This window comes from Bacillus sp. SB49 (assembly GCF_000469135.2).
GTDB lineage: Bacteria > Bacillota > Bacilli > Bacillales > Halobacillaceae > Halobacillus.
In genome coordinates, this window is the sequence record NZ_CP048117.1 from 2,799,159 (window position 1) to 2,856,829 (window position 57,671).

At 46.0% G+C, this 57,671-nt stretch carries 57 protein-coding genes and 1 pseudogene (2 of these 58 cut by a window edge); 12 read left to right on the forward strand and 46 right to left on the reverse strand.

Annotation, left to right across the window (positions count from 1 at the left end):
- The 10 genes from flgL to M662_RS14775 form a co-directional block, all read right to left on the reverse strand.
- On the reverse strand, positions 1-136 hold the beginning of the coding sequence (gene flgL, locus M662_RS14730; protein WP_026578202.1) for a flagellar hook-associated protein FlgL. Its footprint begins 746 nt before the window's first position; 136 of the gene's 882 nt are visible here — the first part of the coding sequence; the start codon lies at positions 134-136; the stop codon falls past the left edge of the window.
- An 18-nt stretch (positions 137-154) separates the two neighbouring features.
- Positions 155-1,693, reverse strand: a complete 1,539-nt coding sequence (flgK, locus tag M662_RS14735; protein ID WP_008635554.1) for a flagellar hook-associated protein FlgK — start codon at positions 1,691-1,693, stop codon at positions 155-157.
- Positions 1,694-1,713: 20 nt separating this feature from the next.
- Complete coding sequence (locus M662_RS14740; RefSeq protein WP_008635553.1) at positions 1,714-2,208, reverse strand: flagellar protein FlgN; 495 nt, start codon at positions 2,206-2,208, stop codon at positions 1,714-1,716.
- Between the two features lie 12 nt (positions 2,209-2,220).
- A complete protein-coding gene (gene flgM, locus M662_RS14745) occupies positions 2,221-2,484 on the reverse strand; it encodes a flagellar biosynthesis anti-sigma factor FlgM (RefSeq protein ID WP_008635552.1) in 264 nt (87 codons plus the stop codon).
- A 77-nt stretch (positions 2,485-2,561) separates the two neighbouring features.
- Positions 2,562-2,987: a TIGR03826 family flagellar region protein gene (locus tag M662_RS14750; protein WP_236096519.1), complete on the reverse strand. Its 426-nt coding sequence runs from the start codon at positions 2,985-2,987 to the stop codon at positions 2,562-2,564.
- A 70-nt stretch (positions 2,988-3,057) separates the two neighbouring features.
- Positions 3,058-3,591, reverse strand: a complete 534-nt coding sequence (locus tag M662_RS14755) for a ComF family protein (protein ID WP_008635550.1) — start codon at positions 3,589-3,591, stop codon at positions 3,058-3,060.
- 128 nt (positions 3,592-3,719) lie between these two features.
- Positions 3,720-4,835 (reverse strand): ATP-dependent helicase ComFA, encoded by a 1,116-nt coding sequence (locus M662_RS14760; protein ID WP_035388326.1) that lies wholly within the window; start codon positions 4,833-4,835, stop codon positions 3,720-3,722.
- Positions 4,836-5,171: 336 nt separating this feature from the next.
- A complete protein-coding gene (locus M662_RS14765; protein ID WP_026578199.1) occupies positions 5,172-6,017 on the reverse strand; it encodes a DegV family protein in 846 nt (281 codons plus the stop codon).
- Between the two features lie 209 nt (positions 6,018-6,226).
- Entirely contained in the window at positions 6,227-6,904 is a 678-nt protein-coding gene (locus tag M662_RS14770) for a response regulator (RefSeq protein ID WP_008635534.1), read from the reverse strand.
- A 164-nt stretch (positions 6,905-7,068) separates the two neighbouring features.
- Complete coding sequence (locus M662_RS14775; protein ID WP_008635532.1) at positions 7,069-8,208, reverse strand: sensor histidine kinase; 1,140 nt, start codon at positions 8,206-8,208, stop codon at positions 7,069-7,071.
- 189 nt (positions 8,209-8,397) lie between these two features.
- Between M662_RS14775 and M662_RS14780 the strand changes: the two genes are divergently transcribed.
- Entirely contained in the window at positions 8,398-9,039 is a 642-nt protein-coding gene (locus M662_RS14780) for a YigZ family protein (protein WP_026578198.1), read from the forward strand.
- A gap of 17 nt (positions 9,040-9,056) precedes the next feature.
- Positions 9,057-10,070 carry an LCP family protein gene (locus tag M662_RS14785; protein WP_008635527.1) on the forward strand — a complete coding sequence of 338 codons (1,014 nt, stop codon included), beginning with the start codon at positions 9,057-9,059 and terminating at the stop codon, positions 10,068-10,070.
- Positions 10,071-10,149: 79 nt separating this feature from the next.
- Here M662_RS14785 and M662_RS14790 read toward each other — a convergent pair whose 3' ends face one another.
- Positions 10,150-11,193 (reverse strand): glycosyltransferase family 4 protein, encoded by a 1,044-nt coding sequence (locus tag M662_RS14790; protein WP_008635524.1) that lies wholly within the window; start codon positions 11,191-11,193, stop codon positions 10,150-10,152.
- Positions 11,194-11,548: 355 nt separating this feature from the next.
- On the opposite strand from M662_RS14790, the gene M662_RS14795 reads away from it, so the two are divergent.
- Both M662_RS14795 and M662_RS14800 read left to right on the forward strand, forming a co-directional pair.
- Positions 11,549-13,012: an APC family permease gene (locus M662_RS14795; protein WP_026578197.1), complete on the forward strand. Its 1,464-nt coding sequence runs from the start codon at positions 11,549-11,551 to the stop codon at positions 13,010-13,012.
- Positions 13,013-13,209: 197 nt separating this feature from the next.
- A complete protein-coding gene (locus M662_RS14800; protein ID WP_026578196.1) occupies positions 13,210-14,331 on the forward strand; it encodes an LCP family protein in 1,122 nt (373 codons plus the stop codon).
- A gap of 101 nt (positions 14,332-14,432) precedes the next feature.
- Here the strand turns inward: M662_RS14800 and M662_RS14805 are convergent, their stop codons facing one another.
- The gene (locus tag M662_RS14805; protein ID WP_153017415.1) at positions 14,433-14,687 is read right to left on the reverse strand and encodes a hypothetical protein; all 255 of its coding nucleotides are present in this window, start codon (positions 14,685-14,687) and stop codon (positions 14,433-14,435) included.
- Positions 14,688-14,906: 219 nt separating this feature from the next.
- Positions 14,907-15,116: a YkvS family protein gene (locus M662_RS14810; RefSeq protein ID WP_008635516.1), complete on the reverse strand. Its 210-nt coding sequence runs from the start codon at positions 15,114-15,116 to the stop codon at positions 14,907-14,909.
- A gap of 334 nt (positions 15,117-15,450) precedes the next feature.
- Between M662_RS14810 and M662_RS14815 the strand changes: the two genes are divergently transcribed.
- Both M662_RS14815 and M662_RS14820 read left to right on the forward strand, forming a co-directional pair.
- Positions 15,451-15,930 carry a YdcF family protein gene (locus tag M662_RS14815; RefSeq protein WP_162129304.1) on the forward strand — a complete coding sequence of 160 codons (480 nt, stop codon included), beginning with the start codon at positions 15,451-15,453 and terminating at the stop codon, positions 15,928-15,930.
- A gap of 129 nt (positions 15,931-16,059) precedes the next feature.
- Entirely contained in the window at positions 16,060-18,516 is a 2,457-nt protein-coding gene (locus tag M662_RS14820; protein WP_026578194.1) for a glycoside hydrolase family 13 protein, read from the forward strand.
- Positions 18,517-18,550: 34 nt separating this feature from the next.
- Here the strand turns inward: M662_RS14820 and M662_RS14825 are convergent, their stop codons facing one another.
- The 6 genes from M662_RS14825 to M662_RS14850 all read right to left on the reverse strand — a co-directional run bounded on the left by M662_RS14825 (position 18,551) and on the right by M662_RS14850 (position 23,515).
- Complete coding sequence (locus M662_RS14825; protein WP_008634234.1) at positions 18,551-19,012, reverse strand: hypothetical protein; 462 nt, start codon at positions 19,010-19,012, stop codon at positions 18,551-18,553.
- An 18-nt stretch (positions 19,013-19,030) separates the two neighbouring features.
- The gene (locus tag M662_RS14830; RefSeq protein ID WP_008634232.1) at positions 19,031-19,246 is read right to left on the reverse strand and encodes a hypothetical protein; all 216 of its coding nucleotides are present in this window, start codon (positions 19,244-19,246) and stop codon (positions 19,031-19,033) included.
- Between the two features lie 41 nt (positions 19,247-19,287).
- Complete coding sequence (locus M662_RS14835) at positions 19,288-20,313, reverse strand: YecA family protein (RefSeq protein ID WP_008634230.1); 1,026 nt, start codon at positions 20,311-20,313, stop codon at positions 19,288-19,290.
- Positions 20,314-20,455: 142 nt separating this feature from the next.
- Positions 20,456-21,823: an ABC transporter permease gene (locus M662_RS14840; protein ID WP_026578193.1), complete on the reverse strand. Its 1,368-nt coding sequence runs from the start codon at positions 21,821-21,823 to the stop codon at positions 20,456-20,458.
- Complete coding sequence (locus M662_RS14845; RefSeq protein ID WP_026578192.1) at positions 21,820-22,521, reverse strand: ABC transporter ATP-binding protein; 702 nt, start codon at positions 22,519-22,521, stop codon at positions 21,820-21,822. Before M662_RS14845 ends, M662_RS14840 begins: the two co-directional genes overlap by 4 nt.
- A gap of 103 nt (positions 22,522-22,624) precedes the next feature.
- Complete coding sequence (locus M662_RS14850) at positions 22,625-23,515, reverse strand: cupin domain-containing protein (RefSeq protein WP_026578191.1); 891 nt, start codon at positions 23,513-23,515, stop codon at positions 22,625-22,627.
- 237 nt (positions 23,516-23,752) lie between these two features.
- On the opposite strand from M662_RS14850, the gene M662_RS14855 reads away from it, so the two are divergent.
- Positions 23,753-25,138, forward strand: a complete 1,386-nt coding sequence (locus M662_RS14855; protein WP_026578190.1) for an MATE family efflux transporter — start codon at positions 23,753-23,755, stop codon at positions 25,136-25,138.
- Positions 25,139-25,169: 31 nt separating this feature from the next.
- On the opposite strand, the gene M662_RS19770 is transcribed toward M662_RS14855, so the two are convergent.
- The 5 genes and pseudogenes from M662_RS19770 to M662_RS14875 form a co-directional block, all read right to left on the reverse strand.
- Positions 25,170-26,126 (reverse strand): methyl-accepting chemotaxis protein, encoded by a 957-nt coding sequence (locus M662_RS19770; protein ID WP_442858836.1) that lies wholly within the window; start codon positions 26,124-26,126, stop codon positions 25,170-25,172.
- 42 nt (positions 26,127-26,168) lie between these two features.
- Positions 26,169-26,870: pseudogene (locus M662_RS19775) on the reverse strand (hypothetical protein); the annotation flags it as partial.
- Positions 26,871-27,038: 168 nt separating this feature from the next.
- Positions 27,039-27,983: an ArsA family ATPase gene (locus tag M662_RS14865; RefSeq protein ID WP_008634212.1), complete on the reverse strand. Its 945-nt coding sequence runs from the start codon at positions 27,981-27,983 to the stop codon at positions 27,039-27,041.
- An 11-nt stretch (positions 27,984-27,994) separates the two neighbouring features.
- Positions 27,995-28,222, reverse strand: coding sequence for a cory-CC-star protein (locus M662_RS14870; RefSeq protein ID WP_235601511.1), 228 nt, complete (start codon positions 28,220-28,222; stop codon positions 27,995-27,997).
- A gap of 57 nt (positions 28,223-28,279) precedes the next feature.
- A complete protein-coding gene (locus M662_RS14875; RefSeq protein WP_026578189.1) occupies positions 28,280-30,016 on the reverse strand; it encodes a carbon starvation CstA family protein in 1,737 nt (578 codons plus the stop codon).
- Between the two features lie 247 nt (positions 30,017-30,263).
- Between M662_RS14875 and M662_RS14880 the strand changes: the two genes are divergently transcribed.
- Together M662_RS14880 and M662_RS14885 are read left to right on the forward strand one after the other, a co-directional pair.
- Entirely contained in the window at positions 30,264-31,475 is a 1,212-nt protein-coding gene (locus tag M662_RS14880; protein WP_008634198.1) for a S8 family peptidase, read from the forward strand.
- Between the two features lie 295 nt (positions 31,476-31,770).
- A complete protein-coding gene (locus M662_RS14885) occupies positions 31,771-32,742 on the forward strand; it encodes a sodium:calcium antiporter (protein WP_008634197.1) in 972 nt (323 codons plus the stop codon).
- Between the two features lie 124 nt (positions 32,743-32,866).
- Here M662_RS14885 and M662_RS14890 read toward each other — a convergent pair whose 3' ends face one another.
- From M662_RS14890 to M662_RS14900, 3 genes are all read right to left on the reverse strand, one after another.
- Positions 32,867-33,589, reverse strand: coding sequence for an amino acid ABC transporter ATP-binding protein (locus M662_RS14890; protein ID WP_008634196.1), 723 nt, complete (start codon positions 33,587-33,589; stop codon positions 32,867-32,869).
- Positions 33,589-34,245 (reverse strand): amino acid ABC transporter permease, encoded by a 657-nt coding sequence (locus tag M662_RS14895; protein ID WP_008634195.1) that lies wholly within the window; start codon positions 34,243-34,245, stop codon positions 33,589-33,591. The genes M662_RS14890 and M662_RS14895 overlap by 1 nt, the downstream gene beginning before the upstream one ends.
- Before the next feature lie 115 nt (positions 34,246-34,360).
- Positions 34,361-35,149, reverse strand: a complete 789-nt coding sequence (locus tag M662_RS14900; RefSeq protein ID WP_008634193.1) for a glutamine ABC transporter substrate-binding protein — start codon at positions 35,147-35,149, stop codon at positions 34,361-34,363.
- 265 nt (positions 35,150-35,414) lie between these two features.
- On the opposite strand from M662_RS14900, the gene M662_RS14905 reads away from it, so the two are divergent.
- Positions 35,415-36,272 (forward strand): STAS domain-containing protein, encoded by an 858-nt coding sequence (locus M662_RS14905; protein ID WP_026578188.1) that lies wholly within the window; start codon positions 35,415-35,417, stop codon positions 36,270-36,272.
- Positions 36,273-36,304: 32 nt separating this feature from the next.
- Here M662_RS14905 and M662_RS14910 read toward each other — a convergent pair whose 3' ends face one another.
- The 13 genes from M662_RS14910 to M662_RS14970 all read right to left on the reverse strand — a co-directional run bounded on the left by M662_RS14910 (position 36,305) and on the right by M662_RS14970 (position 49,605).
- Positions 36,305-36,823 carry a PepSY domain-containing protein gene (locus tag M662_RS14910; protein WP_026578187.1) on the reverse strand — a complete coding sequence of 173 codons (519 nt, stop codon included), beginning with the start codon at positions 36,821-36,823 and terminating at the stop codon, positions 36,305-36,307.
- Between the two features lie 90 nt (positions 36,824-36,913).
- A complete protein-coding gene (locus tag M662_RS14915; RefSeq protein ID WP_026578186.1) occupies positions 36,914-37,456 on the reverse strand; it encodes a PepSY domain-containing protein in 543 nt (180 codons plus the stop codon).
- A gap of 33 nt (positions 37,457-37,489) precedes the next feature.
- Entirely contained in the window at positions 37,490-38,842 is a 1,353-nt protein-coding gene (locus M662_RS14920) for a sensor histidine kinase (protein ID WP_026578185.1), read from the reverse strand.
- On the reverse strand, positions 38,839-39,525 hold the full coding sequence (locus M662_RS14925; RefSeq protein WP_026578184.1) for a response regulator transcription factor: 687 nt from the start codon (positions 39,523-39,525) through the stop codon (positions 38,839-38,841). Before M662_RS14925 ends, M662_RS14920 begins: the two co-directional genes overlap by 4 nt.
- 103 nt (positions 39,526-39,628) lie before the next feature.
- On the reverse strand, positions 39,629-40,921 hold the full coding sequence (locus M662_RS14930) for a (Fe-S)-binding protein (protein ID WP_026578183.1): 1,293 nt from the start codon (positions 40,919-40,921) through the stop codon (positions 39,629-39,631).
- Positions 40,914-42,317, reverse strand: a complete 1,404-nt coding sequence (locus M662_RS14935; RefSeq protein WP_026578182.1) for an FAD-binding oxidoreductase — start codon at positions 42,315-42,317, stop codon at positions 40,914-40,916. Before M662_RS14935 ends, M662_RS14930 begins: the two co-directional genes overlap by 8 nt.
- Before the next feature lie 18 nt (positions 42,318-42,335).
- Positions 42,336-43,235, reverse strand: coding sequence for a MurR/RpiR family transcriptional regulator (locus tag M662_RS14940; protein WP_026578181.1), 900 nt, complete (start codon positions 43,233-43,235; stop codon positions 42,336-42,338).
- Between the two features lie 14 nt (positions 43,236-43,249).
- On the reverse strand, positions 43,250-44,086 hold the full coding sequence (locus tag M662_RS14945; protein WP_008634174.1) for a carbohydrate ABC transporter permease: 837 nt from the start codon (positions 44,084-44,086) through the stop codon (positions 43,250-43,252).
- 19 nt (positions 44,087-44,105) lie between these two features.
- Entirely contained in the window at positions 44,106-44,999 is an 894-nt protein-coding gene (locus M662_RS14950) for a carbohydrate ABC transporter permease (protein WP_008634172.1), read from the reverse strand.
- A gap of 93 nt (positions 45,000-45,092) precedes the next feature.
- Positions 45,093-46,424 carry an extracellular solute-binding protein gene (locus M662_RS14955; RefSeq protein WP_035388392.1) on the reverse strand — a complete coding sequence of 444 codons (1,332 nt, stop codon included), beginning with the start codon at positions 46,422-46,424 and terminating at the stop codon, positions 45,093-45,095.
- A 90-nt stretch (positions 46,425-46,514) separates the two neighbouring features.
- Positions 46,515-47,420 carry an N-acetylmuramic acid 6-phosphate etherase gene (gene murQ / locus M662_RS14960; RefSeq protein WP_008634167.1) on the reverse strand — a complete coding sequence of 302 codons (906 nt, stop codon included), beginning with the start codon at positions 47,418-47,420 and terminating at the stop codon, positions 46,515-46,517.
- On the reverse strand, positions 47,417-48,388 hold the full coding sequence (locus tag M662_RS14965) for an N-acetylglucosamine kinase (RefSeq protein WP_026578179.1): 972 nt from the start codon (positions 48,386-48,388) through the stop codon (positions 47,417-47,419). Before M662_RS14965 ends, murQ begins: the two co-directional genes overlap by 4 nt.
- A gap of 143 nt (positions 48,389-48,531) precedes the next feature.
- A complete protein-coding gene (locus tag M662_RS14970) occupies positions 48,532-49,605 on the reverse strand; it encodes a YkvI family membrane protein (RefSeq protein ID WP_008634157.1) in 1,074 nt (357 codons plus the stop codon).
- A gap of 239 nt (positions 49,606-49,844) precedes the next feature.
- Between M662_RS14970 and M662_RS14975 the strand changes: the two genes are divergently transcribed.
- Both M662_RS14975 and ald read left to right on the forward strand, forming a co-directional pair.
- Positions 49,845-51,095 carry a PucR family transcriptional regulator gene (locus M662_RS14975; RefSeq protein ID WP_008634156.1) on the forward strand — a complete coding sequence of 417 codons (1,251 nt, stop codon included), beginning with the start codon at positions 49,845-49,847 and terminating at the stop codon, positions 51,093-51,095.
- A 106-nt stretch (positions 51,096-51,201) separates the two neighbouring features.
- On the forward strand, positions 51,202-52,332 hold the full coding sequence (ald, locus tag M662_RS14980; RefSeq protein ID WP_008634155.1) for an alanine dehydrogenase: 1,131 nt from the start codon (positions 51,202-51,204) through the stop codon (positions 52,330-52,332).
- Between the two features lie 37 nt (positions 52,333-52,369).
- Here the strand turns inward: ald and M662_RS14985 are convergent, their stop codons facing one another.
- The 6 genes from M662_RS14985 to M662_RS15010 all read right to left on the reverse strand — a co-directional run.
- Positions 52,370-52,918 carry a GNAT family N-acetyltransferase gene (locus M662_RS14985; RefSeq protein ID WP_026578178.1) on the reverse strand — a complete coding sequence of 183 codons (549 nt, stop codon included), beginning with the start codon at positions 52,916-52,918 and terminating at the stop codon, positions 52,370-52,372.
- A 93-nt stretch (positions 52,919-53,011) separates the two neighbouring features.
- The gene (locus M662_RS14990; RefSeq protein ID WP_026578177.1) at positions 53,012-53,803 is read right to left on the reverse strand and encodes an SDR family oxidoreductase; all 792 of its coding nucleotides are present in this window, start codon (positions 53,801-53,803) and stop codon (positions 53,012-53,014) included.
- Positions 53,804-53,823: 20 nt separating this feature from the next.
- Positions 53,824-55,974 carry a TRAP transporter permease gene (locus tag M662_RS14995; RefSeq protein WP_008634152.1) on the reverse strand — a complete coding sequence of 717 codons (2,151 nt, stop codon included), beginning with the start codon at positions 55,972-55,974 and terminating at the stop codon, positions 53,824-53,826.
- A gap of 15 nt (positions 55,975-55,989) precedes the next feature.
- On the reverse strand, positions 55,990-56,505 hold the full coding sequence (locus M662_RS15000; RefSeq protein ID WP_051348927.1) for a DUF1850 domain-containing protein: 516 nt from the start codon (positions 56,503-56,505) through the stop codon (positions 55,990-55,992).
- Positions 56,502-57,491 carry a TAXI family TRAP transporter solute-binding subunit gene (locus tag M662_RS15005; protein ID WP_035388316.1) on the reverse strand — a complete coding sequence of 330 codons (990 nt, stop codon included), beginning with the start codon at positions 57,489-57,491 and terminating at the stop codon, positions 56,502-56,504. The genes M662_RS15000 and M662_RS15005 overlap by 4 nt, the downstream gene beginning before the upstream one ends.
- A 134-nt stretch (positions 57,492-57,625) precedes the next feature.
- A protein-coding gene (locus M662_RS15010; RefSeq protein ID WP_026578175.1) for a GNAT family N-acetyltransferase crosses the window boundary here: on the reverse strand, positions 57,626-57,671 show its 3' portion. The gene runs 509 nt beyond the window's last position; 46 of the gene's 555 nt are visible here — the last part of the coding sequence; its start codon lies off the right edge, out of view; its stop codon occupies positions 57,626-57,628.

Here is a 57,671-nt window from a genome sequence, read left to right on the forward strand (position 1 = left end):
CAACAACAGGATCCTGAGACGGCCTGCTTATTTTCTTCCCAGTTGCAAGCTGATCCTGGTATATTCCCATATTGCGGTAGCTGTCGCTCAAGTTGCGCATCATATTGTTCGACAGCATGGATTGCGTAACACGCATTTAGGTTCACCTTCCTTTCTACACACCCATCCGGTTGATGATTGTATCGAGCATCTCATCTATGACAGTGATATTTCTGGCTGCTGCGTTATAGGCATGCTGAAATTTAATCATGTTAGACATCTCTTCATCGAGAGAAACCGAGCTGACTGACTGCCGCTGCTCATCCACGGCTGATTTCAACGTGCCGGCATTTCTGGACATGCGTGATGCTTCCTGTGCTTCTACGCCCATCGTTCCTATCATCGATTGGTAGAAGCTGTTTAATGACGTCTCTTCTCCAAAAAGAGCATTAGCTTCGTTCTGCACTTCAGAGAGTCTCAGAGCATTTTCTCCGTTCCCTGTCTGCAAGGCTCCTGCTGCTGCGATATGATCCGGATCTGTCTGAATCTCATCCGTGAGAGACAGCCTGCCCGCAATTCCTTCTACTACACCATCTTCATTTACTTCGGTCATATCAATAGCGAAGAAATCAGGAACAGCATCCCCGTTTTTTATACTGTTCAGAGACTGTCCTTCTTTATGAATCGTATTGAAAGCGTCAGCAAAACCAGTCGCCATCCGATCAAGATTGGAAAGCATCTCTGCATACGTTCCTTTCTGTTCTCCAGCCTCGATATACCCGCCTGATTCGATCAATGCTTTCAGTTTCCCCTGAGATCCAAAACTTTCAATGGAATACGTCTCTTCTCCTATTTGTATACCATTGGCTGCCGGTCCTCCGTTCTCGTAAGAAACTTGGACAGTATTCACTTCATTAACAGCTCCATCAACAAGTTTCGCTGCTGGAGTCAAATCCTGACCGTCCTTGTCAACTAACGAAATTGTTACATTCCCCATAGCCAGAGGACTTGCCGAATCCGCCGTGTTTTCGTAGCTTACCTGAACGTTCACATGTTTGGAAAGCTGATCAATGAGGCGATCCCGTTCGTCATATAAATCATTAGGAACAAGGCCGTGCGGCTCGACTTCTGAAATCTGCCGATTGATGTTGTTGATTTGATTGGCAATCGAATTGATCTCTGTCTCTGTCACACGTGTTTCCTGTTTGATATCCTTCTGAATCGTCTGAAGGGTGCCCGCCAGGTAATTAAACGTATCCGCTACTGCTTCGCCCCGTTGTTTTACGACGGACCTTGCTCCGGAATTCTCCGGATTCGTGGATAAATCCTGGAGAGATTTCCAAAAGCGGTCCATCGTTGCAGACAAGCCATCCTCAGAAGGTTCATTCATGACCGTCTCCAATCTGCCCAACGCTTCCGAGCGGGAGTCATAATAGCCGGATTTACTGTTTTCCCCACGAAATTGGTGATCGAGGAATCCCGTACGTACACGTTCGATGGAGCCTGCCTGCACTCCGCTTCCCACCTGACCGGGTATTTGCGGTCGGTTCCTTGAAGCAGGAGGGAAAGGACCAGTCTGCTCAAAATTTACGCGCTGCCTCGTATATCCTTCTGTATTCGCATTAGCAATGTTGTGGCTTGTCGTGTATAAAGCGGACTGCTGGGCGTAGAGTCCCCGCTTTGCCACTTCCAGTCCGTGGAAAGTTGATACCATATTCTTTTGCTCCTCTTCTGTTAAGCTTTGGAATCAAACAGCGAGCGCTTCGGCGCACCACTATCACCTGGGTTTTCGTTTTGAGCATAGTTCATCGACTGAATGGATGGCTGCAGAAGATCCAGGGATAGGGAAACGAACTGCAAGGACTGCTTTGTAAGTTCCGCATTCAACTCTTCCTGACTCTTCAAGTCTGCAAGAACATGAAGAAGCGACTCATATGCTCCTTCCAGCATCTGCTTATCCTGCCCTTCAAGACATTCACAAATGGCGGAAACCGTAGGGTTATCCATATTCATTCCTGTTTTGTGAAGCCAGCTGTCGACGGCTGTCCTGCGTTCTTTCTCTATTTTCTCTATCGCCTGAATGTGTTTACGCTCTTTAGTCAACAGCTGCTGAATTGCCTTTGTATCATTAGATTTTAAAGCACTTGTCTTTTGCGTCGACAACGCGAGAAGACTCTCATGCAGCTGTTGCAGGCGTCCCATTTCTTCAACGATCGCATTTACTGTCATATCCGTTCTCCTTTATTCTTTGGTTGACCAGAAATCGAGCATTTTCTTAGCAACCGCATTCGTATCTACCTTGTATTGATCAGAATCAATATCTGCTTTGATCTTCTCGATGAGATTCATGCGGGCTTGATCCGGCTTGTCCGCCTCCTGCATCATCTTCGCTTCCTTGGAAATGTGCAGCTGATCATTCTTCTGCTGCATACGGACGTCCTGTTGTTTCTGGATTTGTTTCTGATAGGGATTAAAATTAGTGGAATTCGGCCCGTTGATTTTCATCGTGTTCACCTCGTTTCCAGTCCGGTTGTATTTACCTCTTTTATCGGTATCGTTCTTTTGTAGTTTAATATGCCTTATTAATCATTTTCTACTGAATAATAAGTCCTGCTCACACGCTCTTTCTCAGCTGCACGCTTTCGATTCTCCAGTGCTTTATTTCTTTCATCGACAGCAACACCACGCGTGATATCTTCCCGGCATCCTTTACAGATTCTACCTTCAGATATCGACGTCCCGCATTTCTCACAAGGGTAATCTAAATTCGGAAATTGGGAGGGATGCAGGCGCTTTTGTTTTACAAACTGCCTGATTCTCTCCTCCGAAACGCCAGTCTTAGCAACAATTTCTGCCACCACAGCCGTCCGGTTCTGTTTTTTACGCATAAAAGTGTACACGGCTTGAAAATCGCTCTCTTCCTTCTGCTTACAGTTCGGACAAACTACCGAAGAACCTTTTATGAAAATGCCGTTACATCTGGGACAATTCGCCACTTCTCCCATCATTCCGCCTCCCAAATCTCTCTTTTATATTATATCGTCAGAAAAAAGAGATTCCAAAGTCCGGAGAGTATATTCATCGAAAAAGCGTAAAAGAATAGACCGCCGGGCAACCCGATTGTTTCAGAAGGGCTGCCATATGGCGGATGGTCCTTCCTGTCGTATAGATATCATCGACGATCACGCAGGGACCATCAACTTCTGTCACCAGCGAAAAAGGATTGATGCCGCGAAGTCGTCCTTGGCGGCCCTTCTTCGCCTGTTTCCCAGAATGAACACGCTTGAATGCATGGATTGGCTTAAGACCAAGATGATGAATGATTGCTTCTGACTGATTGAACCCACGCTCTTTCTCTCTTTCTATACTTAAAGGAACGGCAAGAAATGAGACTTCGCCAAGCTGCTCACGCTTAAAAATCCGCTGAACTTCTGGTATTAATGCCTCCAAAAGAGCATAATCCCCCCGATACTTCCACCGCGCCACGAAATCTTTTGCAGCCTCTTCATAGCTGAAAACAGACCGGTTCCATTCGAGTAAGCCGGGATTCGTAACCTGCCACTGCCGGCAGTCCGGACAGATGCCGTCTCCATCCGGACGCCCGCACTTCAAACAACCGGGATTCTCAATTATCCTAAAAGCATGGGAGCAGGACCGACAGCATTGTTTCTTATCAGGAAGTCTCCAAAAAGTAACCCATGTTACATCCGGAATAATCTCCCCGTGACAGATCAGACACTTCATAATTTCCTGCCAAGCTTGTTCATATAAAGAATCGAATCTACCGCATCCAACATATCGTCGGTTTTGCCTGCGTGAAAAAAGTACACGTCCCCGTCCGGGTCTTCCGGACTCCGCCCGGCTCGGCCGGCAATTTGTACGAGTGCCGGTTCATCAAATACGGCGTGACCGGCATCAATTACATACACATCAACCGAAGGGAAAGTAACGCCTCTTTCCAGGATCGTCGTCGTAACAAGCATCCGGTAATTCTTCTCACGGAATGCGTCCACCTTAGCCGCCCTGTCCGGATCATCCGCATGGACAGCCGTCACACAATAACCTAATTGTTTAAGCATTCGTGCAACCTCTTCCGCTTTTTTAATAGATGGAAGAAATAGAAGCAGCTGCCGAGAAGACGTCTGTTGTTCGGCAATCATTTGTAAAATTTTCGGTGGAAGCATTCCCTTTTTTAAATAGGAATTTAAATGGAAAAGGAGCTTTAATATGGGAACTGGAAGAGGGTGGCCGTGGAATCTTTTTGGAATGAACACGGCAGGAAGGGACTTATTGCGAATGCGTTTTCTTTCCGCTTTGCGAGGAGTAGCTGTCAAATAGACGATAGCAGCATCTGTTTTGGCTGCGCGTCTGGAAGCGTAATGAAGATTCGGATCGTTATGGTAAGGGAAAGCGTCGACTTCATCAATGATTAAAAAGTCGAAAGCACGTGCAAAGCGGTAAAGTTGGTGGGTCGTTGCTATTAGAAAAGGAGCATCGCTAGTTTTGGTCGGGCTTTCTCCATACAACCCCTGAATTGGAACATCAGGAAATGCCCGCTGAAGACGTGGAAGTAATTCGCGTACAACATCCGTTCTAGGAGTGGCAAGGCAGATTCTTTTACCTGCTTCAAGAGCAGCGGAAAGGCCGGAAAACAGCATTTCGGTTTTCCCCGCTCCACAAACGGCCCAAACCAGCAGTTCCCCCGATCCGCGGTCAACGAGATCGCGGATGGTTTCGGCAGCATTATCCTGGGAGACTGTGCGTCTGCCTGTCCATTTGCAGGGGGATGAAAAAAACGGCCAAGTTACGTTAGGACTTCCGTAATAGAGGGGTTCACAGGATAACACCCTCCCCATTTGAATGCACGAACGGCAGTACGTGCAAGTATCACCACAATGGGGCATGTTTCCAAAAAGATGGGGAGACGAATTGCCGCACCTCCGACAAAGGTAACCGGACCAAGACATTTCGATAGATGAGAGAGGTGTAACATAATGAGGAGGTGTATCAAAAGGGAGCTCGTGTTTCAACAACAATTTTCCAGCCAGTTCCGGAGTGGTATGAGCGGGGGAATCGTGCGGGAGCCAGGAATAATCGTCTTTCTTTTTGTTCAACCATAATTTCACCATTGATTCACCTTCCATGTGATAATTAGAGCCTGTTTGAGTCTCACAAACAGGCTCCCTTTATCCTCAGGAGCGGCGGTACCAACCCAGACCGATCGCTCCCTCACCCAGGTGCGTACCGATGACAGGGCCGAAGTAACTGACAGACATTTCCACATTATCATAGGAAGACTCCAGTTCTTCTTTAATCTGCTCCGCTTCCGCAGGACGGTTGGCATGAATGATACAAGCACGGTAGTTCCCGCCATTGCGGACGTCCTCATCAAACAGTTGGAGAATTCGCTTGATCGCTTTTTTATTTGTACGGATCTTTTCGAAAGGAACAATTTGCTTATCTACGAAATGAAGCACAGGCTTCACCTGCAGCAGGCTTCCAACAAACGCTTGAGCGCCGTTCAATCTCCCGCCGCGGTGAAGGTGGCTGAGATCATCCACCATGAAATAAGCGCGCATGCTCGCTTTCATTTCTTCCAAGCGACTCAGAATTTGACCCGGTGTCGCACCATTCGCAGCCAACTCAGACGCTTCAAGAGCATAATAGCCTTGCATGTGACAACTGATCTCTGAGTCGAAAATATACACTTCCATGTTTTCTACCATTTCACCTGCTGTCACCATCGCCTGGTATGTACCACTGATTCCACTCGAAAGATGGATGGCAACGACCGCATCATACTCTTTCGCAAGCTCTTCCAGCTTTTTCGTCATCAATCCAATAGCAGGTTGGGATGTTTTAGGAAGCTTCCCCCCTTCTCTTACCATGTCATAAAAGTCATCTGCTTTAATATCGATCTCTTCCTGGTACGATTCTTCTCCAAAAATAACGTTTAACGGCACCATATGTATATGATTCGTCTGTCGGACCTGCTTCGGTAAATATGCTGTACTATCCGTAATTACCGCTGTTTTCATCCGATTCAACTCCTTGCTTTAATATTTAACATTCCTCTAACTATGCACGAAAACCTTCCAGCTTCTTCTTCCTCTTATTTTACATGAAGGGGTGTAACAATGCATCAGAAAACTAACACCGGCCCCATCTACAAAAAAGGGGTCGTTTTTCAGGTATACATTTCGTATGCCTGAAAAACGACCCGCTTGTTTCCAAAGGTCAGAGTGGGTTAAATAACTTCTACCCATCCATTCTTTATTGCTGTAACAACGGCCTGCGTACGGTCATTTACATTCATCTTCTGAAGGATATTACTCACATGGTTTTTAACGGTTTTCTCACTGATGTACAGAGACTCTGCTACACCTCGGTTACTGTTTCCATCGGCAAGAAGCTGAAGCACTTCACACTCGCGACGGGTCAAGAGATGAAGTGGCTTACGGTATTCGATTGTACGGTATGCGCTGCTTCCTTTCGTCTCAGAAAGGCGGCGATATTCCGCAACTAAATTATGAGTCACTTTCGGATGCAGGTAAGAACCGCCTGCCCCTACAACTTTGATTGCTTCAATCAAAGCGTCTGAATCCATCTCTTTCAGCAAGTACCCCTGCGCACCAGTTTTCAACGCATGAGTCACATAGTTTTCGTCGTCATGGATAGAAAGAATGATCACTTTCATTTCCGGATAACGCTTTGTAATCTCCGCAGTCGCCTCGACTCCGTTCATGCTCGGCATGTTGATATCCATTAACACAACATCCGGCATGTATTCTTCGATGATTTGAAGGGCTGTATCTCCATCGTCGCCTTCTGCCACGACTTCGAAACTGGATTCAAAATCCAAAATTCTTTTTACGCCCTCCCGAAATAATTTGTGATCGTCGATTAGGACTATTCTGGTCGTCATGATTACTTCCTCCTGATTCTTATACATAGAATGGTTTTCACGTTCCCCTGAAACCTATTCCTTCTCTGTCTACATCTATCTTTATCTGTGTTTGGTCGATCTACCCTAATCCTATTTCTATTATAAACGATACACGTCCATTTACATAGTTTTTGTATAGAATATCAATTTATTGGTAAATGGATCGTGACAATGGTCCCTTCTCCAGGGCTGGAATCGATATGAAGGTCCCCCTCGAGCATGTCGACACGTTCCCTCATTCCGACCAACCCGAATGACTTCTCTTTTTTCGCCGAAGGGTCGAAGCCTTTCCCATCATCTTTCACAATGATGGTTGCCGCGTGGGGCTGAATCTCAATTTTCACTTTAACTTCTTTTGCTTCTGCATGCTTAACGGCATTCTGGACGGCTTCCTGTATTAATCTAAAAAGTGCAACTTCGTACTTGGACTCCAACCTCTCCTCAGAACCGAAAGATGTAAAGGAGAAAACCATTCCTTCATTATAATCTTCGACCGTTGTGAGGTATTTCTTAAGTGTAGGAATCAAACCGAGATCGTCAAGCGCCATTGGTCGGAGGTCGTATATAATGCGGCGCACTTCGTACAGAGCAGACCGAACCATAGATCGGACACTCTTTACCTCTGCCATCGCTTCTTCAATGCCCCGTTCACGATATGTGCGGTCGACAAGGTCGGACCGCAGCATCACGTTCGCCAGCATCTGTGCCGGCCCATCATGGATTTCTCTGGACAAGCGCCGGCGTTCTTCCTCCTGCGCCTCAATGATCTGCAGGCCGAACTGCTGCTTTTCTTTTGCCGTCTCAAGCACATCGGACACATGCTTGAAGTCTTCTGTCAAATAATTGAGGACGACCGAAATCTTTCCACTCAAGGCCTCCGCCCGCCCAATCGTCTCTTCCAGGTTGCGCAGCCTTCTTTCTATGTCATCCCGGCGTTCACGCAGTTGTTTTTCTTTTTCTCGTTTCATGGATAAATCCATCTGCAAAGCGTGCGTCTGTTCATAAACTTTACGGATTTCATCTTCTGAATATTTCTGGAATTCTTTGCTAACTTCGGATAAGCGTATACGCGAGAAACGTACTTTTCGGTCCAGAATGTCTCCCTCCTCAATAAGAGTGAGCACTTGGTCCTTTGTTTCCGCAAGCTCTTTATTCAGTGTTTCGAATTCGCTCCGGGATTCTTCACCAATTTGAAATATCTCATCCTTACTGTTGGTGACCGTCTCGACCATTTCATTAATAATATAGTCAAGGGCGATATCCCCATTTTTCCTTTCGCTCATGACAAGTCCCTCCATCAATATTCACATAATCATTCGTATGGCCCATGTCCATTTGTGGGGGTGTTCGCTGAACAATGAACAAAAAAGTATATAGCAAATACTTCTTTTATCAGCCTATGTAATTAGTTCCCCGAGATTGCCGATTATTCCTTCCCTCTATATAATTGAATACAGGAGGTTTGTTAATCGATGTTAGAAACGTATTATACCGTAAAGCCGGAAGGTTCAGAAGAAGTCGTCATTCAAAAATCCCGTTTCATCGGCTATGTGAAACGCTGCGAAACAGAAGAGGAAGCACAATTATTCATTCAGGAAATCAAGAAGAAACACAGTGATGCAACCCATAACTGCTCCGCCTATATGATTGGAGAACATGATTTGATACAAAAAGCCAACGATGACGGAGAGCCAAGCGGCACAGCAGGCGTGCCGATGCTTGAAGTACTTAAGAAAAAGGGGCTTAAAGATACAGCCGTTGTCGTCACCCGTTACTTCGGTGGTATAAAACTCGGAGCGGGCGGTCTCATTCGCGCCTATTCCTCTACGGCCTCTGCTGCCATCAATACGACCGGTGTAGTGAAGAGGCAGTTAATGAAAGAAATAAAGGTAAAAGTGGAATATCACTTACTTGGAAAAGTGGAAAACGAAGTAAGGAATTCCAAATATACACTCGAAACGGTTAATTATCTCGAAAATGTGGAATTGATAGTATATGTAGTAAGTGGAGAAGAAGAAGCATTTATCTCATGGATGACCGATTTGACAAGCGCACAGGCTGAAATCCATGAGGGTACAACTTCTTATGTAGAAAAGGATGTCAAACCCGAGTAAAGGAGCCCGTCTATGATATGAAAAGGAAAAAAACAAGAATTTTCCTTTTGTCTCTATTTTTCGTATTGCTGATCGCCATCGGCGCTGCCGGTGGATACGCTCTTTATTTAACCGATCAGGTCAAACAGACTGCCACGGAGTCCCACCAGGAATTAGACCGGGGAGATAAATCAGAAAAAAGAACGAAAGCTGTAAACCCGGGGTCCGACCACATTTCCGTCCTTTTCGTCGGGGTAGATGAAACTGCAGCCGAGGCACCCTCACGCTCTGATGCTCTTGTCCTCGCAACATTCAATGATGAAAACAAATCCATAAAGATGGTCAATATCCCGAGGGATTCTTATACCTACATTCCAGAGGTCGGCTATCAGGATAAAATCACCCACGCCCATGCGTTCGGCGGAGTGGATGCAACAGTAGAAACCGTGGAGCAAATGCTGGATGTTCCTGTCGATTATTATGTCCGCCTCGATTTCCAATCTTTCGTTGACATCGTCGACGCCATCGGCGGCATTACCTATGACGTCCCATTCGATATGACAGAACAGGACAGCTCCCGGGAAGCAGGTGTCATTAAACTGGAGGAAGGGGTTCAACTCTTGAATGGAGAGGAAGCCCTTGCCTTGGCTAGGACACGCAAATACGACAGCGATCTTGCACGAGGACAGCGGCAGATGGACATTATCCAGGAGATCATCAGTGAAACAATTTCTACCCGTTCCCTGAACAATATGGACAGCATCCTCACTTCAGTCAGTGAGAATATGAAGACGAACTTGACCTTTGATGAAATGATATCCTTTAAAGACTATCTGTTACAAAAGGACGGACTTGATTTCGATAAACTCCAGTTGGATGGAGAAGGCATGTATATAAATGGTGGATGGTATTATCAAGTCGACCAGGAGAGCCTGACGACAACGATTGGTTCATTAAAAACACATCTCGACATGGATCAACCATTTGTAGAAACGGACGAGCCGGAACTCAGTCCGTCTTCTGGAGAAGAGCAAGCCATGCCGAATGAATGAAGTATTTGCAGAAATTATTTCCCAGGCAATAAGATCTAATTAAAAGGAGGTGCCCGGCATTAGCCGGCGCACCTTCTTTTTATCTTCGATTTCGATCACGTATCATGTTCAGAATCGGTCGGTATTCTTTTCCAATTAATCCTGTAACTTCGACAATCAGTTCAATCATAATAATGAGTGCCAGAATAACAGCCATGGCTCCAAGGATCGTTGCCTGGGAGAAGATAACTGCCGCAAGACTGAACAAAGCACTGACTGCATAAATCATCAATACCGTTTCGGGATGACTATACCCCAAATTAAGGAGGCAGTGGTGCAGGTGAGATTTGTCAGGTGCCGAAAGCGGCTTTCGCTGAATAATTCGACGTACAATTGCAAACAGCGTATCAGATATCGGTACACCGAGAATGATGACTGGAATAATGAAGGAAAACAACGTGACGTTCTTAAAGCCGAGTAAAGACAACACACTAATCATAAACCCGAGGAAAAGTGCTCCTGTGTCGCCCATGAAGATCTTAGCCGGGTAAAAGTTATAGACAAGGAAGCCAAGTGTACTTCCAAGCATCATCAGACCGGCAAAAACAACGAATACGTTCCCCATCGTGATGGCGATACCGGAAATCGTCAGTAAGGCAATAGCTGAAACACCTGCGGCTAAGCCGTCCAAGCCGTCTATGAGATTGATGGCGTTAGTAATGCCCACAATCCATAAAATAGTAATCGGTATACTCAAATATCCAAAATCAAGCTGGCCTCCGAAAGGTAAATTGATGAACTCGACCTGAACGCCGCCGATAACAACAATCGCAGCTGCAAGCAGCTGTCCGGCAAGCTTTACCTTAGCCGAAAGCTCTCGCATATCATCAACGACACCAGTAATAATAATCACTGTCGCACCGATCAGCACCGGCCAAGTGTAGGAGCTTTCCGGAAAGAAGAAAATTATCCCCAATGCAAAGCTGAGAAAAATAGCTAAGCCGCCGAGCCGCGGCATTACATTTTTGTGTACTTTTCGATGGTTCGGTTTATCTGTAGCACCTATCTTCAATGCCATTTTCTTGACGAGCGGTGTGATGAGCACAGATGCAATCAAGCAAAACAGCAAGGCCTTGTATTCCATAAAGACCCTCCTCCGGTTTATTATGTCCTCTCCCTGTATGTCGTAAGCTTTAATATTTTTTCCAAATGGATCCGAATAAGAACCCTTTGTCCACGACATATTAACCATAAGAATTATAGCACAACAATTTCATGTCAAACATAACAATTTCTTTAAAATTCCGCCACCCATTTACTAAAAATGGCAAATGGTTTTCCACATCTGGCTTATCCCCTTTTTATCACCCTTCTAATCCTCTCACATTTATATTTAAATTCTGAATGTTTTCGTTTGAATTCGTTTTGTTTGCACCAGTCTTTTATACTCTATAAGCTCGGAAAGTATGTTTTTAAATCTTTAGGAGGATTATGACACCATGACTACGTCAGAAAGAAAAAAATTAGAAAAATCCCTTAAGCCTCACTGGGTCTGGGCTATTGCCTTTGGTTCCGCCATTGGCTGGGGAGCATTTGTGCTGCCTACCGATTGGATTAATCAAGCAGGGCCTATGGGCGTGACGATCGGTATTCTTCTTGGAGCTGTCCTGATGATGATTATCGGCGTCAGCTACGGGTTTCTGATTGAGAAATTCCCCGTAACCGGAGGGGAATTCGCCTATGCCTATATAGGATTCGGTCGAAAGGTTGCTTTTTTCGCCGGCTGGTTTTTAACACTTGGTTATATTTGTATCGTTGCATTGAATGCATCAGCGCTGGCTCTGCTCGCTAAATTTCTTTTTCCGGAATTCGTCCATACCGGAAACCTATACACAGTGGCGGGCTATGACGTATCCATCATTCAAATTGCTATTGCCAGTATCGCTCTTATTGTATTCGCATTATTAAACATCCGTGGAGCGAGCTTTTCCGGGCGTACACAATTCTTTTTCAGCGTGCTGCTCATTGCCGGAATTGTGCTGCTCGCGATCGGAGCAATCCTGACGGAGGGCCCGAGCCTTACCAATATGTCTCCTGGATTCTCGCCTGATAAGACACCAATTGGTTCCATTTTAACAATATTAGCCCTGGCTCCTTTTGCTTATGTAGGATTTGATAATATCCCCCAGGCAGCAGAAGAGTTCGAATTCGAGCCGAAGAAAGCCTTCGGATTGATTATCTGGTCTCTTCTCGCAGCCGGACTCGCTTACAGTATAATGATCTGGGTGACAGCGAGCTCCATGCCATGGCAGGAACTTCTTACCTATATACAAGACACGGGATCGGTATGGGGGACAGGAGATGCGATTGAAAGTTACCTTGGAAGAGCCGGTGTCTTCATTATTGCCCTGGCTGTCTGTATGGGAATATTTACTGGATTGAACGGTTTTTACATTTCGTCAAGCAGACTGACGTTTGCTATGAGCCGCGCCCGAATTCTCCCAGATGCTTTCCGGCGCCTTCATCCGAAATATAATACGCCATACATCGGCATCCTATTTACGATGTTCTTTTGTCTGTTTGCCCCGTGGTTCGGCAGAGAGGCATTGCTGTGGGTCGTAGACATGTCTTCGACTGGTGTAGCTGTCGCATATTTCTTCTGTACCGCTGCAGCTTATAAATTTTTGGCTTGGTCGGAACAAGATAAACACGGGAGCTTCCCTAAAACCGTTGCCCCCGGAAGGAAAGCATTGTCCTTGATCGGAATAATCAGCTCCATCGGGTTCCTCGCCTTGCTCCTGCTGCCATGGTCTCCCGCAGCACTAGGAAGGGAATCCTACATCGCTCTCGGTGTTTGGATTATGATCGGACTCGCCTTTTATCTCTTTAATGCTAAACGTTACAACAGCATCAGCCGCAAAGAAATGAACTACCTCATTTTTGAAAAAGAAGAAATCGATTAATAAAAGAACCTTCCTTATAACAGGAAGGTTCTTTGCTTTTGTTATAGATTTAGACGGAAAAACAACGTGAAAGTTTCAGAATTCGGGATAATATGACAAATAAATTACAAATCTATACACCTGTGTAACTTGTTCTTCCATTATCGACAATTGTGATAGAATAGAACATCGAGAGGTTAAGAATTGAGGTGTAACCATTGGCTAAACGAATTGTACGCGTTCGAAGGCGCAGCCGAAAGAAAAAGATAAGAAGGCTCGTGTTCGTCCTGTTATTACTTGGACTATTAGTGGGGAGCGGCTTTTATTACGTTTCCCAAGTTTATACAGCATCTTTTGAAGGGTTAGATCGCGGCGAGAAGTCTGATTTGCGGGAAGAAGCCGTAGATATCGGGGATGATCCAATATCTATTCTGCTCCTTGGAGTAGAAGATTACTCCACAAACGGACAAGCCGGGCGGGCGGATACCCAAATTGTCATGACACTCGATCCAAAAACGAATGAAGTGACGATGACATCTGTACCGCGGGATACGCAGATTGAACTACCTGCATCCAAAGTCGGGGAAGAGTATGCCGGCTACCATAAATTAAACGCATCCTATTCAATCGGGGAACTTTCCGGATACGGGGCCGAACGCTTAGCGGTTGAAACGATTGAAGATGAGCTAGGCATTCCTATAGATAAATATGTCACCGTAAACTTCCAAGGGTTCACTGAAATTGTTGATGCACTTGGAGGAGTAACGGTTGATGTCAAAGAAGGGTTCTGGGAACGGAGCCACCTCGATCATGATAAACGAATTGAATTTGAAGCAGGACCACAAAAGATGGATGGAGAAGAAGCCCTCGCCTTTGTTCGGATGAGAAAACAGGCAGCCGCCGTCAACTATCCACGGGATGAAAGACAGAGACAATTCATCAAGGCCGCCATGGACGAGGCTATCTCAGCCGGTACCATCTTTAAAGTTGGAGAAATTACTGATATTTTAGGGAAGAACATTCAAACGAATTTGAGTCCACGTGAAATTTACGCGATTCAGAAAGCCTTCTCTTCCGAGTCTAATGCGAAGACATTTGAAATTGAAGGTGTCAATGAACGGTTGCAGGATGGACTGTATTACTTCACTCCTGATGAGGAGAGTCTCTTTGATGTTCAAACGAAATTGAGAGATGCTCTGAATCTCGATCCACCAGCTGAACAAGAAAATGGCCAGACGAATGAATCTAGTTACGAAGAAACCGACAGTGGCTATAACCAGTCCAATGAATACAACTCATCGGACTCGCAGTATGAAGAAGACAACTATTATTCCCAATAACGAAGCAGCGCCCGCAAATAATGCGGGCGCTTTTTTTCATCATACCAATCAAAAAGAACTCCCCACTCCTGTTTGGAAGTTCTAAAGATGTTATGTATGGATTATATTGCCGTACGCTGGAAGATCAAGATACCGTTCACCCTGCGGAAAGAGTACGGTCCATCGAACGTCAGGAAGCTCTCATCTTCCTGTCTGCGAATTCCGATCCGCTTCACAATTGCTTTACTTCTAAGCAAATTACGGAAGGTGTCTTCCGTCAGGTGCCGAAGAGGCTCAATGACAATTGTCTTATCGATACGCACACTATAGCGCCCGGTGATCGATAGTTCATCCTGATCCAAAAGTAATTTAGTCAAATGCGCCAAACCACTTCATCCTCTCATGCTCATTTATTCACGAATCCCCCGGTACGTCCCCCTCCTTTTAATAGTAATAAAAAAAATGGAAGATGAACACAGGATTTTTTCCTATAAAATAAAGTATAGGAAAAATTATCATATTGACTCGTCGTATATATTACGATATAAAGCATTGCTACATAAAAATACCTCCCCTATATAAGAGGAGGTTCAACACTATTCTTCTATAATGCGGTAATTGGTATGAGCCACTACAGTTCTGTCATACTCAAAGTCAATCTCTGCTAAATTGTCCATGATGGTCAGGTCGACGATGACAGACTGTTGGCATTGACTGGGGATTACTCTTCCTTTAAAAACAATATCGTTTCTTTCAAACGTTACTATTTGACCGGGTGTTGCAATGCGATCATCAGGCTTTATCATCTTTCTCTACCCTTTCTCATATTCATATTTTCAACAAAGTTGAATTCATTTTACATCTAATTGACAAACAATTCAAATAAAATGTTTTACAGGATATATTACTCGATTCCATTAAAAAAAACAAGTCGAACCAGACTTAAACTGTTATACCCTCCTAACAATTATGTCAAAACATGTGGTAAAATATTCTATAATTTCTCGTTACATAGAAAGGAAGTCTATGGTGCACACACCTTTGCCGAGAGTCAAGAAAGTTATTCTAAGTATCTTCGCAATTACCTTTGTATTATTCATTACCGGAATCATCATACTCTACAACTTAGGGAGTGGCTTTTTGTTCATAGAGGATTCAGAAGACGTGCAGCCGGCAGATGCTCTCATTGTTTTGAGCGGCGAATCCAACCGTCTCCCTTATGCCGTCGATCTCTTCAATCAAGGACTTGCCGATTCTATCATTCTCACAAATTCTACAGAGAAGGGCGTAACACGAGAGGACGCAGAGAACCTGGGTGTTCCATCGGACGCGATTATTGAAGAAACGGAGGCCGAGAGCACCTTGGATAATGCTGTATTATCCGAAGAAATCATGTTCAAATACGACTTCACTTCAGCAATTGTGGTAACAAGCGATTACCATTCCCGTAGGACGAAGATGACCTTTGATAAGATCTATGAAGATTCCATCGACCTTTCCTATGCATTCGCCCCCTCCTTTTTCGACGCAAGTGACGGATTAAATGAGCGGGAACAAAAAATGACGTTCAGTGAGTATGTGAAGTATATCGCCTATTCCGTCAGACTGCTGACTTATTAATCGGGTAGAGGGCAGAGTCCCCTCTACCTTTTCTTTTTTCTGGAAATCACTAGATTAGTCCCATAGACATTCGAAGCTTTATTCTATATTATGAAAGCGATTTCATTATTATGAGGGGGAATGCAGAAAATGAAAAAGTGGTCGCTTATTTCATTGGTCGGTATTGCACTTTTGTTTTTGCTTTTTGCGCAACCGTTTGCACAGAAAGCGGATGCGGCGGAGACTACATATGACAAGGTAGTTCTTCGCGGCAGTGCGGAGTCATTGGATTGGGGGTCGGATAATCATCCACTTGCTTATGATGCAGAGAAGCAGCTTTGGGAAAGTGCACCTGTGGAACTAAAGGGTGGAAAACTCGTGGAATACAAGTTCGTCTATGACGGCAAGTGGATGGAAGGATCGAACTTGACGTTCACCCCTTCTCAAGATGGAAAATATATCTTTACCTTCCATCCGGACAAAGAAAGGACCGTTGATATCCGCTTAGCGGATACCCACAGCGGCAGTGTCACGTTGAATTTGTCTGTGCCTGAAGAGACACCGGACTGGGCAATCCCGACTGTCGCATCAAGCAAAAACGGTTTCAATTACACCGTCAGCCCGATGGAGAAAACAGGAGACGGCATCTACACCCTCCGCGTTGTCGGGGATGCTTCCAAGGAGCTTACCTACTTCTACAGCCTTTCAGGTGAAGCTTATAAGGAAGATCGGACAGATCCGCGGACCGTAACGCTGCGTGAAGACGGCGACAACGTGTACGATAAAGTCGACAAATGGTTGACAATTCCAGTCGCCCAATCTGTGCGTCATGATTTTAATCACGCCCCTTACACTCCTAATAAAAAAGACGTCGTCCAGGTAGAAGTAGAGGTCCGGCATTTCGGCCCAATTGACGCAGGCGCGGTCTACTACACGACAGACGGATCGATTCCAGATGGAAAACGCGGAACAGCTGTTCAAGGCAGGACGTCCTTCCTTACTGTTCAAGAGACATCTACTGCCCCGGACGGTTTACAGACGTCCATATTGGAAGGCACCATTCCTGCTCAAAAGAACAAGACCCGCGTCAAATATAAGATAGATGTGTGGAACAAGTCATCTGAAGGGTCCCAGTTTGCTGATAATAACGCGTTGACATCTGAGGAAGCAACGGAGTTCGCTTACTATGTCGATGACTATAAATCGCCGAAATGGGCAAAAGAAGCAGTCATCTATCAAGTTTTCGTCGACCGTTTCCGGGATGGCGATGTAACCAACAACACATCCGTTCAGCCTGATCTTCCGAAAGACGAACAACTGAAAGGCTGGATGGGAGGAGACCTTCAGGGAGTCATCGATAAGCTGGATTACATCGAAGAACTGGGTGTCAATACGTTATGGATCTCACCGATCTATGAAGGGCCCTATTCCCACGGTTATCATCCAACCGATTTTATGAAAGTTGATCCCCGGTTCGGCAGCAATCAGCTGATGAAAGAACTGGTCAAAAAAGCGCACAAACGGGATATGAAAGTCATCTATGATCTCGTTCCCAACCACACATCGAACCAGCATGATTTTTTCCAAGATGCCCTGTCCAAAGGAACAGACAGTAAATACTATGACTGGTACACGTTTACCAAATGGCCGGACGAATACGATACTTTCTACAGTGTCAAAGAGCTTCCGGAGCTGAACAATGACAATCCGGACACGAGGGACTACATGTTGAATGAAGTCGTTCCATTCTGGATGGAAGACATCGGTGTCGACGGCTTTCGTCTTGATTATGCCAAAGGACCGAGCCAGAGCTTCTGGGTCGACTTTCGACATAAAGTAAAGTCGATTGATTCCAACGCATTCATTTTCGGAGAGGTATGGGATGACTTGGATACGATCACATCCTACACCGGCAAGCTTGACGGCGCTATTGATTTCGAAACGCAAACCGCTCTTCACGGCGCATTTATTCAAGGAAAATCGATGAACGAACTGGCTGCTTCGCTTGAAACCATCCAAAACGGGTATGCCGAGGAATTCGTCGCTGCTACGTTCCTTGACAGCCACGATATGCCACGCTTCTTCTATGAAGCGAAGGAGAACGAAACGACAATGAAAAACGCGGCCACTCTTCAATTCCTGCTTCCGGGAGCACCGATCATTTATTACGGTGATGAAGTAGGGCTGTCCCAAAGCGGTGACCACAATGCTGTAGAAGAATGGAAGGACCGCTATTACCGCGAATTTATGCCCTGGAATAAGCAGGAACAAAACAGGGAAATCAAAAATCATTACAAGAAGTTGATTGATATCCGCACGAAGGAGCAGGCGCTCACCCACGGCGATTTCAGGATTGTTTACTCTGATGAAGACGTCCTTGTTTTTGAAAGGAAAACACGTAAAAATCATGTATTAGTCGTCGTTAACCAGGGAACAGAGAATCAACGCCTGGACGCTTTTGAATTATACAATCAGCGTACCCCTAATCGTGTGCAGCTCCAATCACTGTTGGACAAGGATAAATACAAGAGTCATAAAGGGAAATTGATGATTGAAAGTGAAGCAAAAACAGTATCCGCCTTTGAAGTCAAAGGTAAACTGAGATAAATAAGTGAGCCCCCTCCGTATAGATGGAGGGGGCTCACTTATTATAATCCCATAGGATACGCCATTCCCCTTCTTCCTTCGTAACGTAAACGAATTGTGTAAAAAGGAAGTGTCCGTATTTACCATGGTACGTCTGTGTGACCACCATTTCGTAGACAACACCAAACGGCTCCCCATCCTTCTCCATCTTCCAGTTATCTCTTTTCTTCTTGCCGTCTATCGTAAAGGTGAAAGTGTCCGCACCGAAGTGGTTCATAAATACGTGGGATCGGTCTTGGATGTATGGTCCTTTCGCAAATTTCTCCTGTATGCTGGTATGTAACAATTCCCATGACTTATTGTACTCGCCTTCCTGCTCCAACGTATAAAACTCATCGACCACTCGTTCAGCTTGATAACTCGGCCTTGTCATAATGAAAAATGCTCCGGCAGCTATCAGTGTCAGCAATAAGAACAGAATGAAGAGGATTAATGCAGGCTGCTTCTTCCTTTTCATTTCTTCCCCCCTCCTTCCTTACCCTATGCAGAAGAAGGACAAAAAAGAGCCTGGCATCAAATGGCGGGCTCTTTTTTGTCCTTTATCCTTATGCCTGGTTGACTGTCCGCAAATTTGGCTGATTGAACAGGATGCCCCTCTGCCCAAGGCCAACGGATTATCTTGATTTTCCTTTTTATCCATTGCGTATCTTTCTTCGTATTTAGGGATTTCCTGTGCGGTAAGCTTTTTCATCCAAAAAAAGACACCTGTATCCAGGTGTCTTTCCAGAAGTTTTATTCTGTAATCGTGTCAAAATACTCTTTCAGTTGATTGATCCGGTTTGTCATGCTGCTTGGGCTTACCCCATATTTTTCAGCAACAGCTTTCTTTGTAACTTTTTGTGTCTCTTCCCGGAAGTACGTCGTTGTGACAAACATATGCTCAAGCGCTGCAGCGACGACTTCAGGCTTTCTAAGATTCGGCTGCTCTGCTTCTTTATAAGACAGCCATGCTCTCTCCAGTCGATCAACCGCTTCTTGATCATCCATATCCAGCTGCAACAACTCCAGCACTTCATCGTTTTCATTGGAAGGAGCTGCTTTTGCCTGCTCTTCTGTCTGCACCTGCTGCTCCCCGTTCATGAACATCCATTTTCTCAGGGATTCAATAAATGTCTCTTCCAGATAAGCCTCGATGGAGGATGCTTCTGATGCAGCATAATTCTCTTCCAGCTGTTCTCGGAAGGAAAGGTAGGATTCCTCATAATTAGGGATGGACAATGGAATGAAGTTAAAGACCGGTCCCCACTTCAGAAGGATACCAATGCAGTAAGGCATGCGCGCATAGTTCTCTTCCTTAAGAGGAATCCCCTGCTGATTGACTTCCAACAGTTCCTTCGTCCAAACGTCCTCGACGGTGACACTTTGAGCAGCGTCAACGTTGACAATTTTAAAAATGCCGGTCTTCGGCTGCTTCCACTCTTCCATAGAAGCAAGCGTGGAAGGTCGGTTTATTTTTTTCTTTTTCTTCTCAAAGAACTCATCGAAGATCGTGCCGCCATTCTCCTGTTCTTCCATAAAGACCTTCTGCACCATTCGGAAGGCCGCTTCGATTTCTTCTTCCTGGGTCTCTTTTTGCTCCAGCGGAGCCAAATTCGGGTAGTTGCGGTTCACATAAGCCATCAAGTGACTGTAATGATTGTTCAGCTCTTCATGGAGCGATACAGAACCTAATCCCTCTACGTTCTTATTCATACAACATTTCTTATATTTTTTCCCACTTCCACAAGGGCATGGGTCATTCCGTTTGATCTTACTCATATTAATTCCTCTCCTAATTCTAAACGTCAACTCTACTAGGGTAACGGATATTGACCGAACATGCAAAAATTCTTAAAAAAATCTAAGAAAAAGGACCCTGCACTCCTAATGGAAATCGGGGTGCAAGGACCTATCCTGACAGCTATATATCCCTTCTGAGCGCACGCAGAACATCAATCCTCGTTGCCTTGTTCGCAGGCTTCCATCCTGATATCATAGCAATGCCGATGCTGAGAATGACACAGGCGACTGCTAGATAGGGTGGGATAAAGGACAACTGAATCGCTGCCTCCGGCGTTTCCTCAAACACTTGTTTCATTACCAAAGGCAGAATAAAGTTAATACCAATGCTGACAGCGTAAGCAGCGAGGACACCTGCTAAGGCACCGATCAAACCAATGCAGCCACTTTCCATTAAAAAGATACTTCGAATCATCTTCGGGTGACCGCCGATCGCTTTCATGATGCCGATATCCTGTGTCCGTTCCGTTACGGCCATGGACATCGTATTGAATATACCGATGGACGCGATTAGAAGAGCAATAGTTCCGATGATGACAAGACCGGTCTTGATGACTGCAAAAACGACATTCACTTCATCAATCTGCTCGGTTACGGAATAAACATTATACCCTTCTTTCTTCAATTCCTCTGTTACGTTCTCCACCTGTTCCAGGCTTCCGGCAATGACATTGACTTCACTGAAAGAACGAGGTTCGTTTAGATCCTGGAGCAGTGCAATCTCGTCATCGCTCATCGCTGTCTGTATTTGCGCACCGTTCTTCGTACCGGTAAATGCTTCGATTTTCTCAAGCATGGATTCAGAGATTAATACTTCATTTCCTACTTCCCAATCCCGTGCAGGTTCTTCCGCCACACCTACAATCGTAACAGGATACATGTTCGTTACGCGCTCCCCTTCTTTGATCTGTTCTATTTCAATGTCTGCTGACTTCCCTAATACCGGTTCATCATAGCGATTCTGTTTTTTTACAAGTCCATCGGGATCATAAAGCTCTTCATCCGCCCCTTCCTCCTGATTGACGAGTAGTTTGTCGAAGTGATAGCCGACCAGCACTTCATTTTCTTTCGCCGGCATGCGTCCTTCAGCCAGCTTCAATCCAGCCTTCTTCTCAGAATTAAAATCCACCATTTCCACAGAAGGTTGGACTTCATAGTCTCCAAGTTTGGTTACAGCCGGGTTCTCCACTATCGTAGAACGGGAGACGGCTTTTACCCCATCCAGTTCCTCCAGACGATCGACGTCCTGCTGTGTGAGTGCAGGATTCTCTCCCTCGGCCACTTCTGATTTCCCAAAGATGGAAACTTCCGTAACAGCCCTATCCTTCATCAAATCATCGACAATATATTTCTGAGCCCCAATACCTACGGAAGCAAGTATGATAAGGAACGCGCAGCCGATCGCTGTCGCAAGCATGGTCATCGCAACACGGGATCTGTTTTTCTTCATGTTCTGCCGGATAAATCGGAACCTGTCTTTCCACTTCATCGGATCGCCCCCTTATCCAATCGTTCAACGACCGAGCCATCTTCCAGACGGATGACCCTGTCCGCAACGGAAGCCACTTCTTCATCATGAGTAATCAGAACGAAGGTGATGCCTTCTTCTTCATTCAATTGTTTAACAAAAGAAAGCAGTTCGTCTTCTGTTTCCTGATCCAGGCTTCCGGTAGGCTCGTCCGCTAAAATAATGGGGGGCTCGACTATGAGCGCCCGTGCCACGGATACCCGCTGCTGCTGTCCTCCAGACAGTTCGGACGGATAATGCTCTGCATAGTCGTCAAGGCCGACTTTCGCAAGCATTGATTTGACAATCGCCCCTCTGTCAGCCTCATTGATCCCCTTCATGACAAGCGGGAGTTCAATATTTTGAAAGGCTGTCATACTCGGAATCAATTGAAAGCTTTGGAAAATGAATCCTAGATTCTCTGCACGAAACGTAGCCCAATCGCCTTCTGATAAAGCAGTAACGTCTGTACCATTAAGTACAATTTCCCCTTGCAGTGGCTTGATATATCCGCTTAACAAATTCAGAAGTGTGGACTTGCCTGAACCACTCTTGCCTATTACTGCAACAATTTCCCCTTTATTGATTTTAAGATCAATCCCTTTCAACACAGGTATTTCCTGACGACTATTTTTCTTTCCGACATAAAAAGAATGTGCCAAACCACGTATGACAATCACGTTTACCTTCCTCCCTTTTCCTCTTCTACTACATAAGACGAGGAGGAAGATGGGATCATTTCATTTATTTTCATAAAAAAAAGAACTTCCCTTAAGGAAGTTCTCAAGCTGATCCGTGATTCCCGGATTCCGCTGCAAGAGCGTCTGCTTTCGTTTGGTGCACAGTCCCAAACGGATGCTGGGGCGGGGCATAGATGGAATAGAGCTTCAACGGTTTGTCACCTGTATTAATAACGTTATGCCATGTTCCGGCGGGGACCATGATGGCATAACCATCGTACGCTCTGTCCTCAAATGTAACCGTTTCTTTCGTGCTCCCCATTTGTACGAGTCCTTCCCCTTCTTCGACACGTAGAAATTGATCGACGTCCGGATGGATTTCCAGGCCGACATCGTCGCCGACACCGATGCTCATTAACGTTACCTGCAGATGATCTCCCGTCCATATCGCCGTCCGAAATGTGTCATTCGCTTTCGTTGCTTCATCGATATTAAGCACATAAGGCTGCTTGCCAAAATCTTTGCCCTCCGATCTCCCATCATATGCGAGCGTCTGCAGGCGATTCGCCTGAATGACTTCGTCATTGCATACTCTCCCGAACCACTGACGAATGGTTGGATGCTGATTGGTGTAGTATTGCTGGCGGTCCATCTGATAATTACGCACATTTACTTCATATGCTTTTATCAAACCTTCCGGATAACTATGAAACGGCATCCTTTCAATCTTGTATTCCGGCTGTTTGCCTGCAAGCTGAATATAAAGCGCTGTCCTTTGCTGCAAACGGTCGTTCCCCTCTTCCAACGACTTCTGCATCTCCCCTTGGTGCATAGAAGACGGCGCTGATGCAAGCAGTCGGGTGTACAAGTCTACCGCTTCCGCCTCTGACTTAATTGCATTTTTAAGGCCGTTCAGCATTTGTTCAGAACCATCCTGTCTATAGACGGACGGATGCGCCGGGCTCTGGTACGACCTATGACTGTTCGGATACATACTATCATCTCCTCGATCCATGATCTCCCATATCCTATGCAACCTGTGCCCAAGTGTCCGTCATTTTCAAGATTACCTACTTCCTTCCCATAAGGATCATTCTTTTTTTAACATTTTTGTAAGCGGAACCATTTTTATATTGACGGGGAAGGAATCTTTCTATAGTTTTAGTAGGAAGCGTTCGTTATTTTATTCATGCAAACGTTTGCCCCAATATATGTGTAAAGGAGTCCTGTCATGACTCATGAAAAAGATGTTAAGAAACTGACACTGTTTACGCTCACATGGCCTATTTTCATCGAAGTGCTTCTACATATGCTGATGGGGAACGCCGATACCCTCATGCTCAGTCAGTACTCGGATGAGGCAGTCGCCGCTGTAGGGGTAGCCAACCAGATCCTTTCCGTTATCATCGTCATGTTCGGATTTATTGCAACGGGAGCGGCTATCCTTGTCGCTCAAAACCTAGGAGCCGGAAAACCGAAAGAGGCAGGAGCCATTTCCGTTACTTCCCTCAGCGTGAACTTGTGGTTCTCACTTCTCTTAAGTTTCGGCTTATTTCTTTTCAGTGAGCCTATTCTTGCCGTAATGGACCTTCCTGCCCAGCTTATGGGGGAAGCTGTCGATTATATGAATATCGTCGGTGGATTGATTTTTGTCCAAGCATTGCTCATGACAGCAGGCGCTATTCTGAGGAGTTATGGGCATACAAAGGATACGATGTATGTCACGATCGGCATGAATATTGTCAACGTAATAGGAAACTACATTGTCATTTTCGGACCGTTCGGGCTGCCTGTTTTCGGCGTCCAGGGAGTAGCCGTCTCTACCGCCGTTTCCCGTGGTTTAGGATTCATCGTGCTCTTTCTCCTATTAGTGAAACGCGTGTCGAGTTCTCTTCCTTGGACAGCCCTCTACCGTTATGAAATCAAGCATATCAAAAGTTTACTGAATATCGGAATTCCATCAGCGGGAGAACAATTATCGTACAATGCAAGCCAGATGGTCATTACGTACTTCGTCGCACAGATGGGCGCGACTGCTCTCACAACCAAGGTGTACGCCCAAAATTTGATGATGTTCATATTCCTTTTCTCAGTCGCAATCGGCCAGGGCACACAAATTCTGATTGGCCATCATATAGGAGCAAAGGAAACCGAGCGGGCATACAGGCAGTGCATGCGCAGTCTGAAGCTTGCGATTACCGTCTCGATTGTAGTCGCTGTCGTTTTCTACTTCTCAAGCGATATCCTGCTCGGTTTGTTTACGGACGACCCATTAATTATTGCATCGGGCGGGACCTTACTGCTGCTCAGTATCCTACTGGAACCAGGGAGGGCGTTCAATCTTGTCGTCATCAATTCTCTAAGAGCGGCAGGCGATGTCCGTTATCCCGTCGTCATCGGTATTCTTTCCATGTGGGGGGTCCAAGTCACAATCGCCTGGCTGCTCGGTCTTCCGCTTTCCTACGGGCTGATCGGTATATGGATCGCCTTTATTGTCGACGAATGGCTGCGGGGACTGCTTATGCTGCGAAGGTGGCGAGGAAGAACCTGGTACAAGAAATCATTCGTTCACCAAAATAACCATGATACTGAGTTAAAGAAAAAAAACCATGCATAAAAAAACCTGTGCTTTAAAGCACAGGTTTTTTTCATACCAAATCAGTCTTAAACTCACGAACGTTACCACTCAATTGGTCGGAAAGCTCCGACAGCTGCTGCGCACTGGCAGAAACCTCCTCCATTGAAACCGTCGTTTGATTGGTGGAGGCAGCCACTTCCTCCACGCTCGCAGCTGCTTCTTCTGTGACGGATGCAATCTCTTCAATTGAGGCACTCATGTGGCTGCTGTCTGTCGTTATATCTTCCAGATGGGTGGATATATGCTTAATTCGCTCAACCATCTGCGTCACAGATCCTTGAATAGTAAGGAACGTTCCCTCTGTTTGTTCAAGCTGCTCAGACCCGGTAGTAACCTCTTTATACCCGCTCTCTAAAGAACCCGCTACATTCGTAGATTCCTGCTGGATAGTATGTACAATCTTCGTAATGCTTCCTATAGATGAGGATACTTGCTCTGCCAATTTGCGGACTTCACCCGCAACGACAGCAAATCCTTTTCCGTGTTCTCCTGCTCTTGCTGCTTCTATTGCAGCATTCAGGGAAAGGAGGTTCGTCTGGTCGGCAATTGCCTGAATGACTTGGACCAGGTTGGTGATTTCCTTGGATTGATGTTCCAATCCCTGCACCTTGTCCACAGCATCTTTAACAATAGTATGAATCTTGTTCATCTGATGAACAGACTGCTGCATCAGCTTCCTTCCTTCATCCGTCATCTGAAGCACCTCATGAGACGTACCGGCTATTTCCTTGCCGGTCTGATCTGCCTCCTTAATTTTCAGCGTAAACCGATCCATCATAACGGAAAGATTGCCGGAACTGTTCGCCTGGGATTCTGCTCCTGAGGAAAGTTCCTGCATGGTGGAAGCCACCTGACCGCTTCCTTCTTTTACTTCATTGGCGGAGTGAGTCAGCTCCATACTTCGTCCTGCTACTTCATTGGATGCCTGAGATACACGCTTCACCAAAGAACGAAGGCCGTCCACCATGTCATTAACTGCGTTGGCAAGCTGACCGATTTCGTCCTGCCTCTTCACTTCCACACGGCCTGTCAAATCCCCATCACGAATTCGCTTCATTGATCCCAGAAGAATTTGGATGGACTTATTCAGTCTTCCTCCAAAGACGTATGCAAACAACGCGCCGAGCAGTAATGCAAGGATTAGGAAAGCAATAAGGAAGACGTTGATACTGTTTTCCAGGGTCATAATGAATGAACCATCCATATCCACCCCTGCAACGGCATCCGAATTTTCCAATGGGATAACTATTGATTTATGCGTATCTCCGTCTACCGGGTCTTTATAGAAATCTGTCATGACTGTCTGTTTGTTATCCAGAGCCTGCTTTTGTTCTTTCGTAAGGGGCGACTCCACCATCATTTCTCCGCTTCCATTTCTGCTAACGTAGTAACCTTTCCCTTCCTTTTGTGTAAGGATATAAGCATGCTTGAGTTTATCATTGTCCTCTACGATAGAGTCCATGGTTTTTAATAAACCCGCATGATTTCCTTCGGGATTGCGGATCGCCTGAAGTATGCGGTAATCATCGACCGCCTGAACAAGTTCATTCCCCGTGTCTTCCAGTGTGCTTTCAAATTGAGGAACAAGATAGGAATCAATGATATGGCTGGACAACACTTTGACAAATCCAAAAACAAGGACTCCTAATATAACAATAGGAATCAAGAAGTTAAGAAACAGCTGCGCCCGCAGCGACTTTTTAGGGTTCATAAATCTGCTTCACTTTCCTTTCCTTAAGATTGAGTAGGTTGGTATCACCTATTTACACTCTTTCTTATATCGGCGGAAATTTCTGATAATATAGTTCTATTTATGGATAATGACTTAATACTTTTCGACTACGAAATAAAAAATAAACCGGACTCTGAAAAGTCCGGTTTATACGGATAGGTTCTCTTGATCAAACTGTCTGGAAAATGCCTGCAATTGATCCAGGTCCGCAATGTCTTCCGTGAATAAAGGAATCTTCAAAAGCCGTTGTTCCTTAAAAATCTCACCGATGTCCTGCATGTACATCTGTTCCTGCTTTCTTCTACGTTCAAGAAAGCTTCCGTCTGCATCAGGCGGAAGCACTTTGTTAACTACCAGCGTATGGACACGGATGTCGTAGGTGTCCAACTGACGGACTGCCTGCTTTGTTTCAAGAATTGGAAGGCGCTCCGGATTTAAAACAAACAGGAAGCCCGTCTTATCTTCATCAAGGATAATTCCTCGGGCTTTGGCAAACTTCTCGCGCCGCTCCTGCAGCACCTCGTATATCGGATCTTCCACAGGTTCTCCATCATGAAGCAGCTGCGTATAGGTATCATTCACTTTCTTCCGCCTTTCCAACAGCCCGTCCACCCACACGGTCATCATTTCCGGCAGAGTAAGGAGACGGATCGTGTGACCGGTTGGTGCTGTGTCAAAAATGATCTTATCGAAATCCTTCTCCTCGATCATAATGGATATCAGCTTATCGAACAGTGCCGCTTCTTCTGCCCCGGGGGTAGAAGAAGCAAGATCGATTTGTCTATGTACTTCCTCGATCATTTTCGCATGAACGAGTCCCTTCAGGTTATTTTTCACTCCTTGAATATACCGCTTCGCTTCCTTCCCTGGATCGATTTCTAATCCCCACAAGCCATCCATCAGCGGCTTTTTACTATTTTCTAATTGCTTATGAAAAATATCACCTAAGTTGTGAGCTGGATCTGTGGAGACAACGAGTGTCCGATAACCACGGCTCGTGTAACTTAGTGCAAGAGCTGCTGCCGTCGTCGACTTTCCCACTCCTCCTTTTCCTCCTACAAAAATGATTTTGTTCTTCTCTATACTTGTCATCTTACCCCTCCTCAACAGCAGCGGATTCCCTCCAGAGGTGATTTCTCCATACCCATCCGGAGATGCCAATCATGGAATTTCTCCACGATATGAGGATACAGCTCGAGCGTGTAGTAAAAGGCAGGGTTTGGAATCCCCAGCATGTCTGAATAAATCAGGAGAAGAAACAAGTCCTCCTCCTGCCTCAGCTCCCTTGCAATTTCACGCTTATGAGGAACCCGCAGCATTTCATCATACATTTGTATCAGGCGTTTAATGGAGTAGCTTTTCTTCACTGCCGACATCCCTCCAAACTTTTATGCACTTTTTTCAATAGAATCCTTATTCCTGCCGGTAAGGGTGGAAACAGCTGTCAACAAGATCCATAACGTAAATACAAGAATAATTGCCCCGAAGGTGAAGAGCATCCAATCACTGCTTTCCGCCCACGGTGCCCATTCCATGAAAACCTGGGTGATCATGGCCCATAATGTCATAAACATAAGGAATACCATAGGAATGATCGTCGGCAGGTAATTTCTCCCCTGCCTCTTCAGCCAGATGGATACAAGGAGAAGACTGATGCCTGCAAGCAGCTGATTGGATGTACCGAACAACGGCCAAAGCAGGTAACCACCAGATCCAAACCCTTTTGGTCCTTGCGGAATTAATGTGAGAGCCGCACTGGACACGACGGCAAGCGTTGTCGCTGCATGTGTCTTTGTAAGCGGGGTAACATTATATTCCGACCCAAGCTCTGCAATAATGTATCGCATCAGACGGACGGATGAATCCAGCGTTGTCGCCGCAAAGCTTACAACAATGACAGATACGATCGTAGAAGCGACAGAAGCGGGAATACCTAGTCCCGACGCCAGCTGGCCGGCACCTTGAATAAATACACCGAGGCCTGCATTGCTCGCTTCGGCAAACCCACTGTACGTTGCTGTGAATTCTCCCCTGGTCGGGAAGAATGTGATAACTGCGATAATAGCGACAAGAGCGAGTGCACCTTCACCAACCGATCCCAGATACCCGACAAATCGTGCATCTTTTTCATTATTCAACTGTTTGGAAGAGGTCCCTGAGGATACAAGTCCATGGAAACCGGAAATCGCTCCACAGGCGATCGTGATGAATAATAGTGGAAACCAGGAAGTGTCCGCAGCACCATTGGTCACAGGAGCCGTAATTTCAGGGTTGGTGAACAAAAGGCCGAGATAAAGCAGACCTAGCCCGACAATAAGTTGGTGGGAATTAATATAATCCCTCGGCTGCAATAGTTTCCATACAGGCAAAGTGGATGCAATGTACACATAAACCATCAGAACAACAATCCAGACAAAGAAGGACATGGATGTTGCATTCAAACCGAAAATTGTTTCTGCACCTTCTCCTCCAAAATAGCGGACGAGATCAATTTGCAGAGCAGGAACGTAGCTGGCTACGATTGCAGAAAGATACATGACAGCAAGAGCGACGACGGATGGAAGCAGCATATTTCCCTGTCTTTTATACACGTGATAACCGATCCATACTGCTAACGGGATTTGAATAAATACGGACAGGACACTGGCAGGAAAAGAAATGAAAAGGTTGGCGATTACCCAGGCGAAGACAGCGTTAACCATCAACACCAACAATAAGATGATGAATAGGAATAAGACCTTTGCCCGCTGACCGATCAACTTGCTGGCAAGTGTGCCGATTGACTGGCCTTTGTTCCGCACGGATAGAACAAGCGTACCGAAGTCATGTACGCCGGCCGCGAAAACGGTACCGAGAAGCACCCATAACACTGCTGGAAGCCATCCCCAGTAAACAGCGATTGCTGGTCCTACGATTGGCGCTGCGCCTGCTACGGAAGTGAAGTGATGCCCCCATAAGATAAACTTATTGGTTGGGACGAAATCGACACCATCTTTATATTGATGGGCAGGCGTTACATAGTTTGGATCCAACCTGTAAATTTTGTCTGCTATGAATCTCGAATAATAGCGATAACCCAGAAAAAACACGAAGCTGCCTACAACCGCAAGCCAAATACCACTCACACAATCCCTCCTCTTAATGTACGCGCTTTCATTATAGTTGGTATTATACACCAGAAACAGGTAATACCCCAATAAATTTACAGATAAATCAGATAACAAAAGGATTTTCGACGACTTGGGAAAGTATGTGTCAAAAAATGCATGTTACCCCCTCTTTTTCCCTGCCACTATCCCAACACCTATTTGAGAGGGTTTTTCCTGATTCTTTCGAATTACTTATATATATCTTATCAAGGAGGAATGTTTCATGAAGTTGAAAAAGTTTAAGAAATTAGCAACCTTATCCCTGGCTGCAAGTCTTGCACTGATTCCGACAACAGGACAAGTCTTCGCCGATCAGACGCCGGAACCATTGAAGAAAGAAATGAAGGTACAGACAGATGTCCAAAAAGGGGACTACGTTAAAGGAGAAGTCGTCGTTAAATTCAAAGAAGGGAAAACGTTGAGCAGCAAACAGCTTCAAGCCTTCGGTGCAGAAAAAGCGAAGGAAGAAAAAAAGGTCGTTGATTCAAATGTGAAAGTTCTCGAAGTCGGCAACGTGGATGCAGTCGTAAAAGCCTTGAACAATAACCCGAATGTCGAATACGCAGAACCTAACTACATATTCGATGTCACATGGACGCCGAATGACACCTACTACTCCGGCTATCAATATGGACCTCAGAACACGAACACCGAAGCCGCTTGGGATATCACCCGGGGGAGCAGTAACCAGGAAATTGCCATCGTAGACTCCGGAGTAGACTATAACCATCCTGATCTAAAAAACAAAACGATAAAGGGCTATGATTTCGTTGATAATGACTATGATCCGATGGACTTGAATAATCACGGTACTCACGTAGCAGGGACAGCTGCAGCACAGACGAACAACGGAAGCGGTGTCGCAGGAATGGCTCCCAATACTAAAATCCTTGCCGTCCGCGCCTTAGATGCCAATGGCAGCGGCTCATTGAACAATATCGCCAACGCCATCCGCTATTCTGCTGATCAAGGGGCAGAAGTCATTAACCTTTCCCTCGGATGTAATTGTGATACCCAAACACTCGAAGACGCTGTGAATTATGCATGGAATAAAGGCTCTGTCATTATCGCTGCTGCTGGAAACGACGGAGTAAGAACGACGTTCGAGCCGGCATCCTATGATAATGTGATCGCGGTCGGAGCTGTCGACCGATATAATCGTAAAGCCTCCTTTTCAAACTATGGAACATGGGTGGACGTCACCGCTCCTGGTGTAGACATTGCATCCACCGTTCCTAATGGAGGGTACGCCTACCTTTCCGGAACGTCCATGGCTTCGCCACACGTTGCCGGACTTGCAGGACTCCTTGCTTCTCAAGGACGTTCAAACAGCAATATACGGGCAGCAATCGAACAAACAGCGGATCCGATCAGCGGGACAGGTTCTTACTTCCAGCACGGGTTGATCAACTCTTATAACGCCGTAAACTATTAAACGGATTCTTAACAGCCTCCGAAGGGCCTCAAGGAAACTTGAGGCTCTTTTTAATTTAGAGACGATTGTACAGTGGGTATCGACACTTATCTATTGACGCCGACTTCTACCTCGGCTATATTAGAATCAACAAGGGGAGTAGCGGCCGTATAATACGGATTGTTGGATCGTCATTCCAGTGCTGCGGCACTCGGTCCATCAAACTATCAACTAGTACGCAAGACCTTGGCCATCAGGGCCGAGGTCTGTTTTTTTGTGATCAAGGCTCTGAAAGTTATCAAAAGGAGGATTTACTTTGGTATTTTTCTTATTTGCCTTATCCGCTGTGATTGTCGTGTATGCGGCAGTCCAATTAAACCGTTTCGGAGATGTGATCAGTCGAAAGTCTTCGCTCAGCGGTGCTGTTGTCGGTACTTTTCTTATAGCAGGAGCAACATCCCTGCCTGAGCTGACAACAAGCTTAACGGCCGTCTATATTGACAACCCCGACATCGCCGTCGGAAACATGCTTGGAAGTAATACGTTCAATCTATTAATCCTTGCTGTCGTCGATATGATTTACCGGAGAAAAAGAATGTTTAACACCATCAATCAGAAGCAGCACCTGCCTTCTGCCATTGCAGGAATCGTTCTCACAATGGTTGTCGTTCTGTCCCTTATTCTTCCGTTTCAAGCGTCACTTCTCCATATTGGATGGGAAATGTTCGTCCTCGTTGCCCTCTATGTGGTTACGATGAAATTCTTCGGGAACTCCGAAGAGGAAGAAGAGGAGATGGACGAGGCTGCCGCCGCAGGCAAAGATTATACGCTTAAAGGGGCCAGTATCGGCTTCGGTGTTGCAGCCGTCGTTGTTTTTGCAGCAGGTAGTGCCTTGTCGATCTTTGGAGACCAGCTAGCCCAGCAGACAGGAATGAGTTCAAGCTTCGTAGGAAGTTTCCTCATAGCTGCTTCCACTTCGCTTCCTGAATTGGTGACCGTCCTCGTTGCATTTCGAATGGCTAATTACGGGATGGCCGTGGGGTCAATCCTCGGGAGTAACCTGTTCAACTTACAGCTTCTTGCAGTAACGGATGTTTTCTATACAAAAGGAGCAATTCTGACCGTTTTAAGCTCTTCTCACCTTCCGATTGCGCTGTTGAGCGTAGCCATGCTTTTGTTGACCGTTTTGACGATCGGACGCAAGCCGCGAACCAATAGTTTTTATTATGCAGCGCCATCGCTTTTAATAATTCTGATGTACTTCATTACTTCTTACAATCTATTTTGACCGCAGAAAAGACACAGTCTCCCTGTGTCTTTTCTTACGTTCTAGAGAAAGAACAGAAAGGGAGAAATATCGGGCGGCAATACACCCGATACTTCTCCCTACTCTTACGCATGTTTTTGAAATGCTATAAAACTTTGCTTAAAAATTCCTGTGTCCTTGGGTTTTGAGGGTTGCTGAAAATATCTGCAGGCAGTCCCTCTTCCATGATGATACCTTCATCCATGAACAACACCCTATCTCCAACCTCCCTTGCGAATCCCATTTCATGAGTCACGACGACCATCGTCATCCCTTCTTTCGCAAGCTCCTTCATAACAGCAAGGACATCACCGACGAGTTCAGGATCGAGGGCCGATGTCGGCTCATCAAACAACATAATTTTCGGCTCCATAGCCAAAGACCGGGCAATGGCTACCCGCTGCTTTTGTCCACCGGAAAGACTCTCCGGATAAACATTCGCCTTATCGGCCAAGCCGACTTTCTCCAGCAGGGGACGGGCAATTGCCTCAGCCGCTGCTTTCTTCATCTTTTTCACTTTCATTGGACCGATCGTTATATTCTCAAGAACGGTCTTATGTGGAAATAAGTTAAAGTGTTGGAATACCATCCCAACCCGTGATCGCACATCATTGATATTCACTTTAGAATCCGTAAGATTATCACCCTCAATATACACATCCCCCGACGTCACTTCTTCCAGGAGGTTCAAACAGCGAAGGAAGGTGCTTTTCCCCGATCCAGATGGTCCTATGACACATACGACCTCTTTTTCATCGATTTCTGTGTTAATTCCTTTCAGTACTTCGTTGGAACCAAACGATTTATGTAAATCTTTCACAGTAATCATCAGACGTCCAGTCTCCTTTCCACTCTCCTTAAATAAACAGCTGTTGGTACAGTGATGATCAAGTACATCACACAAACCATCGTCAGTGCCTGAAACGGCTGAAAGGTCATTCCGTAGTATTGCTGCCCCATATACAACAGCTCCCCTACGGCTATGACAGAGAATAAAGAAGTATCTTTCAGACTTATCACGAATTGGTTACCGAGAGGCGGAATCATTCGCCTGAAAGCTTGCGGCCAAATAATGTACCGCATCGTTTGGTTTCTCGTCAGGCCGATGGAACGCCCCGCTTCTTCCTGTCCCTTATCAATGGAGTAAACGGCACCGCGGACGATTTCAGCAATATAAGCTCCTGCATTGATAGCGATCGCAATGATAGATGCAGTGATTTTATCGATGTTGATTCCTGTCAAATCAGATATCCCGAAATAAATGAATAATATCTGTGCAAGAATCGGCGTCCCGCGAACGGCTTCGACGTAGACGGTAGCAATGCCATACACCAGTTTGTTCTTGGAAAGACGGGCAAAGCCGAAAACTGCGCCCAGGATAAAACCGAAAATCAGACCGACGAATGTTATGATCAATGTCCATACCAGACCTTCAAGCAGGAAAGGCATGACACGGTAATAATGGGATTCTGTTATAAACTCCATATGAGAGACCGCTCCTTAAGTTTTGTAATTCAGTCGATGCCGTACGTTAAAGAAAGCGTAACAAGCCGGCCACTTGTTACGCTCCTCTTGATCAGCTTGGTCATAATAGTGTCTGTTACTCTGATGATTCCGTTCCGTATTTACGCTCTCCGAACCACTCTTCATAAATGTCGTCATACGTTCCGTTGTCAATCAACGTCTGGAGCGCTTCATTCACATCTTCTACAAGCTCGGAGTCCTTCGGAAAGGCTATCCCGTACTGCTCTCCCTGGAGAATATCTCCAGCGGTCTTCAAATTCTCTGCATCGTTTGCCACATAATACTGTACGTTTGGCACATCGTACATGACGGCATCTAAACGACCGGATTCCAAATCCAAATACGCTTCAACAATGCCGGGGAACGTAACGAGCTCGGCATCCGGATGGTTCTCTTTCAGATATGTTTCACTGGTCGTACCGGAACGAGTTCCCACCTTTTTACCAGCAAGGTCATCCTCCGATTGGATTTCTTCGTTATCTCCATTGACTGCTATCATTAAGCCGGCATCATAGTATGGATCGGAGAAAGCAATCGATTCTTTACGCTCTTCCGTAATTGTCATACCGGCAATACCAATATCATAGCGGCCGGACTGCATGCCCGCTACGACACCATCAAATTTCATGGATTCGATATCCACGTTGAAACCTGCTTCATCTGCGACCGCTTTAATAAGATCGATATCGAAGCCTTCCATTTCGCCTGTCTCTTCATTCATAAACTCAAACGGAACGAAGTTGTTATCGGTAGCGACGGTGTACGTTTCACCAGAGTCGCCGGAAGCATCTTCATCCCCGCCACAAGCGGCAAGAATAGATACCATAGCAAAAATCGTAATTAATAAGACCCACTTCTTTTTCATTTTTTCTCCCCCTTATGAAAGATCGCTTCCCCATTATCTCAAATATAAATAATAATTAAAATTTTCTGAATTATTTGTTTTCAGCCTTATTATTGGATATTCACCGGATTAAGATGTCAGGAAGACATTTTTCTCATATTTACGACTTTTTCATCGGATTTTCTCGTTATTAAACTAAAAAAAGCCCAAAAAAGTCGTTTAAAGATTTTACCAAAGGGTAGTGGGGAATATTGGACTTTTAATTTCTAATAGAGGAAGGGTAATCATGCCTAACGAGTACAAGTTGGATACGACAGATTTCCAGTCCTTAAGGACCGCTTCCAGGAAAATGTTCCATATAATCAGCGAACATCTGGATGTCCAAACTGCCTATATTGCTAAAAAAGATGATACAACCATGACTGTGCTTAGTTCTTATAACAGAGATGAAGGTATCATCAACGAGGGATATACGGTGGATTACGGAGGTACATACTGTCGGTTTATATTAAACAGCCGCAATAAAACAATGACCACAGAGAATTTGATGCAGGAAGCACGGACGAAAGACTTAGAAGTTACGGGAGAGCTGCGGAAAAGAGGGTTTCTCGGCGTGGAGCTTACGGATGTTGATGGCAACACGTTCGGTACCCTTTGTGTAATGGATTCCGAGGAAAAGGTATTTGAGCAGGAAGACATTCGTTTCCTGAAATCTATCGCTGACGTTCTCTCCCATATAATCGAATTGGATCAAACGCAGTATAATATGGCTTTGCTAAATGTCCCGATCATACCGATTACAAAGGGTGTATCGATTTTGACTATCCAAGGAATTATTGATGAACGACGGGCGAAAAAGATTATGGACACTACCCTTCGATACGGGGCGGAGAAGGACATTGATTATTTCATCATTGATTTGTCCGGGCTGGTCATTTTGGATGATCTTTTCCCGGACGTGCTGGCGAAGCTCGTTCATTCCCTGGAATTAATGGGAATTGAAGCACTAATGACAGGTATTACCCCGGCGATCGCCCAGCGCGAAGTGGAAAATGTAAAGTTCAACAAACTAAAAGCGAGAACCGTTGTTAATTTGGAAGCAGCTCTCTCGTCTATCGGATTTTCTTTAGTAGAGAAACAATAAAACCTCGTCACTGGACGAGGTTTTTCTTTTTATTATTTCTTTTCCTTTTCATATTCAATGACTTCTCCTGTTTGTCCATCCACCGTAACATCGTATTCGTGGGTATCATCGACAAGCTCGAATTCAAAGTGGCCGTCATCAACCTCTGATTCTGTAATGGTCCCGCCGGTTTCCTGTTCTGCAGTCTTTTCAGCAGTCGCTTGGTCCACCTTCAAATCAGCTGCTGATACTTGATCAGAATCACTGTCCGAATCCTCACGATCCACTTCCAACACTTCTCCGGATTCTGCGTGAATGTCTACGTCCATTTCCTGGCCGTCTTTGGTCATTCCTTTCACTTCATACTTCTGTACACCGTCGTCTACATCTTTTTCTACTTTAGTGATTTCCAAACCTTCCACTTCTTTAACCGCCGTATCTTCTGCCTGTTTCTGGGATACTTTGACGTTCTTATCAGACCATTGACCATCGTTACTTACCGCACTGACACCGAATGCACCGCCCAGAATCATTACTCCTGCCACTCCAGCAATCATCCATGTTTTCTTCATTTTGTTTCCTCCTTTGTTTTATCTACTTACACTATATCCAGGCAAGATGAGAACAAATGGAGTATAAAATGAGAATTTCATGAGAACCGATTAATCGTCCCAACTCACGGACATGACCTCTCCTGTCACGGCGTGTACCTGGACGGTTGCTTCTCGCTCATCCTTTTGTTCAATTTCCACTAAATAATAGATAGTTCCGTCATTCTCTTCGAGGTCCACGTCATCTACCTCTCCGTCTACTTCCGCTAATGCTAGCCTTTCCGCTTCCTGCTCGGAAATTGTCTTAGTTTCAGATGATGGACTGTTTTCCTCAGGTGGGTCAGACGACTCTTCCTTCTGCTGTTGATCTGTAGTGTCGCTTCCAGCGACCCTCTGCACATTGGCAATACTTCCATCTACTTTCAGCACCGTGACTTCATACGTCCCTGCATCTGTTTGAACAGTGGCTGTATAGTGGTCATCCTCAGCTATTATTCGGCTCACTTCTCCACTGTACTGGTCTTCCACTTTCGTGCGGACATCGTTATCAGTTAACGGCTCTGCACTGGAACGGTCATTAATCATCTGCCAGCCAAGGAGAAGGAGAAGGAGCAGGCCGACTGTTGACAACAATAGCTTCCATAATTTTGACATAGGATCCCTCCTGTTCTTCTCATTGTATAGGAGTTATCTGAGATTCTTCTGAGAATGGGCAAGGATTATCGAAGCCGTCGTGCCTTTCCCTTTAATACTCGTCAACTTCAGTTCCGCCCCAATTGCCTCGGCAAGCTCCTGTGCAAGGGATAACCCAAGGCCATATCCTTCCGAGCGGGATTGATCAACCTGATAGAATCGGTCGAACACGTGTTCAAGTTCCTGACCCGTCATTCCAATCCCTTCATCAACCACATCGATAATGACCTTACTACTGTGCTGTTTGACAAAAACAGCGATTGCTTCGTCGCTGTATTTTTTTGCATTGTCCATTAAGATATAAAGCAGCTGCTTCAGCTTCTGTTCGTCTGTATATACGGTTACGGCACTATCTGAAAGTAAGCGCACCTGTCGACTATAGGCTTTTTCAAAGGAGACTACCGTTGACTCAAGTAACGAAACCAGCGGTATATTCTCCTTCTTCACATTCCAGTGCTCCTCTTGTTTCGCCAATAAAAGCAGCTGCTGAGTCAGTGCTCTCATTTGCTTCGCCTCAGAATAGATTGCTTCTATAGATTCACGGAAGAGTTTCTCGTCTTTATTCCCACGACGTTTCAGTAAGCTGGAATAGGATTCAATAACAGTCAATGGTGTTTTCAATTCATGGGATGCATTGGATACGAACTGCTCTTGACGTTCATAATTTCGCTCGAGCTGTATGATCATTTGATTAAAGGCATCCGCCATCTGATCAAGTTCATCCTTGGACTGCTTCTCTGTCTCAATCTGTTTGAACTCTCCACTTCCCCTGATTTCCTGCATCGTATCGGTAAGCGATACGATCGGCTTCGTTATTAGGTTGCTAAGGATGCGCGCAGAAAGAAAAAGTGGAAGGATAGCAAGAATGGTAACGACCAAAAGCACTAGTCTTAAAACTTCTAAGTTGGACGACGTTGAAGCAAGACTCTGCGTCAATTGCAGAGACGCCACTTCTCCATTCATCCAGAGAACCGGAACAGCAGCTACAGCGTGAGGTGTTTCGTCGTATTTCTCTACTTCCACCTGTTCTCCCTGATAATACCGGTACTCCTGATCAGCGAGGTCCTGCTGACTGCCTGCCGCCACCGTTTCCGCTTGTCCGTTTCGGCGTATGATTCTAATCATACCGTTTGCCGGTACATAAGCCCTGAGAAGGTCTGTGGACAGGGAAGTGCTCTCCTGTTCGTTGATACCGGCAGCGATACGCTCTGCCTCGAGACGCGTTTGTTCCAAGTCGCTGTCGTAACTGATATGGCTGAACGTGAAATAAACAGACAGGCTGATCAGGACCAGTAAGACAGTGAACAGCACTGTGGTGTAGACGTGGATTTTATTCGATAATTTCATCGCGGATCCTTTAACACATAACCGACGCCCCGGACGGTGTGCAGCAGCTTCGGTTCATAGTTCTTGTCCATTTTGTTACGAAGATAACGAATATAGACGTCCACGATATTCGTATCTCCATAGTAGTCATAGCCCCACACCCCGTCGAGAAGCTGCTCCCTGTTCAAGACCTGCCGCTTGTTCTTCAATAAATAAACGAGCAGCGCGAATTCTTTAGCGGTCAAATCGATCTTATCCTCTCCGCGGCTCACCTCATGTGTCGATTCATTTACTTTAAGATCCGCAAGAGACAAACCCGGCTCGCCTGTTTCATCAGCAGGTTTGAAGCGTAGAGCAGCTCGAATTCTTGCTAATAATTCTTCAAAATCAAACGGCTTGGTCACATAATCGTTTGCGCCAAGGTCCAGCCCTGTCACTTTATCTTCGACGTTATCTTTAGCCGTCAGCATAATTACAGGAGTTGCCGTATCTCCCTTTCTTATTCGCTTCAGCACATCGGTACCGCTCATACTTGGAAGCATGACATCTAGGAGAACCAGGTCCCAGGACTTCGAACGGAAAAGGTCCATCCCCTCCGCTCCATCGTGTGCCTTTGTCACGGTGTAACCTTCATACTCGAGTTCGATTTCAAGCACACGCGCAATTTTCTGTTCATCTTCAATAACGAGAATATCCGCTTTCATCACCTTCATCCCTCTTTCCCTTTTATTGTTTAGCATCATTCTAGCAGACATACCCATCAACGCGCATAAGAAAAGACGATTCGATAAACGAATCGCCTTTAAACTATTTCGGGAGCGGATCCGCTTCCATCAGCAGATCGACGATGTGAACCGAATCCATCACCCCACTCTTTCCTTCCCTTTCGACACCAAGCTTCATCTGCAGGAGGCAGCCTGGGTTGGACGTTATGATCCTGTCCGGCCCCGTCTGACAAACGTCCTTCATTTTAACATCCAGGATATCCATCGCCTCTTCATAGTTGACAATGTTATATACCCCCGCAGATCCGCAGCAGAACTCTGGTCGATCCAGCTCTTTTAAGGTAAGCCCCGGAATACGCTTTAAGAGATCGATGGGTTTGTTCGTCACCTTCTGAACATTTCTCAAATGACAGGATGGCTGATAAGTAACTGCCACATCCAACGACTTATTAAAGATAAGGCCGTCCATCTCCACCAATACTTCCGATATGTCTTTCACCCGATGTGTAAATTGGAGAGCCCGCTTGTGCCATGTTGTTCCTTCTTCAAAAAGAGTGGCATATTCGATTAAACGTGCTCCGCAGCCTCCTGCATTATTCACAATATAATCGAAGTTCTCTTCCTCAAATGCTTCTATATTTCTCTTGGCCAGCTCCGTCGCCTCTTCCTTTTTTCCGGAGTGACCATGAAGGGCCCCACAGCACGTCTGCTGCTCAGGAATAACGATCTCTGCTCCACTTCGCAGGAGCAGTTCGAGCGTATTTTCATTGGATTCAAAAAAAACGCTGTCCATGATACATCCTCTAAAAAACCCAACCTTAGCCTTAGCCGGGCGCATCCTTACATAGCGATTCGCTCTCTGCTTACGCAGTTTCGGCGGCGGCATGGCCGGGAGCACCGATTCCATCTGTCCAAGCGGCTCGGAAATACGCTTAAGGAGCCCGAAATGACCAGCTGCTTTCTGTGTCCCCGTCTTCTGATAGAGCCACGCCGCATTTCCCAGGAAATCCATCCACTTCGAGGAAGGAAAAAACTCCTTGTATAAGAAGCTTTCCATCCATCTTTGCGGGCGGGGCTTTCCTGTTTCTTCTTCCATGAACGTCTTTGCACTTTCCAAAAGCTCTCCGTACTGGACGTTAGTGGGACAGACGACTGTACAGGCCATACAGCCAAGGCATTTCTCAATCGGTTCTTTCAATTCCTCTACTGCCGCTTTTCCTTCTGCCACCATTTTAATCAGATTGATCCTTCCCCTTGGCGAGTGCGTTTCTTTCTCCATCGTTTCATATGTCGGACAGGCTGGGAGGCAATAGCCGCACTGGACACAATCAATGGTCCTGTCATAGGACAACCTTTCTTTCAATTGTTCACTCATCTGTCAACACCAGCTTCTGACCCTTCTCTGGAAAGATCTTTCCCGGGTTAAGAATTCCATTCGGGTCCCAACTGTCCTTGATGCGTTTCATCATCCCAAGACCGACTGCTCCGAGCTCTGCCTCCATGAAGGGAGCTTTCATCGTGCCTATCCCGTGTTCTCCTGACAATGTACCTCCGAGTTCCAGTGCAGCTTCAAACATGGCTTCCACTGCAGCTTCTGCACGCTTCATCTCTTCCTTATCCCTTTTGTCACATAGTACATTTGGGTGGAGGTTTCCATCTCCTGCATGTCCGAATGCGACAACTTCGACTTGATATTTTTCTTTTATTGTATGTAACCGGTCGATGAAGTCAGGAATTTTGCTTCTGGGAACGGTAGCGTCTTCCGAGACTTTGGTCGGTTTGATTTTGGCGATTGCAGGGGATACTTGTTTTCTTGCGTGCCAGATGGCAGCTGCTTCCTCTTCGGTTTTAGGGATGATGATTTCCACAGCACCGACATCCAGCATGATTTCTTCGACAAGCCCGCGTTCCACCCGAAGCGTTTCCGGATGACCGTCAAGCTCAATGATGACGATAGCAGCATCATCGACGGGAAGACCGACAGGCTGGAAGTTCTCGACAGCGACGATACAGGCCTGGTCCATAAATTCCATCTTAGCTGGTAGAATCCCGGAAGTGAGCGTCCGTGAAATCGCCTCTCCTGCTTTCCTCACCTCTTGGAATGCGACCATCATCGTTTGTACAGCTTTCGGTTTCGGCATCAGCTTCAAGGTCGCTCCGACAATGACCGCAAGCGTTCCTTCCGATCCGACTATCAGCTTCGTAAGATCGAAACCTGTCACGTTCTTAATCGTCCGGCCACCGGTTCTGATTATTTCCCCCTCCGGTGTCACTACTTCAAGGCCGAGAACGTGATCCTTCGTCACACCATACTTCAAGCCCCGGGGCCCGCCGGAATTCTCCGCAAGGTTGCCGCCGATTGTCGCAACATGAGCACTGCTTGGATCAGGAGCGTACATTAAACCATGCTCCGCAGCCTCCGCATTAATATCCACGGTCTTCACACTCGGCGTAACGTCTACAGTCAAATCATAAGGCTGCATTTCGATCACCGCAGGCCATTGGGACATATCAAGAACGATTCCTCCATAGACAGGAAGAGGACCGCCACTCAGACAAGTACCCGATCCCCTTGGATAAACCGGTACACGACAGCGGTTCGCCACCTTCAAGACAGCTGCTACTTCCTCTTTCTTCTTCACCTGGACGACGGCTTCGGGCATATATTCACCGAAGGATGCGTCAAAACTGTAGCTGTAACGATCGGCGGCCGATGTGAGAATTCTTTCTTCCGGCAGAATCTGCTGGAGTTCCCTCAACCAATCTTTCATTCTATCCAACCTCCCTGGTCATTGCTTCATAGATTTGACGTTTTTCAGAGACGGCTTTCCTTTCAAATCATTAATGACTTCGGTTATTTCCTCAAAGTAATCCGATGCTTCTCCCCATTGTTCTGTGACAAGATTGACAAAAAGAATATCGATCATGTGGAGCTGGGCAAGCCGCGAGGATGTAGCACCGCTGCGGAAAGGTGCTGGAATCTCTCTAGAGGCGGATATATACAGCGAAACATCCGCACAGGCTGTAACCGGAGACTGTCCATATCTTGTGAGGCTGATCGTTTTGGCTCCTTTTCGTTTAGCAATTTCCATAACTTTGGCTGTTTCGTATGTCTCCCCGGAGAAGGAAATACCGAAAACCACATCCCGGTCAGAAACGTTCGCGATGTTCATGGCAGCATTATGTAAATCGTTGAATGCCGAAGTAGCCTTATTCATGCGCATGAACTTCTGTTGGGCATCCTGAGCAATAATGCCCGACGCGCCAACACCGAAAAAATGAATTCTCTCGGCATTTTTCAAAAACTTGATGGCTTCAGACAGGGTCTTGTAATCGACCAGCTCGGTGGTTTCCTTAATTGCCTGCACACTGTTGTTAGTTACTTTCTCTACAATTAAATCCGAAGGCTCTCCGGGCTGAATATCCCGGTACTGTTCCTCTGGTTTCTTCTGCAGGTCACCGGAGATTCGAAGTTTCAATTCCTGAAGCCCCTTTAAACCAAGTGATTTGCAGAGGCGGATGACAGCCGCGCTGCTTGTTGAACTCAACTCCCCGAGCTGAGACGCTGTGCAGTGTATCGCTTCATGCGGCTGATCCAGAATGAAGCCCGCAATTTTTCTTTCTGAAGGAGGTAATTTATCCTTCATTTCTTTAAGCATGACTAGACCGCCTGTAAGCGAAGCTTTCATGATCATCACCACTCTTATCCTTTAATAGCTCCTTCCGTCATCCCTTTCACAATCCGGCGTTGGAAAATCGCATAAAGAACGATGACCGGAATGATAGCGATGACGAGACTCGCAAATAATGTTCCCCAGGCATTGGTATACTGGGTTTCGTTACTAATAAAGTCAATAGCCAGTGCCAATGTATAGTTTTCTTCTGTCTGGAGAAAAATCAATGCCATAAAATATTCATTCCAGAACTGAATCATATTCATAATCGTTACGGTAATAATTCCGGTAGTAGACAACGGCGTGATCACTTTCCACAAGACACCGTAAGGAGACATCCCGTCGATAGCTGCCGCTTCTTCCAATGATTTTGGGATCGTGGCCATGAAACTCGTAAGTACGAAAATGCTGAATGGCAGTTGGCTGACAGCATAGACAATGCTCAATCCGAAGATGTTATCAAGCAGATTCAGCTGCATGAGCAGGAAAAACAACGGAATCCATCCGAGTACCATTGGGATCATCATCGCAGAAATGTATAAAGTAAACAAGACACGGTTCCCACGGAAAACCATCCGTTCGAGCGCATAAGATGTCGGAATCGCCATCATTAACGTAAGCGTCGCTCCAAGCCCTGTGACAAGGAAGCTGTTGAATACGCTTGTATCTATATTATAGTTACTCCAGGCGTCCACGAAGTTGGAAAACGAGAAGCTCTCCGGAATCCCCCATGGATTTCGGTATATCTCCGCATTCGACTTGAACGCACCAAGAATCATCCAGAAAATCGGATACAGAACGGCCAAGGACCAGATGATCAGTGGGACACGGACGATCGTCCGTGAGAAAAAACTGCCTTTGTGCACGGTATTCCCCTCCTGTCGTTTAATACTCTACTTTCTCCCGCCTCATAAAAAACTGCAGGATAAGTACCGTCACGAGGGACAGAATCAATATCATTACCCCGATTGTAGCCCCGTAACCGAAATTGTATTTGACGAATGCCTGCTCATATAAATAGGACCCCATCACATGTGTCGAATTGTTCGGCCCACCCTGGGTCATGACCTGGACGATGATGAAGGAGCCGTTCAATGTTGTGATAATGATATAAAGGATCGAAATTTTGATCTGTGGCCATATAAGCGGAAGCGTTACTTTCCAAAATTGCTGCCACTCGGTCGCACCGTCTATCTCCGCCGCTTCATAGTAGCTCTTCGAAATGTTCGAAATTCCTCCCATGAGCATAAGCATGAACAAGCCGATACCGGCCCATATCGACGGCAGTACCAGACTCGGCAGAGCCCAGTCTTCACTTCCAAGCCATGGACGCTGCAGGCTTTCAAGACCGATAAATTCAAGCCCCGAGTTTACCAAACCAAGGCTTGGGTTGTAGATGAACATCCAGAGAATACCGATAACAACGACGGACATAATATTTGGGAAGAAAAATACGATCCGATAAAATGGTGCTTCTTTAATTTTCAACTGAGTCAACGCAACCGCGAAGAACGTCGCTAGTACCATGATGCCGATTACCTTCGTAACGACGAGGAAATAATCATGGAGGATCGTATCAGGGATAATTCCATCACTGAACAACCGGCGATAATTATCAAAGCCGACAAATTCAGCAATCGAAGAGGAACCTGACCATTTAAATAATGAATAATAAAGCCCGTTGAACAAGGGATAAAGGGTGAAAACCGCAAACAAAAGAAACGTCGGAACAAGGCAGAACGCCAAAAACAAATATCTCTGCCGCTTCGACTGGACCATCCTTCCCACCTCTTTCTCTTTCAGATTCTTTCTTGGACAAAGGAAGAAAAAGGGAATGCAGAAGAGTGAATCCTCCACATTCCGCTGATATTCCTACTCGAGACTCTTACGATATTCCGCAGCTGCTTTTTCTGCTTCCTCCACGAATTCTTCCGCAGTAATATTACCCAGCATGAGAGAGACCAGCGAATTACTTACAGGCGTTTCCAATTCAGAGCTCATCGGATGCGGTTTCTGATAGATTTGAACCTGCTCCGGATCGTTGATCATCTCGTTCGCTTCAATAAGGAACGGCGGGACTTCCTCACTGGAAGAAAGGTCGACTCCCTGAAGGTTCATAATTGCACCGGTATGCTCAGAAAAGCTCTTCGCATATTCCTTCGTATACACGAACTCAACGAACGCTTTGGCAGCTTCCGGATTTTCGGCCTTCTCTGCGATCGCCAGTGGGCGAAGATCCGGTACGATCGCATATGGTTCACCCTCTGCCTGCATTGGAGATGGAATAAATCCGTATTCGAAATCTTCCGGTGTATCATTGGCCATTTCATTCGGCAGCCAGAAACCAACCGGGATAAATGCATTATCATGGAGAAGGAAGTTCATTTGGGACTGTGTATGATTGAGAGCACCAAATCCAGGATCGATCAGCCCATCCTTCTGCATCTGCTCCACATTCTTCATCACTTCCAGCACCGGCTCACTCGTCCACGCACCTTCTTTACCTGTGATGACATCCGTCAATAGTTCATCCCCACCGGCTGCACCGAATGCCGGGTAAAGGACACCACGAAGGAAATAATATGGATATTGGCCGGTTGTAACGAACGGTGCGATATCCTCTTCGTCCTTGATCGTCTTCATCGTTTCCATAAAGCCGGGGAAATCTTTCGGAACATCCCAGCCTTTTTCTTCAAACCAAGCATTGTCATACCACGTTCCCCATGTATCGAAGACTAATGGAAGGCTGTAAATATCGCCGTCATAGTCAGCCGGGTCGACGATAAAGCTTTCGTTCAGCTTGGAACCGTCTTCCAACTCTATACCGCTCACCCATTCCGACAAATTCATCAACTGCCCGTCTTCCACCATTTGTGTTTCACTGGAACCGGCACCGTCAATATAAACGACATCAGGCGGATCGTCGGATACCCAGCGTGATCTCATTTCTTCGTTAATGTTCGGACCGGCATGTTCTGTAATGGTCACATCCGGATATTCTTCCTGAAAATCAGCAATCACTTCTTTCCACCACGAATCCCCGTAACCCCCGACAAAATACTGGATTTCCAGCTCACCGGAAATTTCTCCGGATGAACTTTCCTCTCCTGAACCATCTCCTGAGTCCTCCTCGCTCGACTCATCTGATCCTGCCCCCGGAGCACAACCAGCCAGCACCACGAATACAAACAGAATACCTATCATCCACCAAGATGAAACGTTCCGCCACTTGTTCAAAGCAAAGCTCCCCCTTTGTTTTGGTCATTTATTTGAAACCATTGAATGGTTTGCAAATCAACTGTTCGTTTCCAGCGCTTCCCTCAGCTGCCCCTCATGAGCCGCGAGCAATGTTTGTGCTTCTTCATAAGAAACAGACTTTAAAAGCATTAAAATAGCCGGTTTCACCTGCATATCCGCTTGTTCCAAAGCAGATTCCGCCTCTTCATACTTCGTCTTCGTGCTTTCCATCAAAATGCTTTTCGCGCGTTCACGGAGTTTATGGTTGCTTGCGTGGACGTCGACCATCAAGTTCTCATAGACTTTGCCAAGTTTCACCATACTGACGGTACTGAGCATATTAAGCACCATTTTATGAGCGGATGCTGATTTCAACCGCGTCGAACCAGTCAATACTTCCGGTCCGACGATGACTTCGATCGGACAATCCGCGAAGGTGCTGATTTCTGATGCTTCATTACAAGAAAGTGAAACCGTAAATGCACCGATACGGCGGGCCTCCTTCAGAGCACCAATAGGATAAGGCGTCCTGCCGCTTGCTGTGATGCCGACAACCACGTCCATCGGGGAGACTTTCTTCTTCTGTAAATCCTCTTCTCCTTGTCGTTCATCGTCCTCAGAGTTTTCTTTCGCCTTAAGAAAAGCTTCCCCACCGCCTGCCATGACCGCCTGGACCATATCGTAGTCCACTTGAAATGTCGGTGGACATTCAGAAGCATCCAAAACGCCAAGGCGGCCGCTTGTACCTGCCCCTACATAAAAAAGACGTCCCCCACGCTTCAAGGCTTCCGCAATCCGATCTACTGCTTTCGTTATCTGTGGCAGCACCTGCCTTACAGCGGATGCCACTTTCTGATCTTCATCATTCATCACCGTAAGGATTTCTGCGGTTGTCATACGATCGAGTTCTCTTGTTCGCTCATTTCTCTGTTCCGTCGTCAAAGATGCCAAGGAATCTGTCATCTATTCTCCCCCTCCTTTATTACCAAGGACGGTTGAGCCAGTAAAGCCGCCCCAAATTCCGGAGGCCCGTATGCTTCCACATGCCTGCCCCATCCTCGTTCCTCCATTTGTCTGATGAAGTATTTCTTCAATACATGGGAATGAGTGAAAATTGATCCAGCCGTCACGACTGCCGGTATCGTGTTAAATCCTTTACGTCTTATAGAGTAGAGATGAAGCAGCAATTCCTCCGCAGCTGTATGCAAAATGCGTGTTGCCGTGCTGTCCCCCGTCTCCGAGGCTGCAATAACACATTCTGCAACACCGGCGATTGTCTGCTTTTCCATTCGAGTTCCCTCATGGATAAACCGGATCAGCTGTTCCGGTTTATCCAACTGCCACTTTTCCAGAAGCAGTTCTGTCAGAATGGTTTCCCCTCTTCGTCCATCTGCCGCCTTCGTCACTTCTGATAACGCTTTCAAAGATATGTAATATCCACTTCCTTCATCACCAAGGATATGCCCCCAGCCGCCGCACCGATGCAGCCTGTGGTCCGGAGCAATTCCGATGGCGCTTGAACCAGTCCCTGAAATGACAAGAATACCCGACTCCTCGTGCGGTGGTAGTGCACCTCTTAAAGCCGCATGACTGTCCGATCCGATAAACAAGTGGCAATTTTCAGAAAAAATTTGATTTGAAAATTTTTTTTGGGCTATTGCCTTCATTTGCTGCTTATCTTCTGCTCTTCCGACTCCCGCAAGACCGACTCCCACTCCTGCAACTTCCTTTGGATCAATGCTGAATTGCTCCATACCTTCCGAAATTAAAGACTGAATCCGGCCCCACGCCTTTTCAAAGCCAATGATATGTGGATTCGTTCCAGGTCCTACCACTACCATAGGATCCGGAGAGCTGGTTGTTTTCCCTGCTTCCATAAATAGACACGCCGTTTTCGTTCCTCCTCCGTCTATTCCAATTACATATTCCATAGACGACCTCCAATGGGAATGATTGACTATATTATAGATTTATTGAATTTTTATGTCAATATACCTTTTTATATTCCGTTATTTTATTTCAAAAATAACAAAGCAAAAAGCCGGGGAACTCGAATTCCCCGGCTACCCTGTTTCTATGCTGAACGACGTTCTTGATTGTGCATCTCCTGCTTTAAACGAAACGGAGCCGTAATCAATGCCAGAATTAAAAATATTCCCATGTATCCGATTACCGGATAAAAGATACTGACAAGCTTTGTAAACCCTGCAAAGCTTAAGATAAATGCGGCTATGATGGAAACAGTAACGAACTTACGGTGGGCAGGTGTGCCGACCGTCGTAAACCTTGCGGAAAGGGAGAAGAACATACTCACTGCGGTATTGAATACCATCCCGAATAGAATAATGGAATATAGGATTCCGAGGGCAGGAGAGAGATCGTCCACCATCTTCAGCATCGGCATATCATACGTGCCCACGACCTCTATTTGAGCGAACATAGCTAGATGACTCAATACGATCATCAGACCGAGGACCAGTCCACCTACAAGACCGCCAAGAGAAGAAATGCGCTCATCGTCTTCATTTCCTCCCATCAATAGAGACATGGAAGCTCCTAATGCCAAGTTCAAAGATACATAATTAATGGAGGACATGAACCAATTGGAAACGGCCGATGGCTGCTCCTGAGCAACCGAGTTCCACTCGGAGAACGTCCCGTCCATGGTGATTAAGCTGTATATCGATACACCGACCACCGAAACGACCAGGAATGGGGTGACGCTGCCGATGATCCGAATGACTTTCTCTACATTTAACATAACCGTCGCCAGAACGATAACACTCATAAGAATGACGCCGAATAACGGGGAAAGACCGAACTGCTGACTAGGTATCGATCCAGCACCAGCAATCATGACGACTCCGATACCGAACAAAGTGAAAATGATAACGTAATCAACGACGACCCCTAAGTATTTTCCGCTTACGCGGTAGATCGCTTCTTTATGAGATTTTGCCTTTAAGCGTGTCCCTATTTTTGTAAGCATCATTCCAAGGTAAGCAAAGAGCGCGGTTGAAATGACCGCTCCTATCGTACCGATCGTACCAAAACTCGTGAAATATTGAAGAATTTCCTGACCGGAAGCAAATCCTGCTCCCACAATGATTCCAATGAATGCACTAGCAATTTTCAATACCCTAATCAAAACATACATCCTCCCAACTCTGTCTTCACCTGGTGATTCAACAAAATGTAAAGGCTTTCAAACCGGTTGAACTACCTCAGCTTATCATGAATGCGTTTTCTTATGTTTGTCATTTTAAACAAACCATAACATATATGTTCGTTTATTTACACAAATAAATCAAGTGTAAAAATGCGGATGTCTGTTCTGAGAAAGCATGATAAAATAGAACTAACCATTGTTATAGAAGGAGAACGGCTATGAAACATTCGACACGTCAGCACCACCCCTATAAAGATATGTTGGATTCTCCAGAGGGGATGGCGGATCAAATTGCCGACAATCTTGGCTGTCCCGTGACTATCGAAGATGCAAACCATCACATTGTTTCCTACAGCAAGCATGAGTCCAACGTCGACGATGCGCGAACGGCTACGATTATGCGGCGTAAAGTTCCAGAGCATGTTGTCAACGGGCTTTGGAAACACGGAATCATGTCCCAGCTGTTCGAAAGCGGCGAACCTATTATTGTCGACAGTATAGACTCTATTGGGCTAGGTAATCGACTGGCTGTGTCTGTTCGCAACAACAAGGAAATCCTTGGTTTCATTTGGGCACAGACAGATAAGGTCACCGTAACGACGGATCATTTGTCCACTATTCGCGAAGCAGCTCAAATGGTAGCCCAGCACCTCCAGCGCCAGCAGGCGAAGAAGCAGAAATCCGAAGAAAACGAAAAAGAATTCTTCTGGCAGTTATTGACCGGAGCCGCCACCAATTCAGAGGATATTCATAAACAGGCAAAGCGGTTTGGCCTTCATTTGTACGGTCAGCTTTGTGTTGCGGTCTTTGAATTTACAGAAGACACGAGCCAGTCCGTCGAGCGTCATGCCTATTATTTATCGGAGACACTGCAGCAGACAAAGATTATCAGCCGTATATTTGATGACCGCCAGCTCATCCTGCTTGTGAGAACCGACAACTTAGAAGATGCGAACAAAATGAGCCAGGCCTTCATTCGTGAATTCACACAAAAGATGAAGGAAAGGCTTGGATTTGAAGATTTAAAAGGTGCTTTCGGACTGGTCTATGATAATCCACAGTCTATTAAGGACAGTTATAAACAAGCGTTGAAGGTATTGGAGCTGAAAGAGCAGTTTCCTGTGAAACTCGCTGAGGTCGATAACTATCAGGATCTCGGTATTTATCAATTCATTAACGAACTCGCCTCCTTACAGAAGCGGGAAAACTATAAAAATGATTCCTTGATGAGATTGAAGGCTTACGACGAACAAAACCGTTCTTCCCTATTGGAAACATTAAAGGTCTTTCTCGAGATGAACAGCAATGTTCACAAAGCCGCTTCCCACATGCACATACACACAAACACGCTGAATTACCGCTTGAAACGGATCCGGGAAATTGGCCATATCGATTTTAAGGATACCAACCAGAAGACGATGCTTTATTTAGATTTGTTGATACAGGAAAGCGAAAGAGAGGATTTGTGATTTTTCACAAATCCTCTCTTTCATTTTTTCACTTTCCCCTAAACAAAAAAATAGTCAGACGAGATATACTTTTCTTACATTCGATTACGAAAGGTGGACCTATCCCATGATTATCGGTATTCCAAAAGAAATTAAAAACAACGAGAACCGCGTAGCCATCACTCCATCCGGTGTTATTCACCTGCTGAAAGCCGGGCACAAAGTGTTGATCGAGACAGAAGCTGGACTTGGCAGCAACTTCACGGACGAAGAATATATTGCATCCGGAGCAACCATTATTGAAAGCGCTTCATCCGTTTGGGAGCAGGCCGAGATGGTAATGAAGGTGAAAGAACCACTACCTGCAGAATATGGATATTTCCGCAAAGGGTTGATCCTTTTCACCTACCTTCACCTCGCTGCTGAGCCGGGCTTAACAAAAGCATTGGTGGATAACGAAGTGACAGCAATCGCTTATGAAACGGTAAGTGCAGATAATAAGCTTCCATTGCTTACTCCAATGAGTGAAGTAGCCGGACGTATGGCTACACAAGTAGGCGCACAGTACTTAGAAAAATCTTTCGGCGGTAAAGGAATTCTATTGAGTGGGGTGCCGGGTGTATCCCGCGGGAATGTCGTGATCATCGGAGGCGGTATCGTCGGAACAAACGCGGCGAAAATCGCAGTCGGTCTCGGTGCACACGTAACCATTCTTGATTTAAACCCTACTCGTCTCCGTGAATTGGATGATCAGTTCGGGGGAGATGTCCAGACGTTAATGTCGAATCCTTTCAATATCGCGGAATCAGTTAAAAATGCGGATCTAGTAATTGGCGCGGTTTTGATTCCTGGAGCGAAAGCACCGAAACTCGTAACCGAGGACATGGTGAAGGAAATGAAAGCAGGCTCTGTTATCGTTGACGTCGCCATCGACCAGGGTGGTAACTTTGAAACAGTCGATCATATCACGACACATGATGAGCCAATCTATGAGAAACATGGCGTCCTCCATTATGCTGTCGCAAACATCCCTGGAGCTGTTCCACGTACGTCCACCATCGCCCTTACAAACGTGACGATTCCTTATGCGGTCCAAATCGCATCGAAGGGTGTCGTGAAAGCAGTAGAAGAAAATACAGCCATCGAGCACGGCTTAAATACAGCGAACGGCCACTTGACTTATGAAGCAGTAGCAAACGATCTCGGTTATGAATATAAACCGGCTCGTGAAGCCATTCGTCAAACCATAGAAGCCTGACACAAAAGCCCCGTTCTTCCCGACGGGGCTTTTCCATTCAGTATATATATGTCTCCGATTGTCTGCTCCGCCACTCAGATTCCAGCATACTCATCTCCCATAAGCTCCAATATTCCTCTCCCACTTTTTGTTTGTCTCTATGTAACCCTTCCTTAATGAATCCTGCCTTCTCATAACAGGAGATGGCTGCTTTGTTGAAGTCAAAGACCCCTAAGCTGACCCGGTGTAATTCCAGTTCATCGAAGGCGACAGCAAGAACTCTGTCGATCATTTGACCGGCATAGCCTTTCCCTCTGGATGATTCTTCACCAATTAATACTTTCCCGATCCGTGCCGACTTATTATGATGATCGATCCTCCCAAGAGAAATATGTCCGATGACCCGCTCATTCTCCATGTCCACCGCTTTAAAGATGAGCACTTCTGAACCCTTTTTGTTCGATCCCCTCCTATAAACTTCAAGCTGCTCTCGATCTAAAGGATAGTCGAAAGTCGGACCCGCCCACTGCATCAGAAACTCCGGAGATTTCACCCACTGGATAAGCTGAGTGAAATCTTCCTTTCTAAAATCATGTAATGTAATCACCTGGCATCCTTCCCTTCTTTTACCTACTACTATAATAATAAAGAAAAGGATAAAAAAACGTCCGAAGAATAAACTTTCGGACGTTTTCCGTATTCAATAGGCTTTCACTAAACCGCCATCGACGACCAGGGCCTGCCCTGTCATGTACGTATTGGCAAACGAGCCGATAAAGGCAACAGATGCCGCGAATTCCTCCGGTGTCCCGTATCTCTGCAGAGGAATGGCTCCCTCTGCCTTTCGTTTCAACTCTTCCACAGACACGCCTGATTCATCCGCCCGCTTCTGATCTAATTGCTCGACGCGTTCTGTCGCAATCCTGCCAGGGCCGACGGTGTTGATCAATATATTATCCGGTGCAAGCTCTTGGGAGAGGCTTTTTGACAGGCCTACGATACCGGCACGAAATGTGTTGGACAGAATGAGATGATCGAGAGACTGCTTGATGGAGGAAGAAGCAATATTGACGATGCGTCCACCGCCCTCTTTCCTCATCGAAGGGAGTACTGCACGAATGGCTCTCGTGAAACTCAATAAATTCAATTCGAAGGCCTGCTGCCAATCTTCATCATGGAAATCATCGAACGTTCCTGCCGGCGGACCGCCGGCATTGTTAATTAACACATCCACTTTCCCGTTCAGCTCCACTGTTCTTTCCATCAAACTACGAATATCTTCCGGTTTGGTGACATCACAAACATGGTAATGGACGTGCTCATTTCCTGTTGCTTCTTTCAGTCCCTCTACGGTCCTTTTCAATTCTTTTTCCTGTCTGCTGGAAATCACTACGTGCGCACCTTCCTGTGCATAAACAGTTGCTACAGCCTTCCCTAATCCTTTGCTCGCAGCCAAAACAACGACAGATTTCCCTTCCAAATTCAAATCCATCTTCCCCATTCTCCTTTCTACTACAAAGCGGAGCGCTGTTCCGGGATCGCCTTTTCCTTTTTAGAACTGGTAATAAGTAGAAGCGCCAGAGCAGCGACCCCCATGATGTCTGTTACAATACCCGGATAGATAAGAAGTAATGCTCCTATACCAGCGACTGCTCGCAGCCAGAACGGCACTCTTTGTCTGAAATGACCTTCCGTCATGACAGAAAGAAGGAACACTCCGGCTAACGATGTAATCGTAATTAAAAGAATATTTCCTGCCGTTGCGTCAATCATCAGCATTTCATGAGAGAATACGAACATAAACGGGACAATGAATCCAGCAATCGCCAGTTTCATAGCCTGGAACCCGGTTTTGTTCGGATTTCCTCCTGCGATTCCGGCTCCAGCAAAGGCAGCAAGGGCAACCGGCGGCGTAATATTCGCAAAGATCCCGAAATAAAAAACGAACATGTGGGCGACAAACGTAGCTGTTTCCGGAGATCCCGCCAATTCCCGATACAATGGAAGCTGAAGCAGGATTGGTGCTGCCATCGTACTTGTAATAATATAGGTTGGAATACTTGGAAGCCCCATTCCCAGGACAATGGATGTAATCATCGTAAGGACCAAGGTTATCAGCAATTGGATAAGCGGACTGTTCACGGCGCTTCCGATACTGACAATGCTGTTGGCAATCTCAAGCGCCACACCGGTGAGGGACGCAATACCCACCACAATTCCTACGGCTCCACATGCAATGGCTACCGGAACAGTGGTCTTCGCTCCATCTTCCAGAGCCTTCAGGCAATCGATGATGGTGACTTCATCGCCTTCGATCTTCAGCCACTTTCTCCAAAGATTTATAACGAGCGGGACAGCAAGAATGAGAAGCAGCTCCCACCAGTCTCCCCGTACGTTCGGCATAGACCCGCCTGATAGGAGAGCAGACAGCTGAGGCTGAAAAATCAAGAACAGCGATACTCCAAGGATAACCGGAATCATCCGCTTCGATCCCGCAATGACAACCGTTGCAATAATGGACCAGAATGCTGCATAAAACGGTGTTTTCCCTGAGAAAAGGAGATACAGCAGTGTCAACATCGGAACAATTAAATGACCTCTTTCTGCCAGCACGGCTCGTAATGAAGGAAGTTCACTTTTAGGGATTCCTTTCAACCCTCGTTTCGATGCACGGAAATGGACTTGCAGCAGGATGCCGACATAAAACAGAAGGGCTGGTATGATTCCCGCCAAAATGATTTTTGTATAGGCGACATTCAAGTTTTCGGCCATAATAAAGGCCGCTGCACCCATGATCGGCGGCAGAATCTGCCCGCCCACACTTGCTGCCGACTCTACTGCCCCGGCAAAATCTTTTTTATAACCAATCTTCTTCATCAAAGGAATGGTGAACGTTCCGGTCGTTACAACGTTCGCTATGGCAGAACCGTTGATCGAACCAAGAAACCCGCTTGCAATGACCGCTACTTTCGCGGGGCCTCCCTTCGTATGTCCCGCTACAGCTAGTGCCAGATCATTAAATAACTGTCCCATGCCGGACCGACCAAGGAACGCTCCGAACAAAATGAACAGAATAATGTAACTGGCAGATACACCAACGGCTGTACCCAGTACCCCCTCCGTTATGAAGATCAGCTGAGAAATGATTTGTTTCGCAACGCTTTGAATGACGACAGGATTCCATTCTGGATACACGGACAGCTTGACGTAAAAGCCATAAATGAGAAAACCCAGCCCCAAAAGCGAAAGCCCCCACCCTGTCACCCTTCTTGTTATATCAAACAAAAGCAGGAGGATCAGGATTCCGACATAGAAATCAACGTCGTTAATTTGGCCGCCTGTTTGAATAATGCGCTCGGCTGTCATCAACATATATACTGCTACAAATAAAGACAATCCAGCCGTTATGTAATCATAGAATGGAATCCCTCTGCTCCCTTTCTTCTTGATGAATGGATACATCAGAAACCCTAATGTCATCAACGTGTATAAATGAATGCTCCTCTGTTTAATATCTACCAGAGACCCTGCATAAGACGTATATAAATGAAAAATAGATAAAGCGACAGCCAATACAGATACCGTCAAAGCGATCGGTTTGGCAATGGCACTCCTCGTCGTACTTTCTCTATCGAAATTCCCATCTACTTCCTGCTTGTTCATGATTTTCACCTCTACTTATTTAATAGTATTTCGAACGAGCATGGACAAGAGGGAGATCTCATTCCCTGCTATCTTAAAGGCTTCCCCCGACGCTAAGTCCAACTGCTCCCGGTTTCCTATGCGCAGACCATGGTTGGTTCGATCCCCCGTCCGGACGATCAGTTGTTCTCCAATGTTTCGGGAGATCCCTTCCATGTAGACCCAGCCGTCCTTCACATATGTCTCTGTACCAATATCATTGGGCACACCCGCCCCGAAGGTTTTAAACCTTGTATTAATCAATCGGATTTTATCCTGTTCCATGAGAAACGTCTCTTCCCAATCTTCATTTTCTACGGAATGTGTCCACCGGATGGACAGCTCCGTGCCATCCTTTATAAAAAAACACTCCTCCATGCTTTCCGAAGAAACGGTAAGCGTATGGACTTGTAATGTCAGAAGAAGAAAACAGACAGCAGCGACATTTACTGCTCGGACATATCCGGTCATCGATGGAAAAAAGGGCACCCTGTTGATGCCCTTCCCCTTCACTCCAGAATGCCTTCTTCTTCATAGAATTTTTTCGCCCCAGGATGAAGAGGTGCAATCAAGCCTTTTGCGATTTCTTCACGTTCCAACTGCTTCAGTACACCAATGGACACTTCCTCTGAACCAAGATAGTCGTAGTAGCGCTTCGTCATATCATAGACGACGTCCTCGCTCAAATCCTTAGAAACGATGATCATGTTCTGGATGCCTACCGTTTCCACTGCGTCAGACAAGTCATAAACAGCCTCGTCGCCGGCTTCGATCGTATACGGTTTATAGAAAGGATACTTCTCCATCAATGCATCCGCCGTCGCTCCACTGATTTCGACGAAAGTAATATCCGTCTGCTGCATTAAATCAGTGATGTTGCTGTTGGGTACGCCGGACGTAAAGAAGGCAGCATCCAGGTTGCCGTTTTTCATTTCCTGCACACTGTCCGCATAGCCGGTATGGGTGACCTTGGATAAGTCATCATAAGTAAGATCGACCGCTTCCAGCACCTTCTTCGCACTTTGCTCTACTCCGGATCCTACCTTACCGACACCGACTTTCTTCCCCTTCAAATCTTCAACCGTGGAAATACCGCTGCTTTTCAAAGCCACAATCTGTACCACGTTCGGATACATGCCTGCCATGGCTTGGACGTCGACGGAATTCCCTTCAAACTGCCCTATTCCTTCTATCGCGTCATAGCCGACATCACTCATGATCGTGGCCATTTGATTCAGGCTGTCCTTGATATTCTGAATGTTAGCCACAGATGCTCCTGTGGATTCGACCGTCACGTTGCTGATTAATTCACTTTCTTCCAGGACAGGCTTTAAAGCACCTCCGATCGGATAATAGGAACCCGATGTACCACCTGTGCCAAAGACAATCGATTCCGCACCGTCTCCACCTTCTCCAGAAGCCCCTTCCGATCCCCCGCCGCAAGCAGCAAGAAGTACCAACGATAAAAACATGACTGCAGACCATATGTATTTCTTCATCAAACCATCCTCCGTTTCTTAATTTTCTAAAAATTATGATAACGCTTTCATTCAGGGAAGGGAACCTTTTGACCATATTGGACATTTTGGTCTTTTTGGTCATAAAAATAGACGACTCCTTTTCTGGAATCGCCTTATCTTTTATATAGTCTTTTGTCACCTTTCAGTATGGAATATATG

Bases quoted from the DNA above. Each gene is read 5' to 3' on its own strand.
- flgK (WP_008635554.1), bottom strand. From the start codon at position 1,693: ATGGTATCAACTTTCCACGGACTGGAAGTGGCAAAGCGGGGACTCTAC.
- M662_RS14740 (WP_008635553.1), bottom strand. From the start codon at position 2,208: ATGACAGTAAATGCGATCGTTGAAGAAATGGGACGCCTGCAACAGCTG.
- flgM (WP_008635552.1), bottom strand. From the start codon at position 2,484: ATGAAAATCAACGGGCCGAATTCCACTAATTTTAATCCCTATCAGAAA.
- M662_RS14750 (WP_236096519.1), bottom strand. From the start codon at position 2,987: ATGATGGGAGAAGTGGCGAATTGTCCCAGATGTAACGGCATTTTCATA.
- M662_RS14760 (WP_035388326.1), bottom strand. From the start codon at position 4,835: ATGGGGAGGGTGTTATCCTGTGAACCCCTCTATTACGGAAGTCCTAAC.
- M662_RS14765 (WP_026578199.1), bottom strand. From the start codon at position 6,017: ATGAAAACAGCGGTAATTACGGATAGTACAGCATATTTACCGAAGCAG.
- M662_RS14770 (WP_008635534.1), bottom strand. From the start codon at position 6,904: ATGACGACCAGAATAGTCCTAATCGACGATCACAAATTATTTCGGGAG.
- M662_RS14775 (WP_008635532.1), bottom strand. From the start codon at position 8,208: ATGAGCGAAAGGAAAAATGGGGATATCGCCCTTGACTATATTATTAAT.
- M662_RS14780 (WP_026578198.1), top strand. From the start codon at position 8,398: ATGTTAGAAACGTATTATACCGTAAAGCCGGAAGGTTCAGAAGAAGTC.
- M662_RS14785 (WP_008635527.1), top strand. From the start codon at position 9,057: ATGAAAAGGAAAAAAACAAGAATTTTCCTTTTGTCTCTATTTTTCGTA.
- M662_RS14790 (WP_008635524.1), bottom strand. From the start codon at position 11,193: ATGGAATACAAGGCCTTGCTGTTTTGCTTGATTGCATCTGTGCTCATC.
- M662_RS14795 (WP_026578197.1), top strand. From the start codon at position 11,549: ATGACTACGTCAGAAAGAAAAAAATTAGAAAAATCCCTTAAGCCTCAC.
- M662_RS14810 (WP_008635516.1), bottom strand. From the start codon at position 15,116: ATGATAAAGCCTGATGATCGCATTGCAACACCCGGTCAAATAGTAACG.
- M662_RS14820 (WP_026578194.1), top strand. From the start codon at position 16,060: ATGAAAAAGTGGTCGCTTATTTCATTGGTCGGTATTGCACTTTTGTTT.
- M662_RS14825 (WP_008634234.1), bottom strand. From the start codon at position 19,012: ATGAAAAGGAAGAAGCAGCCTGCATTAATCCTCTTCATTCTGTTCTTA.
- M662_RS14830 (WP_008634232.1), bottom strand. From the start codon at position 19,246: ATGAAAAAGCTTACCGCACAGGAAATCCCTAAATACGAAGAAAGATAC.
- M662_RS14835 (WP_008634230.1), bottom strand. From the start codon at position 20,313: ATGAGTAAGATCAAACGGAATGACCCATGCCCTTGTGGAAGTGGGAAA.
- M662_RS14840 (WP_026578193.1), bottom strand. From the start codon at position 21,823: ATGAAGTGGAAAGACAGGTTCCGATTTATCCGGCAGAACATGAAGAAA.
- M662_RS14850 (WP_026578191.1), bottom strand. From the start codon at position 23,515: ATGTATCCGAACAGTCATAGGTCGTACCAGAGCCCGGCGCATCCGTCC.
- M662_RS14855 (WP_026578190.1), top strand. From the start codon at position 23,753: ATGACTCATGAAAAAGATGTTAAGAAACTGACACTGTTTACGCTCACA.
- M662_RS19770 (WP_442858836.1), bottom strand. From the start codon at position 26,126: ATGGTGGACGGCCTTCGTTCTTTGGTGAAGCGTGTATCTCAGGCATCC.
- M662_RS14865 (WP_008634212.1), bottom strand. From the start codon at position 27,983: ATGACAAGTATAGAGAAGAACAAAATCATTTTTGTAGGAGGAAAAGGA.
- M662_RS14870 (WP_235601511.1), bottom strand. From the start codon at position 28,222: ATGTATGATGAAATGCTGCGGGTTCCTCATAAGCGTGAAATTGCAAGG.
- M662_RS14880 (WP_008634198.1), top strand. From the start codon at position 30,264: ATGAAGTTGAAAAAGTTTAAGAAATTAGCAACCTTATCCCTGGCTGCA.
- M662_RS14890 (WP_008634196.1), bottom strand. From the start codon at position 33,589: ATGATTACTGTGAAAGATTTACATAAATCGTTTGGTTCCAACGAAGTA.
- M662_RS14895 (WP_008634195.1), bottom strand. From the start codon at position 34,245: ATGGAGTTTATAACAGAATCCCATTATTACCGTGTCATGCCTTTCCTG.
- M662_RS14900 (WP_008634193.1), bottom strand. From the start codon at position 35,149: ATGAAAAAGAAGTGGGTCTTATTAATTACGATTTTTGCTATGGTATCT.
- M662_RS14905 (WP_026578188.1), top strand. From the start codon at position 35,415: ATGCCTAACGAGTACAAGTTGGATACGACAGATTTCCAGTCCTTAAGG.
- M662_RS14910 (WP_026578187.1), bottom strand. From the start codon at position 36,823: ATGAAGAAAACATGGATGATTGCTGGAGTGGCAGGAGTAATGATTCTG.
- M662_RS14915 (WP_026578186.1), bottom strand. From the start codon at position 37,456: ATGTCAAAATTATGGAAGCTATTGTTGTCAACAGTCGGCCTGCTCCTT.
- M662_RS14920 (WP_026578185.1), bottom strand. From the start codon at position 38,842: ATGAAATTATCGAATAAAATCCACGTCTACACCACAGTGCTGTTCACT.
- M662_RS14925 (WP_026578184.1), bottom strand. From the start codon at position 39,525: ATGAAAGCGGATATTCTCGTTATTGAAGATGAACAGAAAATTGCGCGT.
- M662_RS14930 (WP_026578183.1), bottom strand. From the start codon at position 40,921: ATGAGTGAACAATTGAAAGAAAGGTTGTCCTATGACAGGACCATTGAT.
- M662_RS14935 (WP_026578182.1), bottom strand. From the start codon at position 42,317: ATGAAAGATTGGTTGAGGGAACTCCAGCAGATTCTGCCGGAAGAAAGA.
- M662_RS14940 (WP_026578181.1), bottom strand. From the start codon at position 43,235: ATGAAAGCTTCGCTTACAGGCGGTCTAGTCATGCTTAAAGAAATGAAG.
- M662_RS14950 (WP_008634172.1), bottom strand. From the start codon at position 44,999: ATGGTCCAGTCGAAGCGGCAGAGATATTTGTTTTTGGCGTTCTGCCTT.
- M662_RS14955 (WP_035388392.1), bottom strand. From the start codon at position 46,424: ATGATAGGTATTCTGTTTGTATTCGTGGTGCTGGCTGGTTGTGCTCCG.
- murQ (WP_008634167.1), bottom strand. From the start codon at position 47,420: ATGACAGATTCCTTGGCATCTTTGACGACGGAACAGAGAAATGAGCGA.
- M662_RS14965 (WP_026578179.1), bottom strand. From the start codon at position 48,388: ATGGAATATGTAATTGGAATAGACGGAGGAGGAACGAAAACGGCGTGT.
- M662_RS14975 (WP_008634156.1), top strand. From the start codon at position 49,845: ATGAAACATTCGACACGTCAGCACCACCCCTATAAAGATATGTTGGAT.
- ald (WP_008634155.1), top strand. From the start codon at position 51,202: ATGATTATCGGTATTCCAAAAGAAATTAAAAACAACGAGAACCGCGTA.
- M662_RS14990 (WP_026578177.1), bottom strand. From the start codon at position 53,803: ATGGATTTGAATTTGGAAGGGAAATCTGTCGTTGTTTTGGCTGCGAGC.
- M662_RS14995 (WP_008634152.1), bottom strand. From the start codon at position 55,974: ATGAACAAGCAGGAAGTAGATGGGAATTTCGATAGAGAAAGTACGACG.
- M662_RS15005 (WP_035388316.1), bottom strand. From the start codon at position 57,491: ATGAAGAAATACATATGGTCTGCAGTCATGTTTTTATCGTTGGTACTT.